Origin of the sequence: Oceanobacillus senegalensis, from assembly GCF_900176885.1 — a bacterium.
Lineage (GTDB): Bacteria > Bacillota > Bacilli > Bacillales > Amphibacillaceae > Oceanobacillus > Oceanobacillus senegalensis.
In genome coordinates, this window is record NZ_LT839648.1 from 833,049 (window position 1) to 890,719 (window position 57,671).

A 57,671-nucleotide genomic window follows, 5' to 3' on the forward strand; every position below is an offset into this window, starting at 1 on the left:
TGGCTCTAAAATATATGTTGGGGTTTTAATAAAATTTAAGCATAAAAAAACACGCAAGCTCCTATATCCTTTAAACTTGAATTGACGAGAAACAAGTGGATAGGAGTTGCGTGTATATGTATTTTAACATGAAATTACCTGGATTAGAAGAAATGAAAATAACGAAAACAGAGGAGATAGAGGGATCCTTTCATATTCATGTTCAGTTGCCAAAAAAACCTCATAAATGCCCTTCTTGTGGGGAGATAACAGAGCGTATTCATGATTATCGAGTGCAAAAAATTCAGCATTTAAAATTGTTTGAACGTAGAACCTATATTTTTTATCGTAAGCGTCGTTATAGGTGTAAGTGTGGAAAGAGGTTTGTAGAAAACAATAATATTGTCTATCGTTATCAGCGACATACGGTGGAATGGAATCAGGCGTTAGGTTTTCGAGTGATAAAGGGGAAGAATTTCAAGGATACTGCTGCCCAATTTCATACGTCATCCAATACAGCTATGCGACGTTTTGATAACGTATCAGCTGGTAAATTACGTGAGGTTAAAGCTCTGCCACGGGTAATAGCGATCGATGAATATAAGGGCGATACAAATAAAGGTAAATATCAGACCATTATCGGTAATGGTGAGACAGGTGAGCCTTTGGATATTCTTCCTGATCGGTCCGTAAAAACGGTGAAAAAGTATCTACAGGAAAAGGGAGAAAAAGTAGAAATAGTCATTATGGATATGAGTCATAGCTTTAAATCAGCTGTTCAACAAGCATTGGGGAATCCTATTATTATAGCGGATCGATTTCATTTCTGTCGTTATATTTATTGGGCACTCGAACGTGTGCGAAGACGAGTTCAAAAAGAATTCCACCCTTATGATCGTAAAAAGTGCAAGCGAATGAAGCATGTATTTTATAAGCATTATGAAGCCCTTAGCGCAAAACAACATTGGTACTTAGAAAGATATTTAGGGTTATCAGAAGATTTGAGAACAGCTTATGGGTTAAAAGAATCTTATCGAACTTGGTTTGAAGAAGCAAAGAAAATAGGAAAAGATAATATGAAAGAGGTTAAAGAAGGGCTGTATCAGTTTTATACGCAAGTAAAAGATGCGGGTTTAGAGGAATTTGAAAAAGCGATACAGACGCTACAAAATTGGCAACCTGAAATATTGAACAGCTTTGCCTTTGGGTATAGTAATGGGTTTATTGAAGGATTGAATAATCAAACAAAGGTTATCAAGAGAAATGCCTTTGGATTCAAGAGATATGATCGATTGAGATTAAGGGTATTATTACACCATCAATTTAAATCCGTAGCCAATTCAATAGGTTAAAGGGGTAGGAGCTAATAGCCCCACCCCAACATTTGACTTAGAACCTTATTTTTAATGATATATATGATAAGTGCGGTGATTAGAAAGGGACCTGGTGCATGGATTTTTTTCAGTATTCGTTACCTAAGTCGGTATTTTTCTTATAATATTGTCCTTTCTCAACATAGGATTTGCGAACTCGTTCCATTTCTTTATAATCTGCTTCGGTTAGTTCACGAACTACTTTGGCGGGGCGTCCCATTACTAAGGTATGTGGAGGAATTTTCTTCCCTGGTGGAACAAGGCTTCCTGCTCCAACGAAAGCATTTTCTCCAACTTCTGCACCATCCAATATGATGGATCCCATTCCAATTAATGCATTTTTTCGAATAATCGAAGAATGTAATGTAACTTGATGTCCAATCGTTACATCATCATCGATGATTAATGGTTTGTCTGGACTTTGATGTAACATGGATAGGTCTTGCACACTCACACGTTTACCTATACATGTTGGTGCTACATCTCCACGAATAACTGTTTGAAACCAGATGCTTGATTCACTATCTATGGTTACATCACCAATAATTACTGCATCCTTTGCAATGAACGTTGTTTCATGTATTTTCGGCTTTTTTCCATTATAATCTCCAATCAACATTATCATCCTTTCTTACGTATTTGTTCGCGGTTTTTGTATTCTGTTTTTCTCCGTAATTGAAGTAGTATTAAGTTAATGATCATGATATCTATGTTGTGCAACTAAGTAGTTAACTGCTAACTTTAGAACTCTTGTAAATCCCCTTCTAACGGAAAACTTTCGATATCTTTTACTTATAGAATGAAAGCTTGGAAACTAGGGAAAGATATATGAAAAATGTTAAATGTTTTCCACCTTTTCTATCTCCTGTGTTTTATCGCAGGTTAAGGGGCAGTAAAATTCCCACCTCAAAAATGGAAAAAACATTAATCATTTTAGGTGAGGGAGGGCCTTGTGTCATACCCTTGTGGTATAAACTACCCCTAAAAGCCCGATTCGTTCATCTAACAATCAGTGGGGGGGGAAAGATCCCCCACTGATTGAAGATTCACTTTATGGTTGGTCGTTAAGAGGGAATCTGAACAACTATGCTAATATAATAAGTATAGCAAAGTAAAAAGGTTTTGAAAAAAAGATCGGAGGAAATAGCTTGTCTTACGTACCATCAACACCACTTTCATTAGTAACCACTGTCTTTCGTAGAATTTTCCCTCAAGTTAATCATGAAATTAATTATTGGAAAAAAAGGGCAAATCAAATTCCGAATAAGGAATTGCGAACACAGGCACTATCGAGTATTGCTTCCAAGAAGTTTCATTGTCAGGGTGGAGCAGTATTTTCTTTGCTAGCAGGAGATAAATGGAAAGAAGCAGTTCGATTTATTGTAGCTTACCAAACCATTAGTGATTACTTAGATAATCTGTGTGATAGAAGTACATCCCTTAATCCTAATGATTTCAAGCAATTACATTTATCAGCTGAAGATGCTCTTCAACCAGAAAACCAGCCTAGAAATTACTATAAGTTACGTGAAGATCAAGACGATGGAAATTATTTATATGAACTTGTAGTTACGTGTCAACAAACTATAAGTATGATTCACTCCGTGGAAAAGATAAAAGTACAATTAATTAAGTTGGAAGATATGTATTCTAGTTTACAAGTACATAAGCATGTTAGGGTAGAGGAAAGGGTCCCTAGATTGACACATTGGTATGAAGAAAATAATAGAATCCCTACTTTAAGTTGGTATGAGTTTGCAGCTGCTACAGGATCCACCTTAGGAATTTTCTGTCTTGTATCTTATGCTCTCTCAGGTAAGATGTCAAACCAATTAGCATCTAATATATATGAGGGGTATTTTCCATACATACAGGGTCTACATATACTTTTGGATTATTTTATAGATCAAAACGAAGATTTAGATGAAGGTGATTTAAATTTCTGTAGCTTTTACCCTAATAATGAAAAGATGATAGAAAGGTTTAGTTTTTTTATTCAACAAGCGGATAAAAGGGTGGAATTTTTACCAAATCCACAGTTTCATAAAATGGTTTGTCATGGATTAGTTGGTCTATATTTGGGAGATATCAAGGTTAAATCAATTAAGAATGGAAATAAAATGGCTAAGGAATTACTTAAAATAAGTGGATATCCTGCTAGGTTTTTCCAAATCAATACAAGGATGTATTATAAATTAAACGGAAATGGTAAGGTGGTTTGAAATTTATCGCAGGTTAAGGGGCAGTAATATCCCGACCTCAAAAATGGAGGAGAGCGTGGGTCTTTAGGAGGCGTTGTGACATTAGCTTTTGTTCCTTTGTTTTAGTGTGGGATAGAAGAATCCCCACTAATTAAAGATTCACTTTATCATTAGAAAAGAGGAGCGTTAAAATGCCGGTTTGCCAAAGCTGTAATAAAGAGTGGACATGGAAACAGTCAATAACAAATTTACGTAATATTTGTCCATACTGTGGAACAAAGCAATTTCTAACCGAGCAATCGAGAAGATGGAACGGTATATCTACGTTAATTCCTATTATTTTTATTTTCTTTTTCAATTTGATCATTGACATGTCTATTACAACCGTATTTATTGTTGCATTAATTGTTAGCTTCGTAACGATAGCTATACAACCACTATTTATGGAATTGTCTAATGAGAAAAAGCCGGTCGGTAGATAAAAAATAAGCAGTAGCAGAGGCTTACTGCTTATTTTTTTGAATAGCAATAATAAATGGTGGATTATTTTTCTGGTTAATAAAGCCATACTGGAGGACACTATATTTTTGTTGACTTAAATGGAGTACATGCTTTAATATTGCTTCTTTTTCTTCTTTTCCACCTTCGTGTCCGTGATAAACCACTAAAATAATCAAGCCATTTTTCTTTAATACTTCTAATATATCATCCATCGCCTTAATGGTTGATTCTGGCTTGGTAATGATTTTTTTATCACTCTTTGGCAGATATCCTAGATTAAAAATAGCGCCACCAATTGTTTGTCGCTCATCCTTTGGTAGGTGTTGTTTAATATTGGCATGACTATCATGAATGAGTGACACGTTGGATTTACCATGTTTAATAATGACCTCTCTAGTCGATGTAATGGCAAGTTCCTGGACATCAAATGCAAGTACATGACCATCTTGCCCTACAAGATCGCTTAAAAATAATGTATCATTACCATTTCCGCATGTAGCATCGATAACTGTTTCCCCTTTATTGACAGATTCCTCTAATAGGTAGTGCGCATAATTGAGAACTCCTTTGAGCATAGATATAACCTCACTATTCTTTTTCTTATTGCTACGATTTAAATTGTGATGATGACTACTTAAATTATTTTAACATAATTATGTTTAGATTTAAGAAGTGTTGACAAAGATGGTACTATTATTTATAATTTCGATATAATATGACAATGACTTTGCGAAGGATTAGTAGTGTATTATTCAAGGCATAGAGAGACAGTGGTTGGTGAAAACTGTTGCTTGAACATGCACGAACTCACCTTCTTTGTCGCAGGGTACGAAATCGTAAGTAGTTCCTGCCGTATAGATCCGCGTTAAGGGCGCAAGAGAACGTGAAGTCTACGTTAATTTGGGTGGTACCGCGGGAGCTAAGCTTCTCGTCCCTTTATAGGGATGAGTGGCTTTTTTTTAGGTAAGACAAGTTTAAAATTTTAGCTAAGAACCGCTTCGACATAGTCAAAATTTTACCGTACCAAGTATTAGAAAAAAGTACGTAAAAAGAGGGGTTAGTCGTGTATTAAAAAGGAGGATATGGAACGTGAGCTTTGATCATCGAAAAATAGAAAAGAAATGGCAAAACTATTGGCAAGAAAATAAAACATTTAAAACAGATACATATTCTGAAAAAGAAAAATTTTATGCTTTAGATATGTTTCCCTATCCATCTGGTGCAGGTCTTCATGTAGGGCATCCAGAAGGATATACAGCAACAGATATTCTCTCGCGTATGAAACGTATGCAGGGATACGAAGTAATGCACCCAATGGGCTGGGATGCATTTGGTCTTCCTGCTGAGCAGTATGCGATTGATACGGGAAATAGCCCGGCTGAATTTACAGCGAAAAATATTGCAACCTTTAAGCGCCAAATTCAAGAACTTGGCTTTTCCTATGATTGGGATCGTGAAATTAATACAACAGATCCAAACTACTATAAGTGGACACAATGGATTTTTGTTAAACTTTACGAAAAAGGGCTTGCATATATTGATGAAGTACCCGTTAATTGGTGTCCTGCACTTGGAACTGTACTAGCCAATGAAGAGGTTATAGATGGAAAAAGTGAGCGTGGAGGACACCCCGTTATTCGTAAACCTATGAAACAGTGGATGCTTCGAATTACTGCATATGCAGATCGTCTATTAGAAGATCTCGATGACTTAGATTGGCCTGAAAGTCTAAAGGATATGCAACGCAACTGGATTGGTAAATCTGAAGGTGCAGAAGTAACATTTACCATTGATGGACACAATGAAGAATTTGTTGTTTTTACAACAAGACCAGATACTCTTTTTGGCGCAACATATGCAGTCCTATCTCCTGAACATCCTTTTGTTGATAAAATTACAACAGCCGAGCAAAAAGAAAAAGTAAAGGCATATGTCGATGAAGTACAGAGAAAATCGGATTTGGAGCGTACAGACCTTGCGAAGGACAAGACGGGGGTATTCACTGGAGCGTATGCCATTAACCCGATAAATAATGAAAAAGTACCAATTTGGGTAGCTGACTATGTATTAATGTCTTATGGAACAGGTGCAATTATGGCAGTTCCGGCTCATGATGAACGTGACTATGAATTTGCTCAAAAATTTGATTTGCCAATTATAGAGGTAGTTGCTGGTGGAGATGTTTCAAAAGAAGCGTACACTGGTGATGGTGAGCATATTAACTCTGATTTCTTAAATGGGTTAGGAAAAGAAGAGGCAATCTCGAAAGCAATCGAATGGTTAGAGGAAAATGGAAAAGGTGAGAGGAAGATTACCTATCGACTACGTGACTGGCTATTTGCTAGACAGCGTTACTGGGGTGAGCCTATTCCTGTAATACATTGGGAAGATGGTACTATGACAACAGTTCCAGAAAACGAACTGCCGCTAGAATTGCCAAAAATGGAGGAAATTAAACCTTCAGGAACGGGTGAATCGCCACTTGCTAATAATAGTGAATGGGTGAATGTCGTAGATCCAGAAACAGGGAAGAAAGGTCGTCGTGAAACGAATACAATGCCACAGTGGGCGGGAAGCTCTTGGTATTTCTTGCGCTATATCGATCCAAATAACACGGAAAAAATAGGTGATCCAGAAGCACTTAAGAAATGGCTGCCAGTTAATGTATATATTGGCGGTGCAGAACATGCTGTATTGCATTTGCTTTATGCACGTTTCTGGCATAAATTCCTATACGATCTTGGTGTAGTACCTACAAAAGAGCCATTCCAAAAATTATTTAACCAAGGAATGATACTTGGTGAAGGTAATGAAAAAATGAGTAAATCAAAAGGTAATGTCGTTAACCCAGATGATATCGTATCATCCCATGGTGCAGATACCTTGAGATTGTATGAAATGTTCATGGGGCCACTTGATGCATCTGTGGCGTGGTCAACCAATGGCCTGGACGGAGCAAGACGATTCCTTGACCGCGTATGGCGTTTATTTGTTAATGAAGATGACTCTCTAACAAATAAAATAGTGGATGAAGAAAATGATACTTTAGATAAGGTTTACCATGAAACAGTGAAAAAAGTAACCGAGGACTTTGAAAACCTTCATTTTAATACAGGGATTTCCCAAATGATGGTGTTTGTGAATGAATGCTATAAGGTAGATAAGCTTCCTAAGCAATATGTTGAAGGTTTTGTTAAGTTACTATACCCTGTTGCACCACATATTACAGAAGAACTTTGGGAAAAACTAGGACATGGAGAGTCGATAGCCTATGAAGGCTGGCCAGCATTTGATGAATCAAAACTAGTAGAGGATGAAGTAGAAGTCGTACTTCAAGTTATGGGTAAAGTTCGTTCTAAAGTTAATGTTGCAAAAGACTTGCCAAAAAATGAATTAGAAAAACTTGCACTCGAAGACGAAACAATGAAAAAATGGTTAGAAGGAAAAACCATTCGCAAAGTAATTGTAGTACCCGGAAAATTAGTAAATGTTGTTGCTAATTAAAGTACAAAAGTAAAAGTTCTTTTATTAAACAAAAAAAGGATCTTTCCAAATTAGGAGAGATCCTTTTTTACACTTTCAGTTAAGGAGTTTCCTCTTTCCATTCCGATTTTAAGATTATCCATTCCCCATCGATATAATACCAAATTGCTTCAATCGTTCCTAACTGATCAGCGTGGTAAGCGCCACTTACTTGTTTGTAGCTTTTTAATCCATTTCCTTTTCGTTCAGTTAGTTTTACAGGCTCAAAAAAAGCAATAGGATCAATTATTAAGGATTTTGCTTTTTTTAATTTCCCTTTCTTATTATATATTCCTTGACGAATATATTCTTTAGATCGATTTTTTACATCTACTTCAATGGGTTTCTCATTTGGTGTAAACTGAATTTTAATTTTAAAACCATCAGCAAATTTACCTGAAATATATTCCTGTTTAGGTAATGGAATTTCCAATAAATCACCATTTGCTAATGTGTGTAAGTCATAATGGTATAATCCACCACTTCCACCTGTTGGGCTTTGATACAACATATCTTGAACATTGTCATGATTTATATCAACGAATTGAATCGCTGGTTCGTATCCATCTCCATAACTAATTTTCCAACGACCGTCCTCATGTCCTTTGCTTTTAACTTCAACCCATATATTATGGAAGTATTCCGCCCCCTTTGAAAATGGAATTCCTTTTAAGTTAATTTCATCTAAAATACCATCCCCAGTAACATCGGCCTGGTATGTATTGATGAGGACAGCTTCCTCTTTCATTCCGTATACAGAAAAAGGGGAGATTAACATAAGAATAACGAGTATTAGAAAATGTTTATATACCATTGACGACTCTCCTATTTGTAAATAAAGTTTCATTTTATATTGTGCGAAAAATGATATCCTATTCAAGGAACATTAGTCGATTGTGTAAAAGAGACAGGGATTACATTAGAATGTCATATAATTTATTAATAATTAATTCTAACTAAAAGAGATCCTCCCAAATGCTTTCATTTGGGAGGATTAGGAATAAGGGATATAAAAGCAACATTTTTGCTCGTTTTTTGGTAAAAATTATGATTTATCTTTTTGTAGGGAACTGATAATAGAAGTAATAGCACCATCACCAGTTACATTTGCAGCAGTACCAAAGCTATCTTGAGCAAGGTATAATGCAATCATTAATGAAATCATAGTTGGTCCAAATTCAAGCATACTTTCAAGAAGTCCAATAGCTGCCATGACACCGCCTCCTGGAACGCCGGGTGCAGCTATCATCGTAATGGCTAGCATTAGTATAAATGGTAAATAGGATTGGATAGTCGCTGATTCTCCTTGTAAAAATAACACAGCTAAAGAACAACTGACTATAGTTATCGTGCTTCCTGATAAATGGATATTTGCGAATAACGGTACGGTAAAATCTGCAATACTTTCACGAGATTTTAAAAGCTTGGATTGCTTTAGGGTGACAGGTATAGTTGCAGCAGATGATTGTGTACCGAGTGCTGTAAAATAAGCAGGCGACATGGTTTTTAACATCGATAATGGATTTTGTTTACTTAACGTTCCAGCAACTGTGTATTGAAAAATTAAGTATAAAAGGTGCAATATAATAATCATGATAAATACTTTCATAAATACACTTAAGATTGTTGCGACTTGACCTGTGTAGGTCATATTAGCGAAAATCCCATAAATATGAAATGGTAATAATGGAATAATGAATTTCTCAATTACTAGTTGTACAATTTCGCGAAAATCAATCATGATTTTAAGTAGTGCTTCCCCTTTAATGGTAGCAAGTCCAATACCAAGTACAAATGATAATAGTAATGCAGTGATTACTTCCATTGGCGGTGCCATCTCTATTGAAAGAAAGGGCTCACTTAGACCTTTAGTAGGGTCCGTAAAGGCTTGTATGGATTGACCCCCTAAAATGGATGGGTAGATGGTTTTAGCAACTAAAAATGCAAGTAATCCGGCGATAATAGTGGATATATATGCAAAACATGCACTAAAGCCTAGTATCTTTCCAGCACCACGTCCCATCATACCAATTCCTGGTGTTATAAACCCTATGATTATGATGGGAATGATAAAGGTTAAGAAGTTTCCAAATAATCCAGTAAACGTTGCAAATAATCGAATAAAGAACTCATTTGAGAAAGAGCCAATTATAATACCTAATATAATTGCAGTAATAATTCGTGTTAATAGGCCGAACTGTTTCATTCTTTTCCCCCTTTCGATAAGAGAATTTACTAAACTTAAAAGCGCGCCCAGAAGACGCGCTTTTTCTTTCACAAGTGTAAGGTAAAGTAATTAACTACCTTGTTGTTGATTGCCGCCTGTACTTATCATGAATGGTAGCACTTTTTGGACAGTTTGACCAAGGGTTTGATTATTCCTTGTCATTGTATAATAAGTTGCAGCTCCAATTCCAACAGATGCTATAATAGGTAGCCAATTTTGGTTTTTCATTTGCATCCATTAACACCCTTTCTTAGGTATTGGTTCAATGAAATTCAGGACGGCTTGCTTTAGAAAATATTAATTGATTGTCTGCATCGAGACACTCATAGCTTCTCCTGAAAAGTACAATGCATGCAAGGTATCATCTACCAGAATCAGTCAGCACTTTCATTTGCGGCATTCATACCAGCTAAACGTCCAGTTACAAGTGCAGATGTAATGTTATATCCACCAGTATAACCGTGAATATCAAGGATTTCTCCGCAAAAATATAGTCCATGCATCCGTTTAGACTGCATGGTATTAGGCACTATTTCCTTTATGGAAACACCTCCGCCTGTTACAAATGCTTTTTCTAACGGAAGCGAACCATTCACGTTAAAGGTGAAGTTTTTGATATGATGTGTGATAGTTCGTATTGATTCTTTAGAAATATGTGCACATTTTTCTTCATCCGTAATATGATTTTGTTTCAAGATGAAGGATAACAAACGTTCAGGAATTAATCCTTTCATCACATTTTTAAATGCCTTTTTAGGATTTTCCTTCGTCGATTTCATGATAGCTTGATATAGCTTTTCTTCTTTCTCCTCAGGTAATGCATCTAGAACCATAGTAACTTTTTCGCTTCCACGCATTAATTCTTTAACAACAAACTGGGAACATCGGAGGACAGCTGGACCAGAAACTCCGAAATGTGTAAATATCATATCCATCTGATGGCTTATAATAGGTTTGTTTCGTTTATTTAATACAGTTAATGATACGTTTCTTAATGATAACCCTTGTAAGCTTTTATCTTTGATAAAGTCCTCATTTGAAGTTAAAGCAACTTCTGTGGGGTAAAGTTCTGTGATGGTATGACCTGCTTTTTTTGCCCAAGCATATCCATCACCAGTTGAACCAGTGTGCGGTACCGCTTTTCCTCCAGAAGCAATAACTATTGCTTTCGTTTGGATTTTTTCAGCACCTTTTAAAATAACCATGTGTTCATTCTCATCATAGTGAATCGCCTCCACTGAAGTAGTTAATCTTATTTCAACATTTAGTTCTTCCATTTTACTAATCAAGGCATTCACAACTGTTTTAGCCGAATTTGATTTAGGGAACATTCTTCCATGATCTTCTTCTTTTAGTCCAACTCCCATATTTTCAAAGAAGTCAATAATATCGTAATTATTAAAAACAGAAAAAGCACTATATAAAAACTTTCCATTCCCTGGGATATGTTTGATAACCTCATCCTGTGGCAAGCGGTTCGTAACATTACATCTTCCACCACCAGAAATCGCAAGCTTTTTCCCTAATTTTTTTCCTTTTTCTAAAAGTAATGTACGTGCACCGTGTTCTGCTGCTGCAATAGCTGCCATTAATCCAGATGGTCCACCACCTATTACTGTGACATCGTAGGTCAAAACGCTTCATTCCTTTCTACCCTTAGTATCTTACCACTAAGTATGGTAGGCACACAATTAACGAATATATTATATTTTTCCTTCCTATAATTTTCCTTTATTATAGTAAAGGTTATTAAGAGTATTGTTTATGACGCATCATTGATATGATGCGCAGTAACTTAATACGAAAAAAGGTGCGTAAATACCGATTCCCTCCGCTATTTTTGAGCATATGCTTCTATTATTGTTTTAGCTATAATAATGTTGATTGGAACGAAGGGCAGTTGACTCCTTGAAAAAGAAAAACACTTTTTCTCACGAAGATGTAACACTGACGAAGCCTCCCTTGTACTGTGGGAATAGCACGTGTCTAAAGCCGTGCCTTAATGCCCGCGGTGGAAATCAACGTGCACTTTACCCAGTTATTTCACATCATCCTTCTAATATGACATAGCAAATAATCAACATGGTTAGTGTAAATCAAAAAAGTTGTGCAATTACGTTATATGTCCATGCCTGGTATATGATAGAATATAACAGGTATGTAGAATGTACGAAGGTTTGGTACATTAAATTATAAAAATGTTATGGGTGAAAACATGTCGAATATTGTAAAGGGTGCATTTTTACTTACGGTTGCCTCTTTTTTATCAAAATTTTTAGGAATGATTTATGTTATTCCATTTAATGCGTTAGTAGGTGAAACAGGAGGTACCTTATTTAGCTTTGCCTATACGCCATATAGTATATTTATTAGTTTATCTACAGTGGGAATTCCTGTTGCTGTATCGAAATTTGTTTCACGATATAATTCGCTCGGTGACTATGAAACGGGAATGCGATTATTTAAGGTTGCTAGTATGTTGATGGCTTGTACAGGAATTCTTGCATTTCTGATTATGTTTTTTAGTGCAGAGTGGCTAGCAGAATGGATGATCACAAGTGATGATCCGAAAGGCATTACAGTGGAAGATGTAACATTTGTAACTAGAATGGTCAGTATAGCATTATTAATCATACCAGTTATGAGTATTGTTCGAGGTTTTTTCCAAGGACATGAATCGATGAAGCCGACAGCGGTTTCACAAGTTATTGAACAAATTGTTCGTATAACCTTTATACTAATAGGTTCTTTTATTATTTTAAAAATTTTCGATGGGTCCATCGTTACTGCAGTTGGTTTTTCTACTTTCGCAGCTTTTATTGGTGCTTTGGCATCTTGTGTTATTTTGTTCATGTTTTGGAAGATTCGAAAGCCATATTTTAACAAACAAATTCAATCACAGACACAGTCGTACAATCGGAGTACGAAAGAACTAATTGTTGAGTTATTTAGTTATGCAGGTCCATTTATTTTGGTAGGATTAGCTATACCTCTTTATCAGTTAGTTGATCAATTTACCTTTGAGAGGGCAATGGTAGCTACTGGTTTAGAAGACACTTGGGAGCTGGCATATGGTGTAATTAATTATTACGGTCATAAGGTTGTAATTATTCCTATGACGATTGCTACAGGGCTTTCTCTCTCCTTGTTACCAACACTAACGAAATCATATACACAAAATAATAAGCAGTTATTAACCAAGCAAATTAATCAAGCCCTACAAATTGTATTAGTCTTAGTTGTTCCGGCATTTGTGGGAATGGCTATGTTATCAGATGAAATATATGGTTCCCTATACGGCTTGGAAATTATTCCTATTGCAGGACCGCTTTTAGCTTGGTATGCGCCTGTTGTATTATTGTTTGGACTGTTTAGTGTAACAGCAGCTATTTTACAAGGAATTAATGAACAGCGGTTTGCAGTTTTTAACTTGTTAGCTGGGTTATTAACAAAAATATTATTAAATATCCAGTTCATTCATTGGTTTGGAGCAAAGGGAGCCATTTTTGGTACAGCATTAGCGTCAGGGATTGCCGTTGTATTAAATCTGTGGCGGATCAAGATAGCTATTGATTTTAATTACAAGGAAACAATGAAACGAACAACGCTTATTAGCATATTTGTCATCATTATGGCAGTTGTCATATGGTTAGTACAGTTTGGTTTTGGTTTCATTATCCCTAATGACGAGCGATGGGGAGTTATTTTAATGCTTGTATTAGGTGTAACCATTGGTGGTGGGGTATACTTATACCTAGCTAGTGTCTCAACGTTATTAGAACGTATATTAGGAAGTCGAATTTCCATTGACAAGTTAAAAAGGAAGCGTAATAAATAGGAGGAGATTCTTCACCATGCGTCTTGATAAACTTTTATCAAATATGGGATACGGAAGCCGAAAAGATGTGAAAAAACTTCTTAAGAAAAAGCAGGTTAACGTAAATGAAGAGGTGATTAAAGATGGTAGTCATCACGTAAATCCCGATCAGGATACCATTAAAGTGAATGAAGAGGTAGTTACATACAAACAATATATTTATCTTATGATGAATAAGCCTCCAGGTATAGTGTCGGCTACTACGGATTTACGTGATAAAACGGTAGTCGATTTATTATCTAAAGAAGAAAAGATGTTTCAACCATTTCCAGTTGGACGTCTTGATAAAGATACAGAAGGGTTATTACTACTAACCAATGATGGGAACCTCGGACATCGGTTAACTTCACCAAATAAAAATGTTGGTAAAACTTATTTTGCCAAAATAAAAGGAAAAGTAACTGAAAAGGATGTCATAGCATTTAGAGAAGGTATTACTTTAGAAGATGGTTATCAATCAAAACCGGCAACATTAAAAATTCAGATTAGTGGTGATGTATCAGAAATAGAAATTACCATTACAGAGGGGAAATTTCATCAGGTAAAACGAATGTTTGAAGCGGTTGATAAGAAAGTAATCTATCTGAAACGTTTGAGTATGGGTGAACTGCAATTGGATACATCATTGGCATTAGGTGAATATCGTGAACTAAACGAAGAAGAATTAACATATTGTCAGTCGTTAAACTAGGAGGAATAAACATGGCTTCTCTTCCGCATTATTTCATTGCCATTCCACTACCAGAGGAGTTGCAAAACTACTTTTCGTTATGGCGAAATGAATTACATGATAAATTGCCTTACAAACAGTGGTATCATAAACAGGACCTTCATATTACTTTAAAATTTTTAGGTGCAGTTAATCAGGAAAAAATAGAAGCACTTTATCATGCATTAAAAAAAGTGGAGGGAGAGCGTGCATTTGAACTTGAAGTAGGCTCGATAGGGATATTTGGAAATCCAAAGAGACCGAGAGTTTTATGGGCAGGTGTTGAAAATGCAAATGCTCTATTATCCATTCAAAAGAAGATAGAAGATGTCTGTCTAGAAGTCAGTTTTAGCAAGGAAAACCGTCCATACCGTCCACATATTACCTTAGCCAAAAAATGGACTGGTAATCCCAAGGAATCTTACGACAATGTGCTAGAACAAATACAAAGACAATTTACACAAATAGAAAGAATGCATGTTCATGAAATAGTTGTTTTTCAAATTCATCCAGGTAGACAACAAAAATATGAGCCGACCAAACGTTATCGATTATCATAGAAAATAATTGTCATTAGCGCACTAATTTAGAACAAAAGCGTAAGCGTCCTTATAAGTTGAATCATGTCGTCTTGGGACTGTGGTTACTTGTTCCACTGAAGACCACTCATCTAAAGCACCTGTACTAGCATGTCCAGTACCGTGTAGCGGTATATAAGTTGGTGTGTTTTGATTAAAGGGGGGGGAAGGGTATCGCGCAGTTAATCAAGCTTCGGGATTATATTTCGCGGTATGAGTGGGACACATATCGTTATCCAACCCAATTTATACGTGTGAAAAAGCAAAATTGGGATAAACTATATCGCTTATGGGCCGAACCAGTAGAAATGAATGATGAAAAGGAAGCAGAATCAAAAAAGTCTGTTTCGATGAGGAGTAGGTTTAGTAGTAAATGGAAGCAATTTCTTAAAAAGGAAACGAATCAAGACCAGGAACAGAAAACTTCAAAACAGGATCCAATTGAATGTATTCGAAATGAAGAGGAACTAAAACATTATTTTATGGATAGAATATTACATTTCCAATTAAAATGGGCGACTTCAACAGTAAATCGAATTTCATATGTACATCATCAATATTATTCCGATCCAATATTAAAATATTTATTGCAACGTTTCCCAGATACTTATTTGCTGATGTACAATCCTGTTTTTAATATAAAAAAGCCTCTATTGATGGGGATATAATTATGATTTCGCCGATAGGGATTGAGATTCTTTATTTTTTAGAAAAAGATTCGCAATCTATCATTATTGCTAGTGATGAACGAACATGGGTGGTTCAGGGACAACAAACATCTACTAAAATATTAAATCCAATCATTGCTCTTAAAAGAACGGAACAAATTGTAAAAAGCATTTTACATACAAATGGAGTGGATTTTCCCATTTCGAAAACGGTTATATCTAGGAGTAATCCAATTGTTTTTGCAACAGAACCGTATCAGACTAAGTTAATTGGCAAACAAAAGTATGACCAGTGGTTTAAAGAAAGAAGAAACTTAAATTCTACCTTAAAGAATAAACAATTAAAAGCAGCTGAAGAATTATTACGGTATTGTTTGACGGAGTCTGTCCAACGTCCTGAATGGGAAGAAGATGATAATTTTAAAACCATTGGGGACTTGGAGGATATGGATTCGTTTTAATCTAATGACAATTAAAGTAATAACAGAAAGAGATTCAAAAAGGGGGAGGGATGAAAAATCATTCCATCCGCCAAAATTGTACCAGACGATATGAAAACTACCTTTACATCATATTTCTAAATGGAAGGTTCTTATTTTATTTATGACTGTATTTACTGATATGCATGTAAATTTTAAAGAATTGGAAATACTAGTGGCAATAGAACTTCATGTAGCATCTTCAGAATCACTGTAAATTCAAGTAGATGGACAGTCTTATAAAAGTCGTACAAGTTTTTACAAAAGCAATCCAGACCTGTTCAAGTCATTGGTACAAAAACGGAAGAAACCTTATAAAAAGATATAATATGGTTGTAATTTAAACTTTATACCTATAAAATATGTAAAAGGAATGCTATTTTTGAAAGATGTGAAGACTATATGTTGGAATGGCTTGAAAAAGCATTAGGAGATGGCTGGAAGCTAACACCAGCTGGTGGATTAACAGGAGAAGCATTTATTGCTGAAAAAGAAAATAAACGGCTCTTTTTGAAACGTAATTCCTCACCATTTTTGGCTGTATTATCGGCTGAGGGAATCGTCCCAAAGTTGATTTGGACGAAGCGTATGGAAAATGGGGATGTCATCACTGCTCAAGAGTGGCTCGAAGGACGGGAACTGAAACCAAGTGATATGAAAGATGAGCGCGTTGCAGATCTTTTGCATAAAATTCACCATTCCACGGAATTACTCGATATGCTAATGCGAATAGGGATAACGCCATTAACCTCTGATGAGATTTTTGGTACGATAAAGAAGCAGTTAACTGATCTTAATTTATTAACGAAATATAAAGATGTTCAAGTTGCATTAGATTTCCTTGAACGTTTATTACCTAAGACGAGAAACCAGAACTTAGTCGTTTGCCATAATGACTTAAACCATAATAATTTATTAATGTCTAAGGACGGTAAAAACTTATATTTAATTGATTGGGATAATGCAACCATTGCTGACCCTGCTTCCGATTATGGATTAGTATTAAAATGGTACATTCCACAGGAAAATTGGGTAAACTGGTTAAAAAAATATGGAGTTAAAAAGAACGATTACATTATTGAACGTATGTATTGGTATTTACTGCATGATTCACTCCATTATTTAGTTTGGCATTTAAAACGAAAAGAACCCGCAAAGGTAGTGGAAAGATTGCGGGATTTACAAGAATTAAACGAACAAGTTTCGGTGTTTATTGAAGATTAACGTGTTCTATTGCACTCATCCATGTTTTGAGATTATTTTTATTTACGGTTATGTGTTCTTCAATATTTTGTGCATTTTCGCCCTGTCTTCCATAGTTATATATTTCTGGAAGCAGCTGGAGAAGTTGTTCGTTAGTAATCTCATTATTGGACATCATATTTTTAACTAACCTTCTTATTTGTTGATATTCTGATACTTCTCCACAGCAGCCAACACTCTGCTCGTCGAGGATGTCATGCAGCAAGGTTAATAAATTATTTGTATTTAGTGTCATTTGAATCACCACCTCATGGCACTATTTTTTGTCATATTTAGTTTTCTATACTTGAAATTAGAGGACAATCTTTCCTGTAAAAGGAATAAAGCTAAGCGTTTTCCACGATCAAGAGAACAAAGAGAGGTATTTTATATGCGTCAACGAAACAAACCATGGGCTGATGATTTTTTAAAGGAGCACAGGAAGTTAATTATTCCAAATCCAAGTGAATACAAAGGACGATGGAAGGATGTATTTGAAAATGACCGACCAATTCACATTGAAGTTGGAACAGGTAAAGGTCAGTTTATTGTAGGAATGGCAAAGCAATATCCCGATGTCAACTTTATTGGGATTGAAATAGCAAAAAGTATCGTTGTGACTGCAGCACAAAAGGTTTTAGCAGCAGAGAATGATAATATTTTATTATTAAATGAAGATGCAAGTGACTTGAGGGAGTACTTTGCAGATAATGAAATTGATGGCATCTATTTAAACTTTTCGGATCCATGGCCAAAGAATCGTCATGAAAAACGTCGATTAACATATAAGAAATTTCTTGAACAGTATCAAAAAATTCTAAATCCATCTGGTAAGGTTATATTTAAAACCGATAATAGGGGATTATTTGAATATTCGTTAGTAAGTCTAACTGATTTTGGTATGAATCTAGAGGAAGTAAACCTCGATTTACATGCCATTGAGGATACGACTAATATAATGACGGAATATGAAGAAAGATTCTCAGCAAAAGGACAGCCTATTTATCGATTGAAAGCAAGTTTTTAGAACTAGTTATAGAATGGCTTCTTTTTTTGTTGGCTGCTTTCTAAAAGAAAAGCGACTATTGGATTAAATTATTTGTGTATATGCCTAATTTAGATAGGTCATGCTTCCATTTTAAAATTCCTGAATAGGTTATAAATGTCTAGGCTAAGAGGAGGAGATAAAATGGAAGCAAATACGAATCGACCAAATCATTTGGCATGGCATGAAACACTTGAAATTCATGAGTTAGTTGCATACCAATCCTTTTGTCTTATGAAAATGAAAAAATTTATTAAAGATGTAAATGATTCGGAACTTCGTAAGCTTTATGAACATACCATACGTGGGGTTGAATCAAACCTGAATGAGTTGTTGGAATTTTATGCTTTGACTCCTAGAGAGGATGTTGAGGATGCGAGAAACCTGGATATGGGATTTTTCGCTGGAGATTTATTAGCGTTTGCGAAAACGTCAGTACGAAATTATTCTATCGCCATTACGGAAACAGCAACCCCCGTGTTGCGACAAGTATTAAGTAAACAGCTACAACGAGCAATTAAAAATCATGAGATGATTTATTTCTTTATGTATAAGAAAGGATTATATCCGTCCTATGACTTAGAAAAATTACTTCAGAACGATATGAGTCTTGCCAAAAAAGCCTTAAATATGGATTACTAAGTTAGGAAAAACCTGTATTGAAAATGTTGAACACTTTTAATACAGGTTTTTTTGGGGTCTTGATTAATTACTTGTTGCGTTTGTTGTTACGATTACGATTGTTGTTATTGTTTTCATTGTTGTTATCGATATCGTTAAACTCATTTTCGTTCGCAAACTCAACATTGTTTACATTGTTGTTATTATTGTTATTGTCTTTGTTGCGATTACGATTGTTGTTTTTAGCCATTAATCGACCCTCCTATATTTAAGTATTTGATGAAATAAATTCATCCTGAAAAGGCTTTCTTTTCGAGGTGAACTTTCATCGACAAAAGTTATTTTAACCAATTTCCCAAAATTAAACCCTTAAATTTTATTAATTAATTTTTATTAATACTCCCAATTGTAAGTAATAATATAGGTTATTTAAGAAAAGAGAGAGGTTTATGTTTTGTGTTTTATTCCTCTCCGCTGCATTTAGTATAGAGTGAAGTCTCACTTTATTTTATTCTTTTGGAATTGTTTTTTCTTTGGATAATGTGTACTTAAATGGATAACCTAACCATCAAAGGATAACTTCGACACAAATTCGGGAGGTGATGGAGTCAATGTATAAATTATTATCACATAATGATTTGGATGGTGTTGGTTGTGGTATTTTAGCAAAATTAGCATTTGGTGACAGGGTGAAGGTTCGTTATAACTCGATTGGAGGATTAAATCGTGAGGTTGAATGGTTCTTAGATAATGTCAAGGACACTTTTCTATTAATTACTGATTTATCGGTAAATGAAGAAAATGAAAAACGTCTGGATGATTATTACAAACAAGGGGGAAAACTAAAGCTGATTGATCACCATAAAACAGCTTTAGACTTTAATGACTATGATTGGGGACATGTAGTTGTTGAAGATGAAGAAGGGAATGCTACTTCTGCCACATCGCTATTATATGAATATCTTATAAAACATAAATATCTTGAACAAAAGGATGCTATAACAGAGTTTGTTGAATTGGTTCGTCAGTATGATACGTGGGAATGGGAGAAGTATGAAAATGAAAAGGCTCAACGTCTTAATTCGCTATTTTTCCTCGTGTCAATGGATGAGTTTGAAGAAACTATGATAAGACGCCTTCAATCAAGTGACCATTTTTATTTTGATGAGTTTGAAGAGAAAATTCTTGATATGGAAGATGATAAAATTGACCGGTATATTCGTAGAAAACGTCGTGAGCTCGTACAAAAAAAGGTAGGAGAGCTTTATGCAGGGGTTGTTTTTGCAGAATCCTATCATTCCGAGCTTGGCAATCAGTTAGGTAAAGATTACCCTCATTTGGACTATATTGCCATATTAAATATGGGTGGAAGAAGGATGGGCTTTCGTACCATACACGAAGAAATTGATGTTTCTGAGGTAGCTGCACGCTTTGATGGTGGAGGTCATGCCAAAGCAGCTGGTTGTTCGATGAATGATACAGCATTTAATTTATTTGTAGAAGGAACCTTTCACCTGGAACCACTTCGTGAAGATGCCAGGCGTAATCGATTTAATGTGAAAGATTCTTCTTTTGGGGCTCTATATCAAAGTCGTTCCGATGATATTTTTCTTATATTTCAAGAAGAAGAACATTGGATAATTAAAAAAAATGATGAGAAAATGGAGCACAGTTTTTCAAACTTTATGAACGCAGAATTTTTTTTGAAACGCTACTATGAAGCATGGCTTGCTCGTGATGATGTATTTGTGAAATATTTAATGGATAGGGTAAAGAATTAATTATTACCAGAAAGTGAACACAGAGATAATATGGATACGTAATTTTTACAAATAAAAAGTATGAAATGAATAAAAAGAAGTGCCAAGGTTCGTATTCGATGAACCGGCACTTTTTTTTTCAATCCTTATGTTTGTTTTTCTTCTTAATATAATCTACATTCTCTTCCTCAGAAAATTCAGCTTGTAAACGAGTATTCACATAGGTGTTATCCTTTCTTTCATGGTCATTTTCTAATATCTTATTCTGCATGTAAGCATGAAATAGAGCTTCGCAAATAGCAAGGAAAAATGCTGAAGTCGCTGAAATAATAATAAGCGGGGAAGCGGTATCGATAAAGAATGCTGATAATGCCCATATGGAGGCAAATGCTAATCCAAAATCTGCAAGAGCTGCTACAAAGTTACCAAAACGAGGGAGAATCAATAAATCTCCAATCACATATGCTAATCCGGTTACAAGTAAACTAATGAGAAATATTTCTGATAATGTTGCTGTATTAAATATTGTCAAAAAAGAATAAAGGACTACTGAGGTTATCAAAAACTTGATTACTAAGGCTTTTAAATGTTTCATTGAAATTATCCTTTCTATCAAAATTATTTACTTTTAATATTCGACAATCGCCTAAAATTATTCAAAACCTCCATGTAATAAAATTCGTAGCAGTAATTGTTTTAGGACATTAGTTTATTAATGATTGAGGGATGACAAGCACCCTTTCATAATTTATCTATCCTCATAGAATGCATAAGAGGGAGGTGGAAAAGGTGCAAGAAGGAATAAATACTTTTTTACGAAAATCACTAGCAGAGTTAAATATGTACCCAGTTTTGGAACGGATGAACAAAGGAGTAAGTAAACAGAAAATTATTTCAGCATTCGAGGAAAATATGCTTTATCAAAATCCACAATATCAAAAAATGATAGAAGCTAACATGAAACAAAAGCTGAGTGCTGAGCAATGGAATCAATTGATTACGATGTACAAAAAGCAACATTTACTCCAACAACCTAAAATTAATCTAGTGTATCAATTCCTTCAGTCAATGGATCATAATACTACTTCAACAAATTCAACCACTTCCAAGTCAGGAGTCAACGAGTAAAAAGGGAGGGAGAATATTATGGCTGATAAAGAAAAAAAAGAGAAAAAGAAGTATCAGATTTCGAACAATGTAATTGACCAGCATAATGTGAGTATTTTTCAAAGTCAAAATAGCAATGGTACGAACCAAGTTGTATATGAGAATGTTTCTAGTGGGAATAACAGGGCACAAATAACAGCTTTTAATTTTACACCAGCTCCAAATACAACTATTTTAGTGATTGAAGCAAGAAATCAACCATTGATTGAGAGGGTTATCCCGGATAATGTAGCTGCTGGACAATCTGCATATGCAATCGAAGTGGAGAATTTAAAGCGTTTATCTGTTCGATGTCAAGGTAATCCATCTGGAGCAGGAACGTATCAAATCAATGTTGATATGTCCTTCTATATGAATAATTCCAATTCGTAAAATGAAATAAGTACCGCATTCATGTTTCACGCGGTACTTTTTATAAATGATTAAAGTCTATAAAATACGGGGTAATTCAATTATCAACAGTTAACAGGAATCGGGTTATTTTAAATCTTGTTATAAAACATCTTATACCATTCAACGAAATGTTTTAAACCTACTTCAATAGACGTGGTTGGAGTAAAACCTATATCCTTCTTAAGTTCGTCGATATCCGCATATGTTGTTTTAACATCACCTGGCTGCATGGGTAAATATTTCAAATTTGCTTTTCTTCCTATTAACTTTTCTAGTGTTCGTATGAAATCCATGAGGTGGACTGGTTTGTTGTTTCCAATGTTATACACCTTAAAAGACTTATTACTTGCACTTGGGGTAGGATTGCTCCAATCATAATTTGGGTTTTCTTTTGGTGGACGGTTAATCAGGCGGATAATACCCTCTACAATGTCATCGATATACGTGAAATCCCGTTTCATGTTGCCATGATTGAAAACCTTAATTTCCTTTCCTTCTATAATATCTCTAGTAAAGGAATAATATGCCATATCTGGTCTGCCCCATGGACCGTACACAGTAAAGAAACGTAAACCAGTGGTAGGGATTCCATATAGATGACTGTACGTATGGGCCATTAATTCATTCGCCTTTTTCGTTGCAGCATACAGGCTAACCGGATGGTCGACAGAATCATCAGTGGAGAAGGGGAGTTTGATATTTGCGCCATATACAGAACTGGATGAAGCATAAATAAGATGTTTTGTATTGTGGTGCCTGCATGCCTCTAGGATATTTTGAAATCCAACTAAATTGGAATCTATATAGGCCATCGGATTTTCAATACTATAACGTACTCCGGCTTGAGCGGCGAGGTTAATCACAATTGGAAAAGGTGTTTCATTAAAAACATCTAATATCTTATTATAATTAGCTATATCCAATTGAAAAAAATTGAACTTAGAGTGTTTATTTAATTGATTTAATCGTTCATACTTTAATTTCACATCATAGTAATCATTCAAATTATCGATACCAGTGATAGGATAGCCTAGTTTTAATAAACGTTCTGTTAAATGGTAGCCGATGAATCCTGCTGCACCTGTTACGAGAATATTCTGTTCCTTCATCCTTACTTTCCCCCTTTCAAATGAATAAAAGGTTCTATTATCATTAATTCAGTCCTGCCTTACTTGGTAAGGGGTATGCACCTAAGAAAAAGGAATATAGGCATGAAAAGAAAATGTAAATGCAATCTACTAAACGTTTGTCTCTAATTCATCTATTTTAGGCGATATTCTCTTCCTATTCGTCCATGCTTTCCGTAAAGATATTGCATAGAATAATGAGAAACAAATAGAAAAGTAAATGCGATTGAAAGGGGAAGATATTATTGCGAACAGTGATGCATTTAAACTTAAGAGTAGATCCAACACAATATATACCGCAAATCCGTCAAGTTCCTCGTTATGATTATATCCATCTCGTTAGGCAACCAAAATATATGATAGATATGTCACTGCAAAATGAAAAGGTTCAATATTTAAATGAAATTTTCTCTCCAAAAAAATTTATAAAACGGCATAATATTCATACGTTGCACGCTCACCATATACAGCTTGGAATGCTACTAATGCCTTTTAAAAAGAAAACCAAACTCCCGTTAATCACTAGTGTTCGTGGTAGGGATGCAACACTAGCAGACCAGCCGGTTGGCTATATGGATGGGGCAAAAAAGCTTTTTGAAGAAGGTGATTTATTTTTACCTGTATGTGAATATTTAGCCGAACGAATAGTGGATTGGGGATGCCCTCCTGAAAAAATAAAAGTGCTATATGGTGGAGTGGACTTAGAGCAATTTAGTTTCCGTCCACCCGATATCAACCGGGATACAAAAAATATCTTATCGATGGGGCGATTGGTAGATAAGAAAGGCCATGATGTGCTCATGAAGGCTTTTAAGAAAATAAAAGAGCATTTCCCAGATGCGACTCTTACCATAATAGGTAGCGGAGTGTTAGAGGATGAACTTCGAAAGTTAGCTGAGGAGTTAAATTTAGGAAAGTCCTTTCAGCTATTAAATAAAATACCAAAGGCCATTGTTCAGGAGAAAATGCAACAAGCAGATCTCTTTGTTGCCGCTAGCAAGGAAGCGGCTAATGGAGACGTTGAAGGAATTCCCAATACCGTTAAAGAAGCAATGGCAACAGGTTTACCAGTCATTTCTACTACTCATGCAGGGATTCCAGAGTTAGTTACAAACAATAAAGACGGAATATTGGTTAAGGAGGATAATGTTGATGAATTAGCAGAAGCAATAGAGTTTATGCTGTTAAACCGTCCGTTATGGGAGAGCTATGCATTAAATGGCCGTGATAAGGTAGAGCGATTCTTCAGTCAACAAAAACAGCTGGAGGAACAAGCGAGAATTTACGATGAATTGTTAGGAGGATCGTGATGAGCAAAAAGACGAAAAAAAACAAACAAAAAGATAGTAAAGACAAAAAGAAAAAAGGATTTAAAGACATAAAGAAAATTACAGTGACTAAAGGTGAAAAAACATTACTCATTGACAATCCAACAAACTACTCATTTATTGGAATGGGGGCTCAGGGGGCAGTATTTAAACTATCAGACGATAAATGTGTAAAAATATACCCGGATCCTTTAAAGGCTAAGATGGAGCAGGAAGCTTTGAAGGCAGGTAAGAATTTAGATTTTTTCCCTAAAATATATGATATGGGAGAAAATTATATTGTTATGGAATATTTTGATGGACCTAACCTCAAAGAGTATTTAAAAAACAGCACGTATCTCCCAGAATCCATCACAAAAAAATTGCTTCATATTTTAAAGGAGTTAAAGAATGAAAAATTTACAATGATTGATGCACCATTACGTCATATTTTTGTTCAAGAAAATGAAGAACTAAAAGTAATTGACCACGTTAATTCCTTCAAAAGACAACATCCTGTACCCCTTAAATTATTAAGAGACTTAAACATTATCCTTTTAAAAGATATGTTTCTAGAGCAAGTAGCTAAATTAGAACCGAAAATATCTAAAGAATGGGATAACTATTACAACAAAAATAAATTAGATTATAAGAATATTGAGGTATCTTCAGGTGGCTCTGGTAGCGCAGTAAAAGTTGATAGCGCTATTTCACAACCATTAGTTGGAAAAGGCCATCAAGGTGCGGTTTACCGAATTTCAGAAGATAAATGCGTAAAAATCTATCCAAAAGTGGACCATGCTAAAAAAGAACAAAAGGCATTGTTAGATAATCAGAATCTGTCTTTTATTCCTAAAGTTTATGATACCGATGACAATTATGTTGTTATGGAATATCTGCTAGGCCCAGACCTAAATTCATATCTGAAGAAGCAAACAGAATTATCAGAAGAAGTAACCAAAGGCTTGATTCAAATTCTAAAAGAACAGAAGAAGGCAGGTTTTAAATTAATTGATGCTCCGATACGACATGTCTTTGTTACAGCTAATGGTTTTAAGATGGTGGATCACGTTTATTCCTATACCCGTGATCAGTATCGTCCGATAGAAATGTTTCAAGATCTCCATGAAAGGAATTTCTTAGATGCATTTTTAGAACAGTTAAAAGAATTGGAGCCTAAATTGTATAAGGAATGGACAAAAGAACCAATTCCATTAGAAGAAGAGGAACAAGAAGAATTGCCGAAAAAATCTATGAAGAAAGTTAAAAAAGACTCCAAGAATAAAGATGATAAGAAGGCTAAAAAAGGAAAAAATTCTTCAAATAAACAAAAAGATAAGGAAAAGAAAAAAGGAAAATATAAAGATAAATTTTTCTCCTATGAGATTGATGAATAAAAGACTGGTTTAATAGGCTATTGATTATATCTTCATAGTCAATAGCCAATTCTAGGGGATATAGGCTTTAAACGTTACTCCTGTAGATATTTTCACATATACAGATAAGTAAGAGCTAGAAGGGGGGCATAGAATGAAAATTCGAAAGGCTATTATACCAGCAGCTGGACTTGGAACAAGATTTTTACCTGCATCAAAAGCTCAGCCCAAGGAGATGCTGCCAATAGTCGATAAACCGACCATTCAATATATTGTGGAAGAAGCAATTGCCTCAGGGATTGAAGAGATTGTAGTTATAATTGGTAGGGGAAAAGAATCGATAGAAAATCATTTTGATAAAACGTATGAGCTAGAAGATACATTACTAAGAAAAAATAAGCTAGACGTTTTAGATGAAATGGAAGAAATATCTAATCGAGTCAATATCTTTTATGTGCGGCAAAGGGAACCTAAAGGGCTTGGTGATGCGATTCTTACGGCTAAAAGCTTTGTGGGAAATGAGCCATTTGCCGTATTATTGGGGGATGACATCGTGATGTCGGAGACTCCATGCCTAAAACAGTTAATGGATGTTTTTTATTATTATAATAGTTCTGTGGTAGCTGTAAAACAGGTTCCAGATAAGGATGTTCATAAATATGGAATTATCCGTCCTAAAGGAAACAAATCTGAATCGAAGCTTTTGCAGGTTGATACTTTGATTGAGAAGCCTCCAAAGGAGACAGCTCCTTCTAACTATGCCATTATGGGGCGATATATTTTACGACCTGAAGTCTTTGCCATTTTAGAACAAATTCCATATGGTTCCGGAAATGAACTTCAATTAACTGATGCTATTAATGAACTGAACAAACATCAGGCTGTGATGGCATATGAATTTGATGGAAAACGATTTGATATTGGAGATAAAATCGGTTTTATTAAGGCAACATTGGATTTTGCACTACAAAGGGAAGATACAAGAGAAGAAATCCTTCATTATTTAAATGACGTGATTCAAAGGGAAAACTTTCCTGGATTATTGGAAGGGTTTGATTAACATGAGAATTGCAGTACTAGGTACAGGCTATGTTGGTCTATCAACCGGTCTTTGCCTAGCTGATATCGGGCACGAGGTAGTATGTATTGATGTCGATGAGGAGAAAATTGGTTTGCTTTCGAATGGTATACCAACTATTTATGAACCAGGATTGGAACCAGTCCTTAAGGAGAATATTCTAAATGGGAGACTTCGATTTACGACGTCTCATGAGGATGGATTAAAACATGCAGAAATTATTATTATAACTGTTGGAACACCACAGACTAAGAGTGGTGAAGCGGATTTAAGTTATTTAATGCAAGCAGCAGAGGATATTGCAATCCATCTTAAACACGATACGATTGTTGTAATCAAAAGTACTGTACCAGTAGGAACGAATGATAAAGTTAAAGAAATACTAGAACAGAACAAAAGACGGGATGTAACTATTTTAATGGGGTCAAATCCGGAGTTTTTAAGACAAGGATCTGCAATCAATGATACGATTTATGCTGATCGAATCGTTATTGGTACGGATAATAGGGAGGCCGCATTACAACTAGAGAATATGTACCAACCATTGAGTCTACCAATTCTGCATACAACCATAAGAAGTGCAGAGATGATTAAGTATGCATCAAATGCCTTTTTAGCTACGAAAATTAGCTTTATTAATGAAATAGCGAATCTTTGTGAAATGGTTGGAGCAGATGTGGAAGATGTTGCAAGGGGTATGGGGAAGGATAAACGGATAGGAACAGCATTTTTAAATGCTGGAATTGGATATGGCGGATCATGTTTTCCTAAGGATGTGCAGGCACTAGTTCATGTAGCAAATGAATATAATATGCGCTTTGGTTTACTAGAAGAAACAATGTCTATCAATAACCTTCAACGTGAGCGTTTAGTATGGAAAGCATTATCCCGATTGGGTCATTTACAGGATAAGAAAATAGCGATGCTTGGATTATCATTTAAACCAGAGACAGATGATATGAGGGAAGCCCCATCCATTGTATTAGCAAACGCACTTATAGAAAAAGGTGCAAAGGTATTTGCTTATGATCCGGTTGCTACAGATAATGCGAGGAAAGTGATAGGCAGTAAAATAGAATATGCTACAACTATTGAAGAAACAGTAAAAAATGCAGATGCCCTATTTATTGTAACGGAGTGGAAAGAATTTCTAGAAATGGATTTAGGAAAGGTAATCCAATATATGAATAATCCTATAATATTTGATGGTAGAAACTGCCTAAACGAAGTAGAAATAAGAAAATGTAGAGAAATAGAATATTATCCAATTGGAAAACCATGCATCATAAAATAAAAAGCGGGGTCCGCCATTTGGGAAATAGGCGGACTGTCTATTAAGAGATGAATAAGTATAAGTCCAATTTTTAACAGGGATAGCAATGGCCATACTTTTTTGAGTGTGTAGCTATTCATTCACATTCGAAAAATGTCAACTAAACATCGGTTTGGTTTATACATAGAGGTTATGGAAATAATGAAGGCATAAATGATATTTTAGATAGGAGTATCGTATATGGTTGATATCACTATAGAACTTCTTGTCGGATTTTTGCTCTTATTCATTATCGTTCGTTTAGTTGGGAAAAAGATAATAAACCAAATCTCACCATTTACTTTTATTGCTGCCATTGTATTAAGTGAAATTGTGGGGAATGCAATATATGAACCGAAGATTAATGTTTTTTATATTTTTTATGCGATGGTTCTATGGGGTGGATTACTATTTTTATTAGAATACAGTAGCCAAAAATTTATACGATTTAGAGGAATCACGGAAGGAAAGCCTTCTGCACTTATTGAGAATGGGAAGGTCAATCGAGAACAATTAAAAAAGAATAGGATGACTATTAATCAATTACAAAGTTTGCTTCGGCAAAGTGAAACTTTTTCAATACGTGAGGTTGCCTTTTGTTATCTGGAGTCAAATGGTGCTATCAGTATATTGAAGAAGTCTGCATATCAGAAAACAACGCAAGAAGACTTTAATTTGCCAGTTCAATCAGTCCATGTACCAGTGACCATTATACGAGATGGGGAGGTTCTTTGGGATGAGGTACGGGATTTGGGATATGATGAAAAATGGTTAAAAAATTTATTCGTATCTAATGGAATACAAAATATGGACTATTCACAAATATTTTTAGCCGAATGGCACCAAGTACAAGGTCTTTTTTATCAAACATATCAAGAATAGAAAAAGAATATTATGTAGAAATGGAACCCCTACCAAAATAGGGGTTCTTCATACTACTTACCTTATATTTGTTCGAGCGATTATTCAGATTGTTGTTGCTGTTGTGTTAAAAGAGCACTTTGTACTTGGCTAACTGCTGTTTGTGCTGAAGCAATTTCACTCGTTGCTTGTTTTATCGCTTCTTGAGCAAGAGCTTGGTCAGATGAAGATTTTTCAATAGCCTGTGTCAGTAATTCCTGTGTTAATGTTACATTTGCTTTTGCTTGTGTTAGTTGGTTTATATCAATTGATTGTTGTGCCATGAATAATCTCTCCTTTGTAATGGTAATCGGTAGGACAAGCATATTTTGTGCTCTTTTTCTAAAATTATTAGGTCTTTCATTCAGAATTTTTATCCTCTATTAGGATGATTAGAATTAAATTCTTCAACCTTATTTGTTGCGGGTTACCGTACTCTTTAAAATCCCTTTCATATTATTGACATTGATTTGTTGATGAAAGAAATGCATCGGCTGTCTATCTCCCATTCGTAACCATTCAAGGATCTTTTTCTCAATGGGAGGATTAAAATCATTTAAATGAAATGCAAACCTCTGTTCTATCAAATAACGTAAATTAAATTCCTCTTGTCCTGGTAATGCTTCATAAATGAGGATGGGTAGTTTCTTCCATAAGCATTCTGTTATTGTGACTCCCCCTGGTTTCGTTATGACAGCATCAACTGTATCATATAATTGATTCATTTTAGATTTAGAATCAAGGTATGGTAAAGGAATTATTGATGGATGATTTTGCTGATCCAATTTTTGAAATAATTTTTTATTTTTTCCGCATAGTACATAGTATATTAGGTCTCCCTGTGGCTTTAGGCGATGAATGAGTTTATCCATGGATCCTGCTCCCATGTTTCCACCACTAATTAGTATAGAAAATTTGTCTTTTTTGGTATCTCTTATTGGCTGGTTTCGAAAAATCGGATCGATAGGGATTCCTGTTAATACGATACGGTGTTTAGGAATTCCTTTATCCATTAGATACTGTTTTACTTCATGGCAAGGAGCAAAATGATAATCAATCTGTTCCAATCCCCAAAGGTCATTAACAAAATAATCTGTATAAACATTAATGACTGTACCGCTCCACTGTTTTTTTTCTTTTAAACGATTCAACAGGTAAGAGGGAAGAGCATGTGAACAAATAACGACATGTGGATTTTTTTCTCGGATAGCATTCCATAACTTCTTTAAAAATAACTGGTCATAAATGGAATAATGTTTCCTTTTTGTTCCTTTTACGGCAGCTATCTTATAAAGTTTGCTGTATATATTAGGCACCGTATGAATAAATTTTAGATATAAGGATGAAATCAGTTTTTCCATAGGACCGTAACAATGGGAAAGTATTTCAAGCTTTTCACAATAAAATTCCCCTGTCGTCTCATCATTCTGTTTAAGTTGTGCACTTATTGTATCTGCCACATGGTGATGGCCTGAAGGTATTTGCAATAGTGGCATAAACAAAACTCGTATCATATTTTCCTCCACTGATTTTCGTTTTTAATATTCTGTGGAGGAATTCCTAAATCATTCTAGATTTTGTTAATCCCTTCATAGTTTTTAAAAACTAATACAAAATAAGATTGTATTTACTTTGTAAGTTTATTTGTGAGGGGAACCTAGATGATTAAAAAAAATTGTCTTTTTGTTTGGAATGTTCTAGATCCGATTTATTATCAATTTACCCGTTTAAACTACATTAAAAATAACGTAGGTGAACGCACCATTATTCGTGTTAGGCTAACAAGATATAAGGGTAGAGACGCTATGTTACAGGATGGAACAGCTATTCGTAAAAATGATTTACTTTTAAAAATACATCTACATAATGTGCGATTATTAAATGAGATGCAGTCCTATAATAGTGATATTCGTAGAGCGCTGGTAACATATAAATGTGTAAAAGATGCACTACCCTCATTAGCGCACTATATCCAATCTAATGGTAATATGTGTCAGGTTAAAGGATTAGTAGGCATTACGACCCTACATAAAGGGTGTAAGACATTGGGGTTTGAAGTGTATCCTATTAAAAATAAATATTATAAATGGTTTAAGCAAATCGCTCTTTTTCCAATACATCTATTATCAAGTCGAACAATAAAAAAAGAATATCCAGCACCAATGTATTTAATGATGTCCGTAAATAACTTAATAAAAAAATATGGAAGCGAAAATAAAGATCATCTATAGTGGGTGGTCTTGTTTCCACTGTTATTTTATTATAACCGATTCATTTGGTAAAAGTAGGAGGGTATGGGAAATAACTACTGAAAAAACCATAAATTGCAACTAAAAATATGTAGGACTCTCCATTATAATGTAATAGAGGAGGGCGATTTAATTTATGATTTATTTTATACTTTTTATTATTGCCATTCTACTAAGTTTCTTTTTTTATAAAGGTTTTAATAATACTCAAATAGCTGTAATTAATACCGTAAAAATCAATCAGACAAACTCTCCAGTTAAACATTCTTCTATACGAATCCTTCATATTTCAGACATGCATTTAGAAAATATATCCATTACACCAGAACAATTGTATGAGGATTTAAAAGATCAGCAAATTGATCTAATTGCATTAACAGGCGACTTTCTCGATCGAAAAAGAACCATTCCAAAGCTTATTCCATATTTAGAGCAACTGAATCGGTTAAATCCTGTTTACGGTTCTTATGCAGTTTTTGGTAATCATGATTATGTACTACGAGAGAAAAGTCTAAAAGAGTTAAAAGATTTGTTAACCAATTATGGATATAAAACCATGCAGAACGAGCACGAGTGCATTGACGTGAATGGACAAGCAGTAAATATCATTGGTATTGATGATTTTAGTACAAATCGAAGTAATATTGATAACTCATACAAAGGAATCGAGTCTGGTTATAATCTAGTTTTAACCCATGATCCGAATATTGTTCTTCATATGGATCATGTTCATTTTGATTATTTGTTATCCGGACACTTTCATGGTGGACAAATTTACTGGCCCAAACCGTATCATCTCATTAAAATGGGTAAATTAGTTCGCATGAATATGGTGAAAGGCTTACATTATTACAAAGAACGCCCATTTTATATTAGCGAGGGACTTGGCCAAACAGGTGTAAATATCCGCATAGGAAGTAAACCAGAAATTACATTACATGAAGTGCAACTTCAAACGGTAGAAAAACAAAATGATGTTGAAAGTACTATAGCTGGATAATTTCTCTAGGTATTTTTTTAAGTTGAGAAAAACAGGGTATGAAGCTGTAATCATCTTAAAAAAAGTGGCAGTAAAGAAAAAAATAGCCTGGAATTTACTTGCCAGGCTATCTAAATTGTAATTCGCTTCAAATTTCTCTTTAGTTTAAACGGATGTTACCCTTGTTGGTTTTGGAGGTTGGTTGTAGTATTTTGATTCATTGACAATTGTTGTTGCTGACCTTGATTTTGATGATTCATCATGTTTTGGAATGACTCTGTTGCCTGTTGTAAATTTGGATTACTAAAGGTGCTTTGTACTGCATTGGTTACCTGTTGTGGTAATTTTTGGAATGTGCCATTTTGTACACCACGTGCGATACCATAAATGGCCGCACCAGCAGCACCGATTGTAAGCAAAGATGTCATCATACCGCGGTTGTTCATGAAATCATCCTTTTTTGTTGGCATTAGCTTCTACAAAAGAAGCATTATTAATTTTCGCTATATACGATTAACTATACGTATTATTGATTTCCAACTTTTAATTATTGCATTAGTGAAAACAAAAAAGAGGCCGGGGCAAAAGTGTTTATATCAATGTGAAATCCGAACATGGTCGCGCATATAATCCGCTACGGAAATACACTACGCGCACCTTAGTCCGCTGATGAGCCTACTTCGAGCTATCGCTCTTCGTAGTCTCGCCTAGGCTTTTCATCCACAGGAGATCCGTGTGTTTCATTCGCTAGTATGATGCAATGTTCGGATTTGGGCTAAACACTTTAGTTATGTCCCAGACTCTTTTTTTATGATTCATTATCGCTAGCGTCATACTCGTCATAAACAAGTCTAGTTACCATTGTTGTATTATTATTTTTGATATCTTCTTTAGTTGCTTTTTTTCCATAAGAATCTTCTGGATCTATTCCAGGTGCTTGCGCTGATTCTGGAACATGTTTCTTCCTTTTCTTATTCATGATTCCATCCTCCTAATGTATAAGATAATTTTGTTCGATTAATGCTGTAGCAATTTGTTCTTCTGTAATTATGTTTTCATCAAACTCAATTTTTAATTCACCATCGTCTGTGTCGATAAGCACCCTTTCCATCCCATCATATTCGTTTAGCAACTGTTCGATTTGCTGTATCTCTGGTTCTGTTGTTGCTTCTTTAACAAAAAAAGTAACCTCAGTCATCGTTGCTCTCCTTCAAAGTTTTTCTAAATGCCTAATTAGGGAATTATCGTTTCCATAATATTATCCCAATTTATTTAGAAAATATGTTTAAAACCTATGATGATGTGTCAAAATAAGAACAGACGTTCCTTTGGGGGTATTTCAATGGAAAGATGGCTTAAAAGATCGCTTTATAAGAAAGAAAAAATCGATATCATTTATCTATCAAAATCAAATGAACTGACCAAAAGAACGATTCGCGTTATTCAATTTAATGAGGATCGTATTTTAGCATATTGTTATTTAAAAGAACGTTTAAGGTTATTTAGTGTCGAAAATATTTTAGCTGTGGAACTAACACGGAATCATTATGGCGCTTAAAAAGTGTCGGTTTTTGTCAAAAAATACTTGACTATTGGTATATTCATCTGTAATAATAAGTATAGTTTATAGAACCTTTAAATCAGTCCTGTGAGGCTGGCAAGGGTGTGCGGAAAATTTTGTCTATCATACGCAAAATAGGCTTATGCTTGATTTTGCTGTGTACAAATGTGTATGCACCTTGCCAGGACGCCAGGCAAGGTGCATTTTTTATATTTTATTAATAGGGAGAGAATAGAATGTCACAACGTGAAATACAAGTTGATGAACGTTTACCAATTTTACAAAGCTTGCCATTAAGCTTTCAGCATTTATTTGCGATGTTCGGTTCAACCGTACTTGTACCCATAATATTTGGAGTAGATCCAGCTACCATTTTATTGATGAATGGTATTGGAACGATTATATATATATTTATCACAAAAGGAAAAATTCCAGCTTACTTAGGTTCTAGCTTTGCATTTATTTCTCCAGTAACTGCTGTTTTAACAATTGGTGGTGGTTATGGAGCAGCATTAGGTGGTTTTTTCGTTGTTGGACTAGTTCTTACCATAGTCGGTTTACTAGTGAAATTTGTCGGAACATCATGGATTGATGTTATATTTCCTCCGGCGGCAATGGGGGCAATTGTTGCTGTGATCGGATTGGAATTAGTGCCTACAGCTGCGGAAATGGCTGGCCTAGTACGCCCAGCAGATGTACCAATTGATACAACGGCCATTACAGTCTCTATGTTAACATTAGCCTCAACGATCATTTACTGGGTAACCATGAGAGGTTTTTTAAAAATTATTCCTATTCTTTTAGGGATTGTAACAGGATATATTATTGCCACAATCTTTGGAATCGTTGATTATACAGCTGTTAAAGAAGCAGCGTGGATTCAGATGCCAACTTTTTACGCAATCGAATTTAACTTGTCGGATATCTTAATCATATTACCTGCAGCACTAGTACTAATACCTGAACATATTGGCCATTTAGTTGTCACGGGGGATATTGTTAAAAAGGATTTAGTAAAGGAACCAGGACTTGATCGTTCATTATTTGGTAATGGTATTTCAACGATGATTTCCAGTTTCCTAGGTTCTACACCAAACACGACATATGGGGAAAATATTGGTGTGCTAGCAATAACAAGAGTATATTCTACTTGGATTATCGGTGGAGCGGCATTGGTTGCCATGGTCCTATCCTTCTGTGGAAAACTAGCGGCATTGATTCAATCCATTCCAACTCCAGTAATGGGGGGAATCTCCTTATTACTATTCGGAATTATTGCGGTAAGTGGTTTACGTATGCTGGTAGAAAAAAATGTAGATTATAACAATTCCCAAAATCTAATTTTAACTTGTGTTGTATTAGGAATTGGTATTAGCGGTGCTTCTATCACACTTGGAGAAGTTGCTTTATCCGGAATGGGTCTAGCAACCATTGTAGCTATCCTATTAAGCCTGTTCTTTAAACTCTTAGACGTACTAAAATTATCAAATGAATAATACTTACTAGGGAGTACCTAGTATTTTGTCTAAGGCCTTGCGATTGAATGAAGAAATCGCAAGGTCTTTTTTTGATTTAGGTAAAACAAGATTTTGCATAAAGAAATAATAGAATTTAAACTTATAAATAATATACTTAGAAACATGTGAATTTCTTCTAATTATAAATGAAGAAGGAATTAACACTTTGTACGTATCGATACCTTTGACACATCCCGGATTTTCCGAATGTTCATTTCATTTTCTTCTAACCATCTCATTAATAGTTAATAGCCTTGATACAGGTTGTTTGTTATGTCTATCCCTTACCATCTATAGCATACGAGCATAAGATGGCATAACGGCGGTTGAATATGGAGGTGAGATGATGTCAAGGTATTACTTTGATTTATGTAATCGTTATAGAGGAAGGGCTGTTGAAATAACAACACGAAATGGAAGGAAGCATAGAGGGATAATTCGTAATGTGGATCAACGTAGGGTTTATATCCAGCCTATTGGTAGACCAAGTGGGTTTAGAGGCTTTGGCTATGGGTTTTATGGATCACCATATGGAGGTTTTCGCCCCGGCTTTGGCTTTGGTATTGCATTAGGTGCTATTGGGACCTTAGCATTACTTCCATGGCTATGGATCTAAATGGAAGGGAATCGGCGTAATGTCGATTCCCAATTGAAAGATTAATTTAAAATATGGCTGTAGATGTTAAATGATTTGATATCTCTATGATAGGAACCTTTTCAGAAATAGATAAGATTGAATATTTTATTTATAACTCTTTAGGAAAGTGGAGGTGATAAAGAATGTTTCCTGAACGTCCTAGAAGACCAGCACGCCCTATACGACCAGCACCACCTAGACCCAAGCATGACCCTTTTCAGTTACGCCCCCGTCATAAAAAACAAATGGAACCAAAACAAGGGCAGTTATCAAATGTTAGGCATCTATTAGCGATGTTTCAGACATCAGATGGAAATATAGATATGGAAAAATTAATGGGAACAGCGGGTCAAATAAATGATTTATATAAGCAAGTAAGTCCAATGATTTCAAAATTTATCAAAAAGTAGGTTGTATCCTAATTGAAACAAGGTGATATATTTGAATGACTTGTATTTAGATGCTCTTGCAAAGTTAGGAGTTGGCGGTGCTCATCCAGGTGGTTTAATGCTTACGAAAAAGTTACTTACAAATGAAGAAATGAATGAGAAAACTGTATTCTTAGATGGAGGATGTGGAACCGGGCAAACGGCAGCATATGTCTCACACTATTTTGGTAGCTCCGTAACAGCAATTGATATAAACCAAACAATGGTGGATAAAGCAAAGACAAGGTTTGATGCATGGAATGTACCTGTTCACCTCTTGAAAGGTAGTATAGAGGACTTACCTTTTGAAAAGAATACATTTGACGTCATAACATCAGAATCTGTAATTGCTTTTTCCAATGCAGCTAAATCTGTGAGCGAGTTTCGCCGAGTATTGAAAAATCATGGTGTTTTACTTGCGATAGAAATGGTGTTAGAAAAATCGATGAATGATAACGATGTACGTGCATTGCGTAATTTTTATGGGATTAACCGATTTTGGACATCAAAGGAATGGGTTCAAATGTTTCAAGATGCCGGATTCGCTCAAATTCAGGTCACAAAATATGAACAGCAGTTTGACCCAAATGATGTAGATAACGCAGCTGATTTTACGTTATCCGATCAACTGAATGACCAACTATTTGATGCAATTATCCAACACGAACACTACATGGAAAAATATAAAGACATCCTAGGATTTAGAATTTTTCGCTGTAGTAAAGTTTAGGATACTTCCTATATTATGTATGTCGAATAACGTGAATAATAGGATGTAAAGTTATTTGCTCTGTAGGGATAGTTGCTACAGAGCTAGATTTTGTATTAGATTTAAGTACATGAATAAGATACATATAATTAGGAAACTCTGCTTGAAAAAGCGTTGAATACGTTAATCACGAATCAAGTCGCTATTTTAACACTGAAAAGGAAAGGTACCACAATGATGTTTCATCAAATGTGCTTCGAAAAAATAGTACAAAACCTGGGAAATGACAGGCAACAGCCATGGATTATGACGCAAAGGTGGGAGAATTTGTTATTTGTCCATTGGTCTGTCTCCCCAGAAGTCATGAAAAGTTATCTTCCGACTGGGCTTGAATTAGATACATATGATGGGAAGGCTTGGATTAGCGTCGTTTCTTTTAAAGTAGACAAAGTCCGTTTGCGTTATTTACCAAGAGTGCCATTTGTACGCTCCATGTTTCAAGTAAATGTTAGAACCTATGTAAAGAAGAACGGAGAAAGGGGGGTATATTTTTTTAGTTTGGAAACCAATAAGTTTCTGGCTGTTTTAGGTGCGAGAATGGCAACACTACCCTTTTTTCGTGCAAGTATAATAATGAAGAAATGGAAAAACTTCTTTTATTTGCGAAGCATTCGTAACAGTATGGATCAAAAAAGATACAAAGTTCAGTACAACCCAATTGGTGACAAGAGATTACTAGAAAGAGATGGTTTAGATTTCTGGTTATTAGAACGATATATTTTATGGACCTATAAATCGAATACACTATATCGGGCTGATATCCGTCATAAAAGTTGGAAGGTACGTGATGTACAGGTAAATATAAAACATAATTCCTTGTTATCATTTTTGCCTAATAATGCGATAGAGCATGAATATTATGCGCATTATGCAGAAAGCAAAGAAGCCTTGATTTGGATGATTCATGAGGCTAAAGGGGAAGATGCTGAAAATTAAAGAAGTGGGAGGACCCTAATGAAAGAGTCCTCCCGGTTTACATGTGGATAGAGTAAAAATTTGGTAAATCTTATTGGGAATATTGATTGAATTCAAGTAAATCGATTAGGTCTACTTTTGGGTTGTTTTCTTTGAACCAGTTAAGCGCGAATTGATTTTGGAAAAGAACAAGATAATTATCATCTCGATCTCTGACAAGCAATCTTCGTTCATCAAAAAGAGATTCATTTATGTCCTGTTCAGGGTTTAACCAACGAGGAATCCTTTCTCCAATGCTGTCAAACATTACTTCAACATTGTATTCGTTTTCCATACGGTATTTAAAGACATCGTATTGTAGTTCACCTACTGCACCAAGAATATAGGATTCTGATCGTTTATCTTTAAATAATTGAATCGCACCCTCTTGAACGAGTTGTTCGATTCCTTTTTTAAACTGTTTTGATTTCATTACATTTTTCGCTGTAACTTTTCTAAATATTTCAGGTGGGAATTGTGGAAGTTCATTATATTCAAACTGTGCCTTTCCTTCTATTAAAGTATCCCCAATTTGGTAGGCGTTAGGATCATAAATTCCAATGATGTCCCCAGCAAAGGCTTCCTCTACAGTTTCTCTTGTCGAGGCAATGATTTGCTGAGATTGGGCAAGTTTTAGTGCCTTTCCAGTTCTAGATAGTTTTACGTTCATGCCACGCTCAAATTTACCTGAACAAACTCTTAGAAATGCAACACGATCACGATGGGCTGGGTTCATATTTGCCTGTATTTTGAAAATAAACCCGGAAAAATCCTCGTTAGCCGGATGAACGAGTCCTTCTGTTGTTTTTCTTGGTTTCGGAGTAGGTGCCATGGAAATAAACGTGTCAAAAAATATATCAACCCCAAAAGGAGCTAATGCACTACCGAAAAATACAGGTGTTTGCTCCCCTTCAAGGATAGCGTCTATTGAAAAACTATTTCCTGCCTCATCTAATAATGCAACCTCATCTTGTGCGGCTTCAAAAGTTGTCTGTCCTGTCAAACTTTCATCTTTTTCTAGCTCGTCATATGAAATATATGTCTCTTCTTCATTGCCGTTATACTTAACAAATTGTTTTTTGTGACGATCAAAGATACCTAGGAAACGTTTGCCCATTCCGGCTGGCCAGTTCATTGGATATGTCTCAATATCAAGAACCTCTTCAATTTCCTCTAACAAATCAAATGGCTCTTTTCCTTCACGGTCTAGTTTATTTATAAAGGTAAAAATAGGAATTCCTCTCATCCGACACACTTTGAATAACTTAATTGTCTGTGCTTCAATTCCCTTTGTAGCATCAATAATCATCACGACACTATCGACAGCAGTTAATGTACGATAAGTATCTTCACTGAAGTCTTCGTGTCCAGGTGTATCGAGAATATTTACTTGGAAATTGTTATATTCAAAATTCATCACACTAGATGTAACGGATATTCCACGTTGTTTTTCAATTTCCATCCAGTCAGATGTAGCAAACTTACCTGATTTCTTTCCTTTAACTGTCCCTGCAGAACGAATGAGGTTACCTACGAGGAGTAATCTTTCCGTTAAAGTAGTTTTACCTGCATCCGGGTGGGAAATGATGGCAAATGTTTTTCTTTTATTTACTTCTTCTTTAATAGTTGTCATAAAAAGTCCCTTTCTTGATTAGTATAGTTTAACTAGTATATTTAGGGATTTTAATATAAAGTAAAAGCTTCTTTTTTCTAGCTTAAACATTATTCCTAACCCATTTATAAGTTTTATAAGTCACTATTTTTCATAGGATAGTGTTTTGATATTATACAATATACTATAATACCATAAAAAAATAGCATAAAAATAGTATGGAAAACTTTATCAAGTTCCAGATAATTTCACCTAAATATTAAGGATAGTTGTTATTTCATTAAGAAAATTATGTTATAATTAGATTTTGTAAAGTCTTTGTAAATTTACGGGCGTTAAGGTTAATAATTTGAGGAGGGACTAGCAAGCATGAAAATAGAGATTAACGGAAATTCTCTAGAACTGATGATAGGAGATATAACAAAACAATCAACAGAAGCCATAGTTAATGCAGCAAATGGTACGCTCATGGGTGGTGGTGGTGTTGATGGCGCGATTCATCAGGCTGCTGGTAGTGATTTAGTAGAAGAATGCAAAAAAATTCGTAAGGAGGATTTGGATGGCAACTATCTACGTACAGGTAAAGCTGTAATCACTAGCGGATATGAACTTCCTGCAAAATTTGTTATTCATACAGTTGGACCGATTTGGGATGGGAATAATTTAGTAGCAAAAGAACGGTTGAGACATTCATACCAAAATTCTTTACAGCTAGCAAAAGAAAACGGTATTACGAGTATTTCATTTCCCTCCGTTTCAACAGGTGTCTACAGATATCCAGTCCAATTAGCATCTGTTGTTGCTATGAAGGCTATTCTGGACTTTCTTCAAGATAATTCATTTGGACAAGTCGTGATGACATTGTTTTCTAAGAAGGATTTAGAGGCCTATGAAGGTGCTCTCAAACAAGTATTAACTAATTTCGAATGTGTAATATTAGAAAATAAAAGCGCAAGCGCCCTAACAGGATAAAAAAACAATTGCACATCTCGATGGACGAATTGTGGTTACGAATGAAATAATGCTTAAAATTTTATATTTTCATACAGACTTAAAAATCCCTTGGCTATCAAGGGATTTTTATATTTACCGGGATACTAATATTCCCGCGGTTTCCAGATCGTTACACACTGCTTCTAATTTATCCTCTGTATCTGCTTCAAGTGTATGTAAATGGACACCATTTGTTAACACGGATAAATACGAGGCACTGGCATCTTCAATTTTTTTAACGAATTGGTTTGCTTCCTTACGATTACTAACATGTATGGTAGCTGTGATATCTCCATACACGGGATGTTCTACAATAACATTTTTTAAGGACACACCATGGTCCGTAATCAAATGTAGTTCTTCGGCAGTTCGTTCAGGAGGATGGTTACAAACAATGACTTTTTTGTGTGCTTTATTTTCCTCTACTTTATTTAAGTAAATATAACCTTGGCTTGTGGCGACAATTGGTTTTCCTTTTGCTTTAAGAAGGGATATATCTTGAACGATAACCTGTCTACTAACATTTGTTTTTTGTGAAAATTCATTCCCGGTGATTGGCTTTGTTGTTTCCTTCAACAATCGGGTAATAAGTGCCTGCCGCTCCTTGGAAGACATTTTTTCCTGTTTGCTCATCTTTATATAATCCACCTTCTTCAAATTCATTTTTTATCAAGTTTTATCAACGTTTTACTAGAATAATTTTACTTCCCATTATTCCCTAATATTAGAGGATAAGAATTAAATTTCTTCAAAAAAATTAATAAAATTCTCTTGCCATAATATTAATATTGTGTAAATATAGATGTCAAGACAGGTGAATAGACTTACAAAATAACCAACATAAGAACGATCAGGGAGGGGCATCAAGAATGGAAGAAAAATAGTATAATTCCCTCTATTTATATAAGGGAACAATACGTATTGTTTTGAATGTGATATTTTTCACATAAGGAACTCAATAATCGTACAAATCTAGTAAAAGGATATATGTTAATTATTATGTGAAGTGATTAACAAAAGATGTCTAATTAGCATGCAAGGGGGATAATATAATGAATCAATTAAAATTACGTACACTTTTACAATCATTTTTATTAGAAGATATAGGAGATAACGATATTACCAGTCGCTCTATATTTCCACCAGATCAGGTTGGTAGAGGAGTTTTTATAGCAAAAGAAGATGGGGTTATATCTGGCATGGAAGTCATTAAGGAAACCTATCATTTATTGGATTCCCAAATTGAAGTTGTGAATCATTTTACAGATGGGGATAAGGTATTAAAAGGTCAGAAAATTGCTGAAGTGTATGGACCGATTGTTCATTTATTAACAGGGGAAAGAGTCATTTTAAATGTTATACAAAGAATGAGCGGTATCGCGACAATGACGAACCGTTGTATAGAAGAATTGGATGATCCTTCTATACAACTCTGTGATACAAGAAAAACAGCTCCAGGCTTACGTATGTTTGATAAATATGCTGTTGTGTGTGGCGGTGGTAAAAATCACCGACAAGGATTAAATGATGGTGTCATGATTAAGGATAACCATATATCATTCTGTGGTTCGATTTCAAAAGCCATACAAACAGCCCGGGAAAAAATTGGACACATGGTTAAAATTGAAGTGGAGACAGAGACGAAAGAAGAAGTACTCGAGGCAGTAGAAGCTTCAGCGGATGTCATTATGTTTGATAATCGTTCACCAGAAGAAGTAAAGGATTTTTCTCAGCATGTTCCAGATTCGATCGTAACGGAGGCTTCAGGGGGAATTAATTTAGATAATCTAGCAAGCTATCGTGGTTGTGGAGTTGACTATATTTCACTAGGATTTTTAACTCATTCTGTTAGAGCATTGGATATTAGTCTACAAGTGAACGAGGGAAATAAAAAGGTTTTGAATTTGGAGGACAATCAGATATGCTACGCTACCAATTAAAAGTAAGTACTCTCCTTATTCTTGGACTTTTACTACTAGTAGCATGTGATGGAGGTTCCATAGACAAAGGGGCAAGTACTTCAGAAACAGAGGGCTTAACGAACCTAACGATTATGGGAGGACGAACCGGTGGTGCTTGGTCTGTATTTTCGGAAGGAATTGCGGAATCCATACGAGGAGAAAATGAGGGTTCCGTTATTACAGTAGAGCCAGGGGGGATTGTTGAAAATCCAGCTACCGTTGGCACAAATAAAGTTTCTTATGGATTATCGTATGGAATGACTGCCTATGCTGCATATAGCGGAGACGAACCATATAATCAGACATATGCTGATATACGAGCCGTAAGTGTTGTCATTCCCGCTAATTATTATCAATTTGTTGTAAGGTCTGACTTTAAGTATGATTCGCTTGTTGCGATTATAGAAAACCAGGCGCCCATTCGTTTGGCTGTCGACCAAAAAGGTTCAGCAGGAGAAATTATAACCCGACAAATTTTGAATGAATATGGGGTTTCATATGATGATATCATTTCTTGGGGAGGTTCGGTTGATTATTTGAGCGGGGCCAAATCATTTGAACTGATGGCAGATAAACGAATTGATGCAACTGGAGATGCTGTTTCTATTCCATCAAGCGATATTATTGAAGCATCAACTACAAATGATTTGAAACTTTTTGGATTGAATAAGGAAGTTATTCAACATATATCTGAAAAATTAGGAATGGAAGCTGGGACTATTGAGGCTGGTAGTTATGAATTTTTACGAGAAGATATCGCGACGGTAAATACTCCAGCTATCTTAATGGTAAATAAGCATGTACCAGAAGAAGAGGTTTATCAAGTAACCAAAGCAATTTATGAAAACTTGGATTACTTAAGTAATGTACATGAGGAATTTAAAAATCTAACGGAAAAAAATATGATGAATGTCGGCAGTGTACCATTACATCCTGGAGCAGTTAAGTTTTTTAAGGAAATGGGATTAATGGGGAAGTGATGAATAATTGAATATCAACATAAACATCATTTTCCCTGAAAGGAGTTCTTCAAATGGGCGTTAAAAAAGTGTTAAGAGGTTGGTTTCAGGAAGGGTATCGACGCCCTTTATCAGGTTCCCATTTATTATTCGGTGTAATTATTGCTTTTTCTTTATCGATTTTTCAAATTTGGTCTACTATTTTTAGTAAACTAGATCCTATGAATCAAATGGCCATTCATTTATCATTTATATTAGGTTTAACCTTTTTATTTTATGGTTTTTCCAAAAAAACGAAGGAGGAGGGCTCCCTTGCACCTAGTATATTAGATTATGCCTTTGTCATATTGGCTTTAGGGACAGGAGTTTACTTTACTATTCATGCTGAACGAATAGCAATAAGAATCCCAATTATGGAACCATTGACAGGATTAGATATCTTTTTTGGATCCATATTTGTTGTTTTATCTATAGAAGCAGCTCGACGAACAATTGGTCTGCCAATTGTCTTTATAGTATTTATCTTTTTTGGTTATACCTTATGGGGGCATTATTTACCAGGGTTATGGGGGCATCGTCCATTTACCATAATTGAATTTTTGGATGAGTTGGCTTTTAGTTTTAATGGATTATGGGGATCACCCATTTCAGTTGCCGCATCCATTGTATTTATGTATATGTTGTTTGGATCTTTTTTGCAAAAGGCCGGCGCTGGTGAATTCTTTTTCAAGTTGGCTACTGCAATTGCAGGAAGAACAAGAGGTGGGGCAGCAAAGGTAGCAATACTAGCGAGTGCTTTCTTCGGTTCCATATCTGGGAGCCCTACAGCAAATGTTGTAACAACAGGATCATTTACAATCCCTGTGAGTAAGAAAACTGGCTATAAACCTTCCTTTGCAGCAGCTGTTGAGGCGGCCGCTTCAACAGGTGGAAGTATTCTACCACCAATAATGGGATCCTCTGCCTTTTTAATGGCAGCTGTAACACAAATACCATATGGAACGATTGTTATTGCAGCATTAATTCCCGGAATCTTGTATTATATTTCATTACTAACAATGGTTCATTTAGAGGCATTGCGATTAAATTTGCCGCGTTCTGCTAAAGAAGATATACCAAAAATCACCACTTGCTTAAAAGAAGGCTGGTATTATTTTATTCCATTAGTTGTCCTAGTTTATTTCCTTATCGAAGGCTACAGTGCATCAAGGACAGGTTTTTATGGAATCTTAACAATAATCGCTGTTAGCTGGTTTCGAAAACAAACAAGAATGGAAATCCGTTCCATTTTTAACGCGCTCGTAGATGGGGCAAAAGCTTCTATCCCCGTCACAACTGCTTGTGCGGCTGCTGGTTTAGTTATCGCTGGAATGATGACGACAGGACTTGGTGGGAAGCTAACAAGCATTGTCCTCGGATTGACAGAAGGTTTGTTATTCCCAACTTTAATTTTCGTAATGTTCATATGCATTATTCTTGGAATGGGAATGCCTGTTGCAGCAGCATATATCCTAACGGCAATGTTAGCTGCACCAGCATTAATTGAATTAGGTGTACCATCTATATCCGCACACCTATTTATCGTATATTTTTCCATTTTTTCAGCGATTACTCCACCAGTTGCTGTGGCAGCATTCGCAGCAGCTGGGATTGCAGACGCAAATCCAAATCGTGTAGGCTTTGAGTCTCTTCGGTTAGGTTTAGTTGGATTTATTGTTCCTTATATGTTTGTATTAGAGCCATCATTACTCATGAACGGCTCCATTATGGAAATAGTCGTATCGTTTGGTACAGCTATAATCGGTGTCCTCGCATTGGCAACCGGTGTCATTGGTTGGATGATTACAAAAACCAATGTTTTGGAGCGAGTTATATTAATGAGCGGTGGATTGTTGAGTCTTTATCCTGGTCTATTATCAGATAGTATTGGGGTAGTAGGGATTATCCTTGTATTTGTTTTACAAAAAAGACGGAGGGGACTAGAAACATTCCAAAAGGAACAAGAAGTACAGGTGAATAAAAGTCAATCCATAAGCGTAGAAAGTTAGGCGTAAGAAGGAATTCCACGTATCAAAACGATAAAATTCAAAGATGCCATCTCGAAAATCATTAACATAGGACTGGTTCATTTGATATATACATGTATCAGATGGGAGGGTACGAATGTGTTAATGAGTAATGGGAAGATTACAAATGAAGGGCTATGGTTGGAGAAGAAGGGGAAGATTTATAAAATAGGCTTAAGGAGAGAATTAATTCAATCAATTGGGGCCATTACTTACCTTGATATCCTTTATGATGCGAAGTTTCATAACGAGGAACCACTTCTTCATATTGAATCATTAAAAGCAGCATATGAAATATCCATTCCAATCCCTGGAGAAATATTGGCATTAAACAAAGAAGCTCTAGATAATCCAGATATTCTAAATGAATTTACTTGGCTTTTAGAATTAACAAGTACAGTGGAATCGCATGAATATTATGACGATAAACCTGCAATGGTAACAGAATAAAAACTAAATTCTTTCTTTCGACAAGAATTATAAACATATTTATGCAATAAACAACATTTGTAGGAAATAGACCTTACAAAATGAACAATATTCGAGAAGTGCCAAGCACTTCTCGGATTAAATTGTTTTTAGGAGTAGTTTCTTTAATAGGGGGGCAAATTGTTCAGGTAGTTCTGCTACACTCGGGATCATTAAGCGTTCTTTTCCATAAATATTTTTCATGGTGAGGTCCTCTTGTTCTTCAATTTTCTCATCCGAAAGAAACATCCCAATTACTTCGATTCCTTTTTTTCGTGCTTCTGATACAGCTAAATGTGTATCAACAATCCCATTTTGGTCATATCCAGAGGCGGCAGGCTCACCGTCTGAAAATACCAATAAGAATTTGTCCTTCTCACGTCTTGCTTCTAGCTCTTTCGTTATAACTCGAATACTAAATCCATCTCGATTGTCTTCCTCTGGTTCAAGCTGCATAATTTTTGCCCCGTTATTTTGGTAGAAAGAATTATTAAAGGAATGGATGATATGAAAGTAATTGGGTTGATAATTTTCACTTACTTCCATTGCATCTTCCCAAAAACCAATAATAGAATGTGGAATATGAAATTGCTTTAAAACTTCATGAAAGAGGACAATTCCTCTTTTTGTTTCTTCCATTTTTCCATGCATGGATGCAGAGCAATCCACAAGCAAAGTAAAAGCTGCATCAAATTCCTTCGATTCTTGATTTTTCTTGTAAAAGACCCGTGGATTTTCATCCAATACGATTGGTAGTAATTTTCTAGATAGCCGCCCAAAATGAAGGTCTTTTCTTGGTGCATTCTTTTTATGTTCAATCGTCTTCTTAATCGTATTAGCAAGCTTCCGTTTGTATGGTTCAATATCAAGAAGAAAATCACGATAATTTTGTATATCTTCATGAGATGGAGACTTAGCCTCTTTAAGAAGTTTCACAGCATCTTTATTTTCTTCACCGAACTCATACTCAATGCTTTTTCCTTGGGTAGCTTCTTGCTTGTCCAACGATTCTAATTCAGAGAAGTCATTGTTTTTGCTCTTGCCAGATGCACCTTGGATGGTTCCCATAGCTTGATCAGCATCCTCGGTTTCCCTTGCACCACCACCCATGATGTTGGTCTTCGTCCCGACTTCTAATTCGAACTGCAGAAATGTTTGTTTTCTATCACTGTTTTGATTTTCTCGGTGCCAACTAGAAAAACGTTCGTCAATGTATTCATTATTATCCTCATCGACTTCTTCTTTATCATCATTCTTAAGCTCATCCGTTCGTGTTAACTCATCAAACAACGTGTTTTCTTTCATATCCTCTATATGGCCAATTGGGAAAATAAAATATTCATAAATCGTATCCTTATAACTGTCATCTAATCGAAAAACAATTTGTTCACAAATGTTTGCAATATCTCTAGTTGTCTTTGCTTCAAAAACGGTATATAAAAGCGGTTTTAGGTTGTCTAGCCTATTTAGTTGAATCTCATTGGCCCTTGGAAAGACGGGGTCTGGAGTATCTGCTTGTATTAATAAGTACATAAGACAGAATAGTTCATCCAATGCAAGACCTCTTGTTACATGGGAATGTAGTTCATTCATAAACTTATGTTTTAAATATTGTCTTCGAATGTTAAAGACTTTGATCGTTCCTGGACGATCTTTTTTGATTTTTTCTTCCAGCCTGATATCCTCTAATAAAGCAAATAATTGAGATGAAAACTTAGGTAAACTAGAATCATGTGTTTCTTTGAGGTATTTCTTCATGGATGTAATATTGGAATAACGAAATGTTCCTATCGTACGCAAAAATACATCGGATTTCAATCCAGCCTTTCTAAATGATTCCTTCGCTGTATCCCACATGCGGCTTGCAGTAACTTTCTCATCAATGATGTCAATATACGCCCCAAAACTGTACTCAAATGCCATATTTTGATTAGCAGAAAGGACAGTTGTTAAATCCTGTAGTTGCATAAATAGGTCCGTATCTACCTTTCGATCATGAAAACGATACATTTTCTATACTCATACTCCTATCTAAAAAAGTGTTTCTGTGAGATTCATCACAAATTCACGTTCTCTTTCTTCATCTAGCTTATCAATGATTGCACGTTGGATGGCACGAACTGGCGGAATGAGTGCACTTAAGTCACAAGCATCTAAAAGTGCACGAACAGAGGCTGCATCCTCCGATATTTTTCCCTGATATGCCCCTTCAATAAGGTCACTTGATAAGCGAACAAATAAATCTATAATTGTTTCATTTGTGAGGTTAGTATTTGTTTGAATAAGTTTTTTTAATTGTTCCCCTTCAATATATGGGACCTCAATAACTATAAAACGGTTCTTTAAAGCTTCATTCAGAGGGACGGTTCCGATGTAGCCCTCATTGATAGCTGCAATTACACCGAAGCCTGCTTTTGCTGTAATCATTTCGTTTGTAAATGGATTTGTTATGGTTCTTCGATAATCTAATACTCCATTAATTAGTGGCAATGTCTCAGGCTTTGCCATATTTATTTCATCTATATATAGAAAGGTTCCATGTTTCATTGAATTAATTACAGGACCTGGAACAAATTCGATTACTTGTTTATCTTCTTCATAAGAAAGGGTTTTAAACCCGAGTAGACTCTCCGCATCTAAATCCACAGAACAATTAACACTGAACATTGGCTGGCGAAATAAGTTAGATAGTGTTTCAGCAAACTTGGTTTTTCCTGCTCCAGTCGGGCCTTTTAGTAGAACGTTTTTCCCCATACTAAGTGCAGTAATCGCATCAACCAGCAGATCAATATGTGGTGGCATGTATCCACCATCACGTACTAATTCGTGAAAGCTGCTGTTATCTTCCTTTTGATGTTCATTCAATAGCTTCGAAATTGATTCAGGTAATTGATAATTTGTCGTCATAAACAAACTCCTTTCCCCAATATTGTAAGGCTTTTAAATGAACCTGTCACCTCCCGAGATTTGCTAATTTTTGTCGGATTTGTGAAGGTAGATTGAAATGATGATAATTCCCCACATTGAACTCCTATATGGGTATAATTTTCCTTTTTATTGTTAACTTTAAAATAATCCGGTTGACAATAAATGTAACTTTAATCTATAATCAAAACAACAAGAAAATGATCGATGTTTTTTAGAAGGGATGGGGAAAATAATGAATGAAAAAAGCAAAAGGTTGAGGGTATTGCTCAATTGCTCGATTTTTGCAGCAATTACAGCCATTTTAGCGCAGGTTGAAATTCCACTTCCGCTTATTCCTATCAGTGGACAAACGCTTGCTGTTGGAATAGCCGCTACGATATTAGGTAGCCGACAAGGTGCACTTGCAATGGTTTGTTATATGGCGATTGGAGCGGTAGGTATTCCGGTATTTGCAGGCTTTAGTGGGGGACTGCAGGTAATTGTTGGACCATCTGGAGGTTACATATATGGTTTTATTGTAGCTGCCTTCTTTATTGGTTTGATTTTAGAAAAAACAAGGTTCACCATGCCTATAGCGTTGTTTGCTAATGTGATTGGGATGTTTATTACGTTATTTTTCGGAACATTACATTTAAAATTCGTACTAGATTTAAGCTGGAATGCAGCTCTTGTAGCAGGAGTCTATCCATTTCTTGTAGTTGGCTTTATTAAAGCTTTTCTTGCAAGCTGGATAGGGATCACTGTAAGACAACGTTTGATATCAGCAAATCTTCTTATAAAACGGGGAGAAGCAGCTTAAAATAATTGTAATGGTGTATAAAAAGGTTAGTTACTATATTCAGTAACTGACCTTTTTATATGTGGTGGATAAATTATCTAGTTTACTTTTCTGAAATTATCGTTAACAATAGGTATATGTTTACTATCTATAAGGTTAACAACCTCTATAAGGAGTATTAATTAGATGAGTCAATTTTTAACATTAGAAGAAGTCCAACAAAAATGTCATCAACTATCGGATGTTTACGTAATTGATGAAAACAAGTTTTATATGATTGTGGAAAAGTGGGCAGATCAAACTTCATCTACAGAAGAAAAGGTATTAGCTAGTTTTACTGAATTGCTACAGGCTGTTAGTGATGAGATTAGTAGTATGGAAGAAAAAGTACAAATGGAATCAACCTGTCGTTTAGGCTGTGCTTTTTGTTGTTATTTTCCAATCATCATTAATGAAATGGAAGCTAAAATAATGAAAAAAGCAATAGAGCAATTTCCTGAGCAAAGAAAAAATAAGATAAATGTTCATTTAAGAAGTTATTATGAGAAACATGGAGAAAAGTTAAAGAAGATTACGTCTTTGGATTTTGAAGAGGATGAGGAATTTAAAAAGAAGTATCGTAAAAGTTTTATTCCGTGTCCATTATTAGATATAAAGACTAACCAATGTATGGCATATGAAATTAGGCCAATTCCATGTCGTACATATGTAAATTATACAGATCCAGCTGTTTGTGAACAAAATTTAATGCCAAAGGAAACCGTTAGTTTTGAATTTCTATATGAGCAATATATGGGAGCGTTAAATGAATTTATGCAGTTTTTATATGAGGAAGACGACACAGCCTATATTCGTTATCCAGACGACTTATTTACCCATGACTATATTGCAAACTGGATGCTCTCCTTTCGAGCATAATTTCTAAATCACTTTTATACCTTGTAACTTCAAGATATAGAGGTGGTTTTTTTATTGTAGTTAGTACCATCTAAGTCTTTTAACCTGTAACTTTTGACTTAATTTGGTAATTTTTATTTTAAAAAATAGTCCTATTCTATCTTAAAAACGGTCATAAAATACCATACAATTAGATATAATTGGTAAAGGAACGTGGTACTTTGTATTAGAATTTTCTTTGGAAATCGGTCTGAGTGATTTATATACGCGTAGAAGAAGGGAGTTTGCTGATTAAATGAATGAAATAAAACTCGAACAAAGCTCAGTGGAAAAGGCACTAACTGACTTAAAACAAGCAATACAATCATTAGATCCTAGCTTCCATAAAGAATTTAAAGGGAATAATGTTTTAGATATGATGGATAAATTAAATGAAATTAATCTCTTGTTAGAAGAATTCCTAATTCAGTACCAAGAATTATTAAATCAAAATCAAGAAGGAACAAAACAATCGATTGAAACACTTAAACAAACTGATCAGGAACTAGGAACAAATATACGGGTAATGAGATAAATGAAGCCTCTTAAGAATAAATCTGTCTTAAGAGGTTATTTTTATGCAAAAAATATTCAAACCTCTCGACTTTGAGTAAAAACAACTATTTTGTATAAAATAAAATAGCATAATGGAGGTGCTACAATGGACCAAAATAATCAACAAGATTCCGGGAATTTTACGGTTGCTGGAACTGATATTGATGAAGTCAAAAAATTAAATGCCAATTCAGGTATGTCCTATAACGAAGTCAAGGAATGGCTTGCTAAAACTGGAGGAAAAAATACAAGCGTGTATAGTGATACAGATACCGAAACGGTTAAAATTGAAAATCAACGTAGGCTCAAAAAGAAAGAATAGGAGGATTAAAATGCCTGGAAAGGATTTTGAACAAATATACAACGAATATAAAGCACAAAGTAACCTGGAGCAAGAGCAACCATCACGGGTAAAGGATGTTGTAGGAAAAGAAGCGATTATAGCCGTACGAAAAAATGATTCAGGAGATATGATAGCATTTAAAACCGACGCAGGACGGGAACTTGACTATCTGACTGCATTAGAAGAAGCAAAGGCCGGAAACCTTGCACATGTTGATGTATTTCATAAATATGGAAGAGATATTATTAGGAGTGAACCAGACGGTATAAAAGAAAATAATTTGGATAACCTACCTTCGTTTTGATTCTAAATGTGCTTAGAAGATCTGACCAACAATTGGATAGGTCTTCTAAGCGCTACCATGTAAAAAGTTGTTGTTTTTTCGATATATTCCAAAGTCCTTGTCTTTTTTTAGCTTATTATATAAAATGAAGTAATAGCATAGTAATACATATGAAATAAGGTGTCTAGTTTTATAAAGACTATTGACTTAAAAGGGAAGTTGGTGAAATTCCGACGCGGTCCCGCCACTGTAAATGGTAGTTTACTACAAATACCACTGTACTTTATTGTATGGGAAGGTGTAGTGATGTATAAGCCATGAGCCAGGAGACCTGCCTTATTTGTTGCACCAATACCTACGAGGATAGGGAGTGTGTAGTATTCATAGATTCGATGTGCATTCATGTGTCATATATCTAGTATACTAGCATCTCTACTTTTCATTTAAGTAGGGATGCTTCTTTTTATTCAAAAATTTAAACGAGGGAATGCGGTAAGATGGTATATCATTTGATAGCTATCCTGGTAGCGGTGTGCTTAGATTGGATGATAGGGGACCCCCCTTCATGGCCACATCCTGTTAGATGGATTGGAAGCGGGATATCAGCATTAGAAAAACAACTCAATACAGAGAAGGCACGTAAATGTAAGGGGATTTTAATGATTCTAATTCTAACTAGTATAGCTTTTTTAATTACGTTTATCCTCATAACGGTTCTTTACTATATACACCCTATTATTGGAGTGCTGGGAGAAGGAGTCGTTATTGCTACAACGATTGCTCAAAAAGGATTAATAAAAGCTGGATTGGATGTCTACAATCCGTTAAAAAGTGGCCAATTACTAGAAGCAAGGGAGCAGCTATCTTATGTTGTCGGCAGGGACACAGAACATTTGGACGAAAAAGAAATTGTAAGGGGGGCGGTTGAAACCGTTGCAGAAAATGTTAGTGATGGAGTGACGGCACCTTTATTTTGGGCATTTATTGGCGGAGCGCCATTTGCAATGGTTTACCGAACCATTAATACATGTGATTCGATGGTAGGGTATACGAATGAAAACTATAAGGAATTTGGATGGGCATCAGCTAAACTAGACGATATCGTCAATTGGCTACCAAGCCGCATAACCGCGCTCCTCCTTATCATTGCCAATAAGCCTGTCCATATGAAAAGAAATGTAGCTTTTAAAATTTTATTTCGTGATGCTAAGAAACATCCAAGCCCAAATAGCGGTTGGTTAGAGGCCGCACTAGCATCTATATTAGGCGTGGAGCTTGGTGGAATCAACTATTACAAGGGTATTCTTTCACGAAGAGCAAAAATGGGAGATGCTATTGTAGCTTTAGACAAGAGTCATATTATCCTAACGAACCGGATTCTATCAAGAACAACGATATTATTTCTATTAGCTATTGGAATAGGAGGGATACTTATTGAACTGGCCAGAGCATGGTTCTAATCCACAATATACTTTTAAGAAAATGGGATTTCCGATGCCAGATAACTATATTGATTTTAGTGCAAATATTAACCCTATGGGACCTCCAAAGAAGTTAAAACAGCAATGGGGGGCATTTATTGAAAAAATAGCTGAATATCCTGATCCGTATGCTTACACTCTAAAGAAAAAAATTGCACAGAAGGCTAATGTAGAATCTTCATCTATTTTAATTGGAAACGGAGCATCGGAAATTATCCATATGATTGGTCAAATGCTTGCTTTTAAAAAGGTATTAATTATAGAACCATCCTTCTCGGAGTATGAAAAAGCTTGTCGCGTCAATGGTTGCCAAATTGAATATTTTTATTTGAAAGAACCAACCTGGGAAATAGAATGGAGAGATCTAATTAATAAATTATCGGTGGTAGATGCTGTATTTCTATGTAATCCAAATAATCCAACGGGCATACAGTATTCTTATTCAACCACTATTCGGTTACTTGAGGAATGTAAAAAAAGAGATGTGCTCTTCATTATCGATGAAGCATTTTATGATTTCTCTACAAACTATGAATCAATAACATCACTTGTAAAGGAATCAAATCAAATAGTTCTTCTCCGTTCTTTGACAAAAATATATTCCATACCTGGCCTAAGACTTGGGTATTTAATTGCTCATCCGTCTATTATTGAGAAGCTTTCACCGTATCAGCCCCAATGGAGTATTAACTCTGTTGCGATGCAGGCAGGGGAAGTTTGTTTGGAAGAAGATAGCTTTATTCATAAGACGGTTGGTTTTATTAAGGAAGAGCGTGCTAGGCTTTTTTCATTTTTTGATAGAGAAGGATTTAATGTATCCGCTTCAAGTGTAAATTTCTATTTACTTCAGGATCCATCAAAAGAAGCACTAGCACTTTTTGCATATTTATTAAAAAGGGGTTTGGTTCCAAGACATACTTATAATTTTCCAGGTCTTGATGGAAAATGGTTACGATTCGCGATTAAAAGTACAGAAGAAAATAGTCGTTTGATGGAGGTGTTATCTGAATGGAAAAGACTTCCATGCTCACCTTTATAACCGGTGGGGTTCGAAGCGGAAAAAGTAGTATTGCTGAAAAGTTAGCAATCAAAGCGGCTTCGGAGATAGACGGTCAGCTTCATTACGTAGCAACAAGTAAATTAACAGACAAAGAAATGGCAGATCGAATCAAACGGCATCAAAAGGATAGAAAATGCAGTAGCTATCCATGGAATACATGGGAAAAGGAAAGTAATCTTGAGGTTTTATCAACTTCCTTTACGAAAAACGACATTGTTTTATTGGATTGTATGACTACATGGTTATCTAATGAGTTATTTTCTGAACATGAGATGTGGAAGAAGCGTGAGTCAGAAGTCGTTCATCACATGATAAAGGCAGTACATCACATTTCAGAAAGCTGTCATCACTTAATCATTGTTAGCAATGAAGTATTTTTTGAACCTGTATATGAAAATGAACTTGTATTTACTTACTGTCGACTGCTTGGCAAGCTTCATCAAGAAATTGTTAGAATAGCAAATCAAGCGTACCTTGTGGAATTTGGACTACCAATAACAATGAAAGGAGGAAAATGATGAAAGGGATAATGATTCAAGGTACAGGTTCGGATGTAGGGAAAAGTTTAATTGCCACAGCATTTTGCCGTTTGTTTGCGAACGAAGGATTAAAGGTGACCCCATTTAAATCCCAAAATATGTCTAATAATTCCTACGTGACAGTAGATGGGAAGGAAATTGGACGGGCCCAAGGGGTTCAGGCGGAGGCAGCAGGCATGGAGGCAAATGTGTGGATGAACCCCATATTATTAAAGCCACGTTCAGATATTCAGTCAGAAGTGGTTCTGCTAGGAGAAGCAGTTGAAACGTTTTCTGGTAAGGATTATCGAGAGAGGTTTTATGACAAAGGATTAGAAGTCATACGAACATCCCTCCATTACATAAAAGAAAATTTTGATGTCGTTGTAATTGAAGGTGCGGGAAGTCCAGTAGAAATTAATTTAAATGACAGAGAACTTGTGAATATGAAAGTAGCAGAATTAGCGGATGTTCCAGTTGTATTGGTCGCAGATATAGAACGTGGTGGAGTGTTTGCTAGTATTATCGGCACATTGGAGCTTTTAGCTATGGAAGAAAGAAATCGAATAAAGGGTCTAATTATAAATAAATTTCGCGGTGATATTCAATTGTTTCAGGATGGAGTAAATTGGCTGGAAGAAAATACAGGGATTCCAGTCTTTGGAGTACTTCCGCATATCGACAATCATCAAATTGATGAGGAGGATTCCTTATCACTCCAAGCAGAACCGTATCAAAGAGGTAACAGAGAAATTGATATAGCGGTAATTCATTTCCCTTATATTTCGAATTATAGTGATGTCGAGCCATTTTTTTATGAAGAAGATGTAGCTGTGCGATTTGTTAAAGACCCGTCCGAGTTTGGTAAACCAGATGCGGTAATCCTTCCTGACACGAAAAGCACGATACAAGATTTACAAATGATAAAAAATAATGGATTCGAAAAATTGCTCGTTAAATATGTACAGGATGGAGGCTTTATTTTTGGGATTAGTGGGGGTTACCAAATGATGGGAACTGAAATTACTGATGAGTTTGGAGGAGATACGGGAATAATTGGTTGTAATATTAAAGGTCTAAATCTAATCCCAGCAAGAACTTTTTTTCGCGATGCTACAGAAACAGTTCGTTCGAATGGACATTATCATCTGAGGACAAGCCTAAAGGGAAATACAACCATTACAGGATATGAAATTCACTTAGGTAGGACGGAAGTAAATGCGGAATATAAATCCTTTTTGATGCTAGATGATGGTAAAAGTGAAGGGTACTATGGAGAAAATGGCAGAGTGATTGGGACATACGTTCATCATCTGTTCCATAGTGATGAGTGGAGAAATCAATGGCTGAATCATATTAGGAATAATAAATCCTTACCAAGTAAATCAGTAGTTAACACAGAAGAATTGAAAAAAGAAAGATATGACAGGCTGGCAAATAATATGAAAGAGCACTTGGATTGGGAAAAAATCAAAGATATGGTGAATAGTTGGGAAAGTGAAAAATGAAGTTTCTCAAAGGTTTTTTAATTAATGTTCAGTTTTTTACTTCGATACCTATTCGTCTATCACTACCCATGGATAAAGTGCATATAGAAAAAAGCATTCTAAGCTTCCCATTATTTGGGCTATTTCAGGGAATATTATATAGTTTATTATTTTATGCTCTATATGAATGGACTCCTTTTTCAATGGCAGCTGTTGCATTTTTAGTTTGGTTATGGATGATTATTTTGACTGGTGGAATCCATTTGGATGGTTGGATGGACACGAATGATGCATTTTTCTCCTTCCAGGAACAAGATAAAAGATTGGAAATTATGAAGGACCCACGAATGGGGGCTTTTGGGGTAATATCTATCATAATTCTATTAAGCTCGCGTTTATTCTTTTTATATGAGATTACCACTTTTATATGTTCACTGTCCTATTTTCTGATCCTATTTATTCCCTTTTTAAGTAAAAACGTGATGGGGATTGTTTTGTTGACCATTCCAACTGCTAAGGAAGAAGGAATGGCAGCCTTTTTTAAGAATGCTGCGAGACCAAAAATATTATGGATCTATCCCATTTATATCATTATATTGATAGGTGTAATGGGGAGTATAAATGGAAATTTAATTTATATACTTCTTATGCTAGCCATAACAGCAATGGGATGTTATTTATTTATACGTTGTAAGGTCATTAAATGG

The 57,671-nt window shown here is 35.3% G+C and carries 62 protein-coding genes, 1 riboswitch and 1 other annotated feature (1 of these 64 only partly in view); of the genes, 43 read left to right on the forward strand and 19 right to left on the reverse strand.

Features of this window, described 5'->3' with window-relative positions; all coding sequences use genetic code 11:
• Window positions 1-110: 110 nt before the first annotated feature.
• On the forward strand, window positions 111-1,331 hold the full coding sequence (locus tag CAO17_RS03880; protein WP_085991506.1) for an ISL3 family transposase: 1,221 nt from the start codon (window positions 111-113) through the stop codon (window positions 1,329-1,331).
• A 109-nt stretch (window positions 1,332-1,440) separates the two neighbouring features.
• On the opposite strand, the gene CAO17_RS03885 is transcribed toward CAO17_RS03880, so the two are convergent.
• Window positions 1,441-1,968 carry a gamma carbonic anhydrase gene (locus tag CAO17_RS03885; RefSeq protein ID WP_085991507.1) on the reverse strand — a complete coding sequence of 176 codons (528 nt, stop codon included), beginning with the start codon at window positions 1,966-1,968 and terminating at the stop codon, window positions 1,441-1,443.
• Window positions 1,969-2,500: 532 nt separating this feature from the next.
• On the opposite strand from CAO17_RS03885, the gene CAO17_RS03890 reads away from it, so the two are divergent.
• Together CAO17_RS03890 and CAO17_RS03895 are read left to right on the forward strand one after the other, a co-directional pair.
• On the forward strand, window positions 2,501-3,574 hold the full coding sequence (locus tag CAO17_RS03890) for a tetraprenyl-beta-curcumene synthase family protein (protein ID WP_085991508.1): 1,074 nt from the start codon (window positions 2,501-2,503) through the stop codon (window positions 3,572-3,574).
• 170 nt (window positions 3,575-3,744) lie between these two features.
• Window positions 3,745-4,035 carry a TIGR04104 family putative zinc finger protein gene (locus CAO17_RS03895; RefSeq protein ID WP_085991509.1) on the forward strand — a complete coding sequence of 97 codons (291 nt, stop codon included), beginning with the start codon at window positions 3,745-3,747 and terminating at the stop codon, window positions 4,033-4,035.
• 21 nt (window positions 4,036-4,056) lie between these two features.
• Here CAO17_RS03895 and mnmM read toward each other — a convergent pair whose 3' ends face one another.
• Window positions 4,057-4,629, reverse strand: coding sequence for a tRNA 5-(aminomethyl)-2-thiouridylate-methyltransferase MnmM (gene mnmM / locus CAO17_RS03900; protein WP_085991511.1), 573 nt, complete (start codon window positions 4,627-4,629; stop codon window positions 4,057-4,059).
• 143 nt (window positions 4,630-4,772) lie between these two features.
• Window positions 4,773-4,993 (forward strand) — a binding site (T-box leader).
• Between the two features lie 150 nt (window positions 4,994-5,143).
• On the opposite strand from mnmM, the gene leuS reads away from it, so the two are divergent.
• Window positions 5,144-7,558, forward strand: coding sequence for a leucine--tRNA ligase (gene leuS, locus CAO17_RS03905; protein WP_085991512.1), 2,415 nt, complete (start codon window positions 5,144-5,146; stop codon window positions 7,556-7,558).
• Between the two features lie 79 nt (window positions 7,559-7,637).
• Here leuS and CAO17_RS03910 read toward each other — a convergent pair whose 3' ends face one another.
• The 4 genes from CAO17_RS03910 to CAO17_RS03920 form a co-directional block, all read right to left on the reverse strand.
• The gene (locus CAO17_RS03910) at window positions 7,638-8,390 is read right to left on the reverse strand and encodes a hypothetical protein (RefSeq protein WP_085991513.1); all 753 of its coding nucleotides are present in this window, start codon (window positions 8,388-8,390) and stop codon (window positions 7,638-7,640) included.
• Between the two features lie 231 nt (window positions 8,391-8,621).
• Window positions 8,622-9,782 (reverse strand): dicarboxylate/amino acid:cation symporter, encoded by a 1,161-nt coding sequence (locus CAO17_RS03915; RefSeq protein ID WP_085991514.1) that lies wholly within the window; start codon window positions 9,780-9,782, stop codon window positions 8,622-8,624.
• Between the two features lie 90 nt (window positions 9,783-9,872).
• Window positions 9,873-10,037, reverse strand: coding sequence for a hypothetical protein (locus CAO17_RS20935; RefSeq protein WP_179151833.1), 165 nt, complete (start codon window positions 10,035-10,037; stop codon window positions 9,873-9,875).
• Window positions 10,038-10,177: 140 nt separating this feature from the next.
• Window positions 10,178-11,437, reverse strand: a complete 1,260-nt coding sequence (locus CAO17_RS03920; RefSeq protein WP_085991516.1) for a BaiN/RdsA family NAD(P)/FAD-dependent oxidoreductase — start codon at window positions 11,435-11,437, stop codon at window positions 10,178-10,180.
• Window positions 11,438-12,018: 581 nt separating this feature from the next.
• On the opposite strand from CAO17_RS03920, the gene CAO17_RS03925 reads away from it, so the two are divergent.
• From CAO17_RS03925 to CAO17_RS03945, 6 genes are all read left to right on the forward strand, one after another.
• Window positions 12,019-13,641: a putative polysaccharide biosynthesis protein gene (locus tag CAO17_RS03925; RefSeq protein WP_085991517.1), complete on the forward strand. Its 1,623-nt coding sequence runs from the start codon at window positions 12,019-12,021 to the stop codon at window positions 13,639-13,641.
• Between the two features lie 16 nt (window positions 13,642-13,657).
• A complete protein-coding gene (locus tag CAO17_RS03930) occupies window positions 13,658-14,371 on the forward strand; it encodes a pseudouridine synthase (RefSeq protein ID WP_085991518.1) in 714 nt (237 codons plus the stop codon).
• An 11-nt stretch (window positions 14,372-14,382) separates the two neighbouring features.
• Window positions 14,383-14,949 (forward strand): RNA 2',3'-cyclic phosphodiesterase, encoded by a 567-nt coding sequence (gene thpR, locus CAO17_RS03935; protein ID WP_085991520.1) that lies wholly within the window; start codon window positions 14,383-14,385, stop codon window positions 14,947-14,949.
• A 272-nt stretch (window positions 14,950-15,221) separates the two neighbouring features.
• The gene (locus tag CAO17_RS21600) at window positions 15,222-15,635 is read left to right on the forward strand and encodes a hypothetical protein (RefSeq protein WP_245831759.1); all 414 of its coding nucleotides are present in this window, start codon (window positions 15,222-15,224) and stop codon (window positions 15,633-15,635) included.
• A gap of 2 nt (window positions 15,636-15,637) precedes the next feature.
• Entirely contained in the window at window positions 15,638-16,096 is a 459-nt protein-coding gene (locus tag CAO17_RS21605) for a hypothetical protein (RefSeq protein ID WP_245831760.1), read from the forward strand.
• A 420-nt stretch (window positions 16,097-16,516) separates the two neighbouring features.
• A complete protein-coding gene (locus CAO17_RS03945; RefSeq protein ID WP_085991521.1) occupies window positions 16,517-17,338 on the forward strand; it encodes a phosphotransferase family protein in 822 nt (273 codons plus the stop codon).
• Here CAO17_RS03945 and CAO17_RS03950 read toward each other — a convergent pair.
• On the reverse strand, window positions 17,325-17,612 hold the full coding sequence (locus CAO17_RS03950; protein WP_085991523.1) for a YtzH-like family protein: 288 nt from the start codon (window positions 17,610-17,612) through the stop codon (window positions 17,325-17,327). The genes CAO17_RS03945 and CAO17_RS03950 overlap by 14 nt on opposite strands.
• Before the next feature lie 135 nt (window positions 17,613-17,747).
• Between CAO17_RS03950 and trmB the strand changes: the two genes are divergently transcribed.
• Both trmB and CAO17_RS03960 read left to right on the forward strand, forming a co-directional pair.
• The gene (gene trmB / locus CAO17_RS03955; RefSeq protein WP_085991525.1) at window positions 17,748-18,383 is read left to right on the forward strand and encodes a tRNA (guanosine(46)-N7)-methyltransferase TrmB; all 636 of its coding nucleotides are present in this window, start codon (window positions 17,748-17,750) and stop codon (window positions 18,381-18,383) included.
• Between the two features lie 162 nt (window positions 18,384-18,545).
• On the forward strand, window positions 18,546-19,043 hold the full coding sequence (locus tag CAO17_RS03960; RefSeq protein ID WP_085991526.1) for a spore coat protein: 498 nt from the start codon (window positions 18,546-18,548) through the stop codon (window positions 19,041-19,043).
• A 67-nt stretch (window positions 19,044-19,110) separates the two neighbouring features.
• On the opposite strand, the gene CAO17_RS20940 is transcribed toward CAO17_RS03960, so the two are convergent.
• Window positions 19,111-19,272, reverse strand: a complete 162-nt coding sequence (locus CAO17_RS20940; protein ID WP_179151883.1) for a hypothetical protein — start codon at window positions 19,270-19,272, stop codon at window positions 19,111-19,113.
• A 361-nt stretch (window positions 19,273-19,633) separates the two neighbouring features.
• Between CAO17_RS20940 and CAO17_RS03965 the strand changes: the two genes are divergently transcribed.
• Window positions 19,634-20,803, forward strand: a complete 1,170-nt coding sequence (locus tag CAO17_RS03965) for a DHH family phosphoesterase (protein WP_085991528.1) — start codon at window positions 19,634-19,636, stop codon at window positions 20,801-20,803.
• Between the two features lie 118 nt (window positions 20,804-20,921).
• Here CAO17_RS03965 and CAO17_RS03970 read toward each other — a convergent pair whose 3' ends face one another.
• Window positions 20,922-21,377, reverse strand: a complete 456-nt coding sequence (locus CAO17_RS03970; RefSeq protein WP_085991529.1) for a YndM family protein — start codon at window positions 21,375-21,377, stop codon at window positions 20,922-20,924.
• Window positions 21,378-21,571: 194 nt separating this feature from the next.
• On the opposite strand from CAO17_RS03970, the gene CAO17_RS03975 reads away from it, so the two are divergent.
• Both CAO17_RS03975 and CAO17_RS03980 read left to right on the forward strand, forming a co-directional pair.
• Window positions 21,572-21,910: a hypothetical protein gene (locus tag CAO17_RS03975; protein ID WP_085991531.1), complete on the forward strand. Its 339-nt coding sequence runs from the start codon at window positions 21,572-21,574 to the stop codon at window positions 21,908-21,910.
• Window positions 21,911-21,928: 18 nt separating this feature from the next.
• A complete protein-coding gene (locus CAO17_RS03980; protein WP_085991533.1) occupies window positions 21,929-22,321 on the forward strand; it encodes a hypothetical protein in 393 nt (130 codons plus the stop codon).
• Between the two features lie 110 nt (window positions 22,322-22,431).
• On the opposite strand, the gene CAO17_RS03985 is transcribed toward CAO17_RS03980, so the two are convergent.
• Window positions 22,432-23,451, reverse strand: coding sequence for an NAD-dependent epimerase (locus tag CAO17_RS03985; RefSeq protein WP_085991535.1), 1,020 nt, complete (start codon window positions 23,449-23,451; stop codon window positions 22,432-22,434).
• Between the two features lie 272 nt (window positions 23,452-23,723).
• Here CAO17_RS03985 and CAO17_RS03990 point away from each other — a divergent pair, with 272 nt between their 5' ends.
• From CAO17_RS03990 to CAO17_RS04010, 5 genes are all read left to right on the forward strand, one after another.
• Complete coding sequence (locus CAO17_RS03990) at window positions 23,724-24,779, forward strand: glycosyltransferase (protein ID WP_245831911.1); 1,056 nt, start codon at window positions 23,724-23,726, stop codon at window positions 24,777-24,779.
• A complete protein-coding gene (locus CAO17_RS03995) occupies window positions 24,779-26,173 on the forward strand; it encodes a protein kinase family protein (protein WP_179151884.1) in 1,395 nt (464 codons plus the stop codon). Before CAO17_RS03990 ends, CAO17_RS03995 begins: the two co-directional genes overlap by 1 nt.
• A 133-nt stretch (window positions 26,174-26,306) precedes the next feature.
• Window positions 26,307-27,212 carry a UTP--glucose-1-phosphate uridylyltransferase GalU gene (gene galU / locus CAO17_RS04000; RefSeq protein ID WP_085991537.1) on the forward strand — a complete coding sequence of 302 codons (906 nt, stop codon included), beginning with the start codon at window positions 26,307-26,309 and terminating at the stop codon, window positions 27,210-27,212.
• 1 nt (window position 27,213) lies between these two features.
• Window positions 27,214-28,524: a UDP-glucose dehydrogenase family protein gene (locus tag CAO17_RS04005; RefSeq protein ID WP_085991539.1), complete on the forward strand. Its 1,311-nt coding sequence runs from the start codon at window positions 27,214-27,216 to the stop codon at window positions 28,522-28,524.
• Between the two features lie 219 nt (window positions 28,525-28,743).
• Window positions 28,744-29,424: a DUF421 domain-containing protein gene (locus tag CAO17_RS04010; protein ID WP_085991540.1), complete on the forward strand. Its 681-nt coding sequence runs from the start codon at window positions 28,744-28,746 to the stop codon at window positions 29,422-29,424.
• Between the two features lie 80 nt (window positions 29,425-29,504).
• On the opposite strand, the gene CAO17_RS04015 is transcribed toward CAO17_RS04010, so the two are convergent.
• Together CAO17_RS04015 and CAO17_RS04020 are read right to left on the reverse strand one after the other, a co-directional pair.
• Entirely contained in the window at window positions 29,505-29,726 is a 222-nt protein-coding gene (locus CAO17_RS04015) for a hypothetical protein (protein ID WP_085991542.1), read from the reverse strand.
• A gap of 129 nt (window positions 29,727-29,855) precedes the next feature.
• Window positions 29,856-30,956, reverse strand: coding sequence for an MGDG synthase family glycosyltransferase (locus CAO17_RS04020; protein ID WP_085991544.1), 1,101 nt, complete (start codon window positions 30,954-30,956; stop codon window positions 29,856-29,858).
• Between the two features lie 147 nt (window positions 30,957-31,103).
• On the opposite strand from CAO17_RS04020, the gene CAO17_RS04025 reads away from it, so the two are divergent.
• Both CAO17_RS04025 and CAO17_RS04030 read left to right on the forward strand, forming a co-directional pair.
• Entirely contained in the window at window positions 31,104-31,673 is a 570-nt protein-coding gene (locus tag CAO17_RS04025; protein WP_342744180.1) for a YkoP family protein, read from the forward strand.
• Between the two features lie 157 nt (window positions 31,674-31,830).
• Window positions 31,831-32,691 (forward strand): metallophosphoesterase, encoded by an 861-nt coding sequence (locus CAO17_RS04030; RefSeq protein ID WP_085994401.1) that lies wholly within the window; start codon window positions 31,831-31,833, stop codon window positions 32,689-32,691.
• A gap of 155 nt (window positions 32,692-32,846) precedes the next feature.
• Here the strand turns inward: CAO17_RS04030 and CAO17_RS04035 are convergent, their stop codons facing one another.
• From CAO17_RS04035 to CAO17_RS04040, 3 genes are all read right to left on the reverse strand, one after another.
• On the reverse strand, window positions 32,847-33,140 hold the full coding sequence (locus tag CAO17_RS04035) for a hypothetical protein (RefSeq protein ID WP_218775530.1): 294 nt from the start codon (window positions 33,138-33,140) through the stop codon (window positions 32,847-32,849).
• 338 nt (window positions 33,141-33,478) lie between these two features.
• On the reverse strand, window positions 33,479-33,649 hold the full coding sequence (locus tag CAO17_RS20945) for a hypothetical protein (RefSeq protein WP_179151885.1): 171 nt from the start codon (window positions 33,647-33,649) through the stop codon (window positions 33,479-33,481).
• Window positions 33,650-33,661: 12 nt separating this feature from the next.
• Entirely contained in the window at window positions 33,662-33,868 is a 207-nt protein-coding gene (locus tag CAO17_RS04040; protein ID WP_085991547.1) for a heavy-metal-associated domain-containing protein, read from the reverse strand.
• A 144-nt stretch (window positions 33,869-34,012) separates the two neighbouring features.
• On the opposite strand from CAO17_RS04040, the gene CAO17_RS04045 reads away from it, so the two are divergent.
• From CAO17_RS04045 to CAO17_RS04070, 6 genes are all read left to right on the forward strand, one after another.
• Window positions 34,013-34,228, forward strand: coding sequence for a WYL domain-containing protein (locus CAO17_RS04045; RefSeq protein ID WP_085991548.1), 216 nt, complete (start codon window positions 34,013-34,015; stop codon window positions 34,226-34,228).
• A 239-nt stretch (window positions 34,229-34,467) separates the two neighbouring features.
• Window positions 34,468-35,727 (forward strand): uracil permease, encoded by a 1,260-nt coding sequence (uraA, locus tag CAO17_RS04050; protein WP_085991550.1) that lies wholly within the window; start codon window positions 34,468-34,470, stop codon window positions 35,725-35,727.
• A 364-nt stretch (window positions 35,728-36,091) separates the two neighbouring features.
• Window positions 36,092-36,364: a hypothetical protein gene (locus tag CAO17_RS04055; RefSeq protein WP_085991551.1), complete on the forward strand. Its 273-nt coding sequence runs from the start codon at window positions 36,092-36,094 to the stop codon at window positions 36,362-36,364.
• A gap of 164 nt (window positions 36,365-36,528) precedes the next feature.
• The gene (locus CAO17_RS04060; protein ID WP_085991553.1) at window positions 36,529-36,795 is read left to right on the forward strand and encodes a YppG family protein; all 267 of its coding nucleotides are present in this window, start codon (window positions 36,529-36,531) and stop codon (window positions 36,793-36,795) included.
• A 31-nt stretch (window positions 36,796-36,826) separates the two neighbouring features.
• A complete protein-coding gene (locus tag CAO17_RS04065; RefSeq protein WP_085991554.1) occupies window positions 36,827-37,543 on the forward strand; it encodes a class I SAM-dependent methyltransferase in 717 nt (238 codons plus the stop codon).
• 285 nt (window positions 37,544-37,828) lie between these two features.
• Window positions 37,829-38,518, forward strand: a complete 690-nt coding sequence (locus tag CAO17_RS04070) for a YqjF family protein (RefSeq protein WP_281252957.1) — start codon at window positions 37,829-37,831, stop codon at window positions 38,516-38,518.
• A gap of 70 nt (window positions 38,519-38,588) precedes the next feature.
• Here the strand turns inward: CAO17_RS04070 and CAO17_RS04075 are convergent, their stop codons facing one another.
• Entirely contained in the window at window positions 38,589-40,169 is a 1,581-nt protein-coding gene (locus CAO17_RS04075) for a peptide chain release factor 3 (RefSeq protein ID WP_085991558.1), read from the reverse strand.
• A 348-nt stretch (window positions 40,170-40,517) separates the two neighbouring features.
• Here CAO17_RS04075 and CAO17_RS04080 point away from each other — a divergent pair, with 348 nt between their 5' ends.
• Window positions 40,518-41,120 carry an O-acetyl-ADP-ribose deacetylase gene (locus tag CAO17_RS04080; RefSeq protein ID WP_085991560.1) on the forward strand — a complete coding sequence of 201 codons (603 nt, stop codon included), beginning with the start codon at window positions 40,518-40,520 and terminating at the stop codon, window positions 41,118-41,120.
• 114 nt (window positions 41,121-41,234) lie between these two features.
• Here the strand turns inward: CAO17_RS04080 and CAO17_RS04085 are convergent, their stop codons facing one another.
• A complete protein-coding gene (locus tag CAO17_RS04085; RefSeq protein ID WP_179152012.1) occupies window positions 41,235-41,780 on the reverse strand; it encodes a transcription repressor NadR in 546 nt (181 codons plus the stop codon).
• A 413-nt stretch (window positions 41,781-42,193) separates the two neighbouring features.
• Between CAO17_RS04085 and nadC the strand changes: the two genes are divergently transcribed.
• From nadC to CAO17_RS04105, 4 genes are all read left to right on the forward strand, one after another.
• Window positions 42,194-43,081, forward strand: coding sequence for a carboxylating nicotinate-nucleotide diphosphorylase (gene nadC, locus CAO17_RS04090; protein ID WP_085991564.1), 888 nt, complete (start codon window positions 42,194-42,196; stop codon window positions 43,079-43,081).
• The gene (locus CAO17_RS04095) at window positions 43,063-44,082 is read left to right on the forward strand and encodes a TAXI family TRAP transporter solute-binding subunit (protein WP_085991567.1); all 1,020 of its coding nucleotides are present in this window, start codon (window positions 43,063-43,065) and stop codon (window positions 44,080-44,082) included. Before nadC ends, CAO17_RS04095 begins: the two co-directional genes overlap by 19 nt.
• A gap of 53 nt (window positions 44,083-44,135) precedes the next feature.
• The gene (locus CAO17_RS04100; RefSeq protein WP_085991569.1) at window positions 44,136-46,109 is read left to right on the forward strand and encodes a TRAP transporter permease; all 1,974 of its coding nucleotides are present in this window, start codon (window positions 44,136-44,138) and stop codon (window positions 46,107-46,109) included.
• Window positions 46,110-46,232: 123 nt separating this feature from the next.
• On the forward strand, window positions 46,233-46,577 hold the full coding sequence (locus CAO17_RS04105; RefSeq protein WP_245831913.1) for a biotin/lipoyl attachment domain-containing protein: 345 nt from the start codon (window positions 46,233-46,235) through the stop codon (window positions 46,575-46,577).
• A gap of 117 nt (window positions 46,578-46,694) precedes the next feature.
• Here the strand turns inward: CAO17_RS04105 and CAO17_RS04110 are convergent, their stop codons facing one another.
• Complete coding sequence (locus CAO17_RS04110; protein WP_085991573.1) at window positions 46,695-48,605, reverse strand: vWA domain-containing protein; 1,911 nt, start codon at window positions 48,603-48,605, stop codon at window positions 46,695-46,697.
• A gap of 21 nt (window positions 48,606-48,626) precedes the next feature.
• Window positions 48,627-49,502, reverse strand: coding sequence for an AAA family ATPase (locus CAO17_RS04115; protein ID WP_085991574.1), 876 nt, complete (start codon window positions 49,500-49,502; stop codon window positions 48,627-48,629).
• Window positions 49,503-49,755: 253 nt separating this feature from the next.
• Between CAO17_RS04115 and CAO17_RS04120 the strand changes: the two genes are divergently transcribed.
• From CAO17_RS04120 to cobS, 10 genes are all read left to right on the forward strand, one after another.
• On the forward strand, window positions 49,756-50,322 hold the full coding sequence (locus tag CAO17_RS04120; protein ID WP_085991575.1) for a biotin transporter BioY: 567 nt from the start codon (window positions 49,756-49,758) through the stop codon (window positions 50,320-50,322).
• Between the two features lie 165 nt (window positions 50,323-50,487).
• Window positions 50,488-51,219 carry a YkgJ family cysteine cluster protein gene (locus CAO17_RS04125; RefSeq protein ID WP_085991576.1) on the forward strand — a complete coding sequence of 244 codons (732 nt, stop codon included), beginning with the start codon at window positions 50,488-50,490 and terminating at the stop codon, window positions 51,217-51,219.
• A gap of 274 nt (window positions 51,220-51,493) precedes the next feature.
• Window positions 51,494-51,772, forward strand: a complete 279-nt coding sequence (locus CAO17_RS04130) for a YwqI/YxiC family protein (protein WP_085991577.1) — start codon at window positions 51,494-51,496, stop codon at window positions 51,770-51,772.
• Between the two features lie 126 nt (window positions 51,773-51,898).
• Complete coding sequence (locus CAO17_RS04135) at window positions 51,899-52,114, forward strand: gamma-type small acid-soluble spore protein (protein WP_085991578.1); 216 nt, start codon at window positions 51,899-51,901, stop codon at window positions 52,112-52,114.
• A gap of 10 nt (window positions 52,115-52,124) precedes the next feature.
• Complete coding sequence (locus CAO17_RS04140; RefSeq protein WP_085991579.1) at window positions 52,125-52,439, forward strand: DUF3892 domain-containing protein; 315 nt, start codon at window positions 52,125-52,127, stop codon at window positions 52,437-52,439.
• Between the two features lie 140 nt (window positions 52,440-52,579).
• Window positions 52,580-52,771, forward strand: a riboswitch (cobalamin riboswitch).
• A gap of 156 nt (window positions 52,772-52,927) precedes the next feature.
• Complete coding sequence (gene cbiB / locus CAO17_RS04145; RefSeq protein ID WP_342744181.1) at window positions 52,928-53,878, forward strand: adenosylcobinamide-phosphate synthase CbiB; 951 nt, start codon at window positions 52,928-52,930, stop codon at window positions 53,876-53,878.
• The gene (gene cobD, locus CAO17_RS04150; RefSeq protein ID WP_085991581.1) at window positions 53,853-54,938 is read left to right on the forward strand and encodes a threonine-phosphate decarboxylase CobD; all 1,086 of its coding nucleotides are present in this window, start codon (window positions 53,853-53,855) and stop codon (window positions 54,936-54,938) included. Before cbiB ends, cobD begins: the two co-directional genes overlap by 26 nt.
• The gene (locus tag CAO17_RS04155) at window positions 54,908-55,477 is read left to right on the forward strand and encodes a bifunctional adenosylcobinamide kinase/adenosylcobinamide-phosphate guanylyltransferase (RefSeq protein WP_085991582.1); all 570 of its coding nucleotides are present in this window, start codon (window positions 54,908-54,910) and stop codon (window positions 55,475-55,477) included. The genes cobD and CAO17_RS04155 overlap by 31 nt, the downstream gene beginning before the upstream one ends.
• Window positions 55,477-56,985: a cobyric acid synthase gene (locus tag CAO17_RS04160; RefSeq protein ID WP_085991583.1), complete on the forward strand. Its 1,509-nt coding sequence runs from the start codon at window positions 55,477-55,479 to the stop codon at window positions 56,983-56,985. Before CAO17_RS04155 ends, CAO17_RS04160 begins: the two co-directional genes overlap by 1 nt.
• A protein-coding gene (cobS, locus tag CAO17_RS04165) for an adenosylcobinamide-GDP ribazoletransferase (RefSeq protein WP_085991584.1) crosses the window boundary here: on the forward strand, window positions 56,982-57,671 show its 5' portion. The gene runs 102 nt beyond the window's last position; the window shows 690 of its 792 coding nt (coding positions 1-690); it begins with the start codon at window positions 56,982-56,984; its stop codon lies beyond the right edge, outside the window. Before CAO17_RS04160 ends, cobS begins: the two co-directional genes overlap by 4 nt.

Bases quoted from the DNA above. Each gene is read 5' to 3' on its own strand.
- CAO17_RS04080 (WP_085991560.1), top strand. From the start codon at position 40,518: ATGAAAATAGAGATTAACGGAAATTCTCTAGAACTGATGATAGGAGAT.
- CAO17_RS04060 (WP_085991553.1), top strand. From the start codon at position 36,529: ATGTTTCCTGAACGTCCTAGAAGACCAGCACGCCCTATACGACCAGCA.
- CAO17_RS04120 (WP_085991575.1), top strand. From the start codon at position 49,756: ATGAATGAAAAAAGCAAAAGGTTGAGGGTATTGCTCAATTGCTCGATT.
- CAO17_RS03930 (WP_085991518.1), top strand. From the start codon at position 13,658: ATGCGTCTTGATAAACTTTTATCAAATATGGGATACGGAAGCCGAAAA.
- CAO17_RS03960 (WP_085991526.1), top strand. From the start codon at position 18,546: ATGGAAGCAAATACGAATCGACCAAATCATTTGGCATGGCATGAAACA.
- CAO17_RS03895 (WP_085991509.1), top strand. From the start codon at position 3,745: ATGCCGGTTTGCCAAAGCTGTAATAAAGAGTGGACATGGAAACAGTCA.
- CAO17_RS04020 (WP_085991544.1), bottom strand. From the start codon at position 30,956: ATGATACGAGTTTTGTTTATGCCACTATTGCAAATACCTTCAGGCCAT.
- CAO17_RS04040 (WP_085991547.1), bottom strand. From the start codon at position 33,868: ATGACTGAGGTTACTTTTTTTGTTAAAGAAGCAACAACAGAACCAGAG.
- CAO17_RS03915 (WP_085991514.1), bottom strand. From the start codon at position 9,782: ATGAAACAGTTCGGCCTATTAACACGAATTATTACTGCAATTATATTA.
- trmB (WP_085991525.1), top strand. From the start codon at position 17,748: ATGCGTCAACGAAACAAACCATGGGCTGATGATTTTTTAAAGGAGCAC.
- CAO17_RS04135 (WP_085991578.1), top strand. From the start codon at position 51,899: ATGGACCAAAATAATCAACAAGATTCCGGGAATTTTACGGTTGCTGGA.
- CAO17_RS04130 (WP_085991577.1), top strand. From the start codon at position 51,494: ATGAATGAAATAAAACTCGAACAAAGCTCAGTGGAAAAGGCACTAACT.
- nadC (WP_085991564.1), top strand. From the start codon at position 42,194: ATGAATCAATTAAAATTACGTACACTTTTACAATCATTTTTATTAGAA.
- CAO17_RS04010 (WP_085991540.1), top strand. From the start codon at position 28,744: ATGGTTGATATCACTATAGAACTTCTTGTCGGATTTTTGCTCTTATTC.
- CAO17_RS04045 (WP_085991548.1), top strand. From the start codon at position 34,013: ATGGAAAGATGGCTTAAAAGATCGCTTTATAAGAAAGAAAAAATCGAT.
- mnmM (WP_085991511.1), bottom strand. From the start codon at position 4,629: ATGCTCAAAGGAGTTCTCAATTATGCGCACTACCTATTAGAGGAATCT.
- CAO17_RS04095 (WP_085991567.1), top strand. From the start codon at position 43,063: ATGCTACGCTACCAATTAAAAGTAAGTACTCTCCTTATTCTTGGACTT.
- CAO17_RS04055 (WP_085991551.1), top strand. From the start codon at position 36,092: ATGATGTCAAGGTATTACTTTGATTTATGTAATCGTTATAGAGGAAGG.
- CAO17_RS20945 (WP_179151885.1), bottom strand. From the start codon at position 33,649: ATGAATAAGAAAAGGAAGAAACATGTTCCAGAATCAGCGCAAGCACCT.
- CAO17_RS03985 (WP_085991535.1), bottom strand. From the start codon at position 23,451: ATGAAGGAACAGAATATTCTCGTAACAGGTGCAGCAGGATTCATCGGC.
- galU (WP_085991537.1), top strand. From the start codon at position 26,307: ATGAAAATTCGAAAGGCTATTATACCAGCAGCTGGACTTGGAACAAGA.
- CAO17_RS04100 (WP_085991569.1), top strand. From the start codon at position 44,136: ATGGGCGTTAAAAAAGTGTTAAGAGGTTGGTTTCAGGAAGGGTATCGA.
- CAO17_RS04070 (WP_281252957.1), top strand. From the start codon at position 37,829: ATGACGCAAAGGTGGGAGAATTTGTTATTTGTCCATTGGTCTGTCTCC.
- CAO17_RS03945 (WP_085991521.1), top strand. From the start codon at position 16,517: ATGTTGGAATGGCTTGAAAAAGCATTAGGAGATGGCTGGAAGCTAACA.
- CAO17_RS20935 (WP_179151833.1), bottom strand. From the start codon at position 10,037: ATGCAAATGAAAAACCAAAATTGGCTACCTATTATAGCATCTGTTGGA.
- CAO17_RS03970 (WP_085991529.1), bottom strand. From the start codon at position 21,377: ATGAAACATTTAAAAGCCTTAGTAATCAAGTTTTTGATAACCTCAGTA.
- uraA (WP_085991550.1), top strand. From the start codon at position 34,468: ATGTCACAACGTGAAATACAAGTTGATGAACGTTTACCAATTTTACAA.
- CAO17_RS04110 (WP_085991573.1), bottom strand. From the start codon at position 48,605: ATGTATCGTTTTCATGATCGAAAGGTAGATACGGACCTATTTATGCAA.
- CAO17_RS04015 (WP_085991542.1), bottom strand. From the start codon at position 29,726: ATGGCACAACAATCAATTGATATAAACCAACTAACACAAGCAAAAGCA.
- CAO17_RS04025 (WP_342744180.1), top strand. From the start codon at position 31,104: ATGATTAAAAAAAATTGTCTTTTTGTTTGGAATGTTCTAGATCCGATT.
- CAO17_RS20940 (WP_179151883.1), bottom strand. From the start codon at position 19,272: ATGGCTAAAAACAACAATCGTAATCGCAACAAAGACAATAACAATAAT.
- CAO17_RS03910 (WP_085991513.1), bottom strand. From the start codon at position 8,390: ATGGTATATAAACATTTTCTAATACTCGTTATTCTTATGTTAATCTCC.
- CAO17_RS03965 (WP_085991528.1), top strand. From the start codon at position 19,634: ATGTATAAATTATTATCACATAATGATTTGGATGGTGTTGGTTGTGGT.
- CAO17_RS03950 (WP_085991523.1), bottom strand. From the start codon at position 17,612: ATGACACTAAATACAAATAATTTATTAACCTTGCTGCATGACATCCTC.
- CAO17_RS04035 (WP_218775530.1), bottom strand. From the start codon at position 33,140: ATGCCAACAAAAAAGGATGATTTCATGAACAACCGCGGTATGATGACA.
- thpR (WP_085991520.1), top strand. From the start codon at position 14,383: ATGGCTTCTCTTCCGCATTATTTCATTGCCATTCCACTACCAGAGGAG.
- CAO17_RS04105 (WP_245831913.1), top strand. From the start codon at position 46,233: ATGAGTAATGGGAAGATTACAAATGAAGGGCTATGGTTGGAGAAGAAG.
- CAO17_RS04160 (WP_085991583.1), top strand. From the start codon at position 55,477: ATGAAAGGGATAATGATTCAAGGTACAGGTTCGGATGTAGGGAAAAGT.
- CAO17_RS03925 (WP_085991517.1), top strand. From the start codon at position 12,019: ATGTCGAATATTGTAAAGGGTGCATTTTTACTTACGGTTGCCTCTTTT.
- CAO17_RS21605 (WP_245831760.1), top strand. From the start codon at position 15,638: ATGATTTCGCCGATAGGGATTGAGATTCTTTATTTTTTAGAAAAAGAT.
- CAO17_RS04005 (WP_085991539.1), top strand. From the start codon at position 27,214: ATGAGAATTGCAGTACTAGGTACAGGCTATGTTGGTCTATCAACCGGT.
- CAO17_RS03995 (WP_179151884.1), top strand. From the start codon at position 24,779: ATGAGCAAAAAGACGAAAAAAAACAAACAAAAAGATAGTAAAGACAAA.
- CAO17_RS04075 (WP_085991558.1), bottom strand. From the start codon at position 40,169: ATGACAACTATTAAAGAAGAAGTAAATAAAAGAAAAACATTTGCCATC.
- CAO17_RS04125 (WP_085991576.1), top strand. From the start codon at position 50,488: ATGAGTCAATTTTTAACATTAGAAGAAGTCCAACAAAAATGTCATCAA.
- CAO17_RS04155 (WP_085991582.1), top strand. From the start codon at position 54,908: ATGGAAAAGACTTCCATGCTCACCTTTATAACCGGTGGGGTTCGAAGC.
- CAO17_RS04115 (WP_085991574.1), bottom strand. From the start codon at position 49,502: ATGACGACAAATTATCAATTACCTGAATCAATTTCGAAGCTATTGAAT.
- CAO17_RS04140 (WP_085991579.1), top strand. From the start codon at position 52,125: ATGCCTGGAAAGGATTTTGAACAAATATACAACGAATATAAAGCACAA.
- CAO17_RS03980 (WP_085991533.1), top strand. From the start codon at position 21,929: ATGGCTGATAAAGAAAAAAAAGAGAAAAAGAAGTATCAGATTTCGAAC.